Origin of the sequence: Catenulispora subtropica, from assembly GCF_039531675.1 — a bacterium.
In the GTDB taxonomy this organism is placed as follows: domain Bacteria; phylum Actinomycetota; class Actinomycetes; order Streptomycetales; family Catenulisporaceae; genus Catenulispora; species Catenulispora subtropica.
In genome coordinates this window covers 1-57,671 of sequence record NZ_BAAAQM010000031.1, presented here as the reverse complement: position 1 = coordinate 57,671, position 57,671 = coordinate 1, and the positions used below count along the sequence as shown (strand labels likewise).

Genomic DNA, 57,671 nt, shown 5'->3' with positions numbered 1-57,671 from the left:
GTGGGCACCGCCCTGCTGGGGACCGGCCGCGGCCAGGGCCTCGGCGGTGTATTCGACCGCTGATGGGCCGCAGGGCAGCGGAGGCTGCATCAGGTATCTGACGTCGTAGCCGGCGTCTTCGAGGCCGAGGTCCGAGACCCGGGCTTCGGGGCGGCGTCCCGGGTAGTCGAGGACGAGCAGGACCGGATCGCTCATCGCACGCCCTCCGGAACCGGTGCGAGCCAGCGCTGGAGCTCGGCGACCACGTCGGCGGGGCAGAGCTGCACGAAGAAGTGGCCGCCGTCCAGGAACGAGCGGTCGGCCGGCGCGGTCGTCTCGCTGGTCCAGGGCGCCGGGGCCAGGGGGTCGTCCTTGCCGTAGAGGGCCAGGACGCGGCAGTTCAGCGGGGTGCCGGGTGCCCGGAAGGTGGTCAGCAGCTCGATGTCGGCGCGCAGGACGGGCACCGCGAGGTCGACCATCTCGTCGAGGAGCCCCTCTCCGGCCTCGTCGAAGAGCGCTGACACGCCGGCCGCCGCCAGCGCCTCGGCCACGTCGCCGCGGAGGGCTTCGTCGCTGGGCGGCTCCGCGCCGAGTTCGAAGCGCCGGATGCCGGGCGGGGCGCAGGCCGCGACGACGAGGCCGTCGACGGGGAGGCGGTGGGCCACGAGGAAGGCGAGGAGGCCGCCCATGCTGTGGCCGAACAGGACCAACGGGGCGTCGGGGGCGGCGGCGCGGGCGGCGCGCAGCTCGGCGGCGACATCGTCGGCCAGCGCGGCCATGTCCGTCGCGAACGGCTCACCGTAACCGGCCTCCCGCCCGGGCAGGTTGACGACGGTGAAGCGCCAGTCCGCGGGCAGCGTCTCCCGCCAGTCACGGAACCCCGAGGCGCCGGTCCCCGCGGCGGGGAACGCGACGAAGTCGACCGCCGTGGCTCCGCTCGGGCTGCTCTGCGGGACCAGCAGCGGCGCGGCCGACGACGGGGAGCCCATACTCACCCGACCTTCTGCGGCGACTCGATCCGCTCCGCCACCGCCCGCGGCGTCTTGGCGAGGAACACGTCCTGGATCGCCAGCCTGAGCCCGGCCTTCTTCAGATCCGCCACGCACAGCGCGGCCAGGAACGACGACCCGCCCCGCCCGAAGAAGTCGTCGTCCGCCCCGAAGTCCGGCACCTGGAGCCGGCGCCCGAACACGGCCGCGATCAGGGGGACGAGGCCCCCGTCCGGCGCGTCCCCGGAATCCTTGACGTTCGGCATCGGAAACCTCCCGTTGAATAGCGAATCCGCCAGTTCCCGTGCAGCGAGCCGCTATGACAACCCCGGAGGCTCGGAGGACGCTCGCACCGCGCTCGAGCGGCGACGACCGGTGCGACCGCACCATTCGTCCCATCGGGCCCACGAGTCGGCAAAAGGGTGGGAACTTGACAATGGGTGTGGTTATCGTTGACTCACTGTTGCCGCTCGCGCCGTCGAGAAGGGGGACGGGCCATGGCCGTGTCCGGCGCCGCCCGGCCGTCCCGGCTGCCGGGGCGCACCCAGAAGCTGCGCAAGCTGCTCGCCCAGGGCCGCTCACGGGAGGTGCTCTCGCTCAGCGGGCGCCTCCTGGAACGGCCCGGCGACCCGCAGGAGCGGGCGATCGCAGCGACGCAGCGACTGGCGGCGTACTTCAACATCGGCCAGGCCGGCTCCGCGGAATGCCGCGAGACCGAGGAACAGGCCGCGGAGCTGGCACGCGAGGTCGACTCGCCGACCTCCCTGGGCCACTTCCACGCCCTCGCCGCCGGTATCGGCAACGCACGCGGCTCAGCGGACCAGGCCCTGGCCCATCTCCTGGACAGCCAGCGGTATCTGAACGCCGAGCAGGCCGGCACCCCGGCCACCGAGCTGGCCTGGTACGACCTCGCCACCACACAGGGCAACCTGGGACTGGGCGACAACGCCTTGGCGTCGTTGCAGCGGCTGAGCCAGATGACCGGCGACCAGAAGGCGTGGCTGGCGCCACGCCTGGACGCCGCGCTGGCTCTGGACCACGTCGGCGACACGCAGGGTGCCATCGCGGCGCTGGAGGAGGTGCTGGACCTGGGGCGGCTCCATGCTGCCAGCGAACCCGGCGGGCTCCAGCACTGGGACGCCGTCAGTTACGCGTACGCCGCCGCTCGGCTGACTGTGCTCGAAGACGGTCACGCGGTCGATCTCCGTCGCCTCCGCCCCACCGCCGACGACGCCATAGCCCCGGCCTACGACCTGCTCATCCAGGCGTGTCTCGCCATCGCCACCCACCACCCCCGCCAGGCGCTGGCGTACCTCGACCGCATCGGCCCGGACTGCCCCCTTCCCGCCTCCGAGCTGCTGCGCGTCCGCTCCCTGGCCCTCACCGGCGTCGGCGACTCGAGCGGCGCGGTGGAGCTGGAACGCCAGTCCTTCCGGATCCAGAGCCAACGGATGGTGCAGCTGCAGCGCCTGATACTGACACAGCCGCCGCCGATCCACGCGGGACAGTCGAACCAACCGGACCAGCCGGCGTCGCACGGCGACGGCTGGGAGCTGTCGTCCTACGTCCGCGAGGCGCTGACCGACCCGCTGACCGGCCTGCCCAACCGACGTCACCTGGAGCGACGGATGTCCGAGCTGACCGCCACGGGACGGACGGCCGCGCTGGCGGTCCTCGACCTGGACGGGTTCAAACAGGTGAACACGGTCCACGGCCACGTCGCCGGAGACCGTGTGCTGAAACGGATCGCGGGAATCCTCGCGGGCGCCCTGCGGACGGGAGACTTCGTGGCCCGCTACGGCGGCGACGAGTTCGTCATCCTGCTGCCCGGCACGGACGAACCCGAGGCCCGGGCGATCGGCGCGCGGATCAGTATGGCGATCGCGTCGGCGGATTGGCATGCGATCGCCCCGCAGACGCCGATCGGGGCCAGTATCGGGTGGACGGAGCTTGGCGATCATCATAGTGCTGAGGCCGCGATTCAGGCTGCTGATCAGGCTATGTATGCGGTCAAGCGGTAGGCCGCGCTGCGGTTCGCATCAAGATGCATTGAACACCACATCGACCCAATAATTCGTGCCCGCACTGCCCGCACCCGGGAAAGTGGTCCCGCCTCCGTAGCCATAGGTCCCGTTTCCGTCCTGACCACTCCCACTCGCCGCCGCCGTCAACGGATAGCGCTGATGCGCATAGGAGAAGTAGCCAGTCGTAAACGAGTAGTTCCCAACCGGCGCGTGATACGACGCAACATATGTCGTCCCCGCGCGCACAGCGACCGGCATCGCGAACGTCATACTCTGCCACCCGGTGGCGCTCTCGCCGCTGAACGTACCGGTCGCCAGCTGAGTACCGTCGCTGCTCCACAGCGTCCCCGTGTGCGTCCCGCCGTTCAACGCGCCCTTGTAGAACCGGATCCCGCTGACCGTGCCGTTGACCGCCGGCGTGAAGCGGACCCCGAGCTCCACAGAGTTGGGATCGTTGCTGTTGGCCACCGCCGGAGTCGCGGAGTCGGCGAACAGCGAACACGGACACGCGTACGGCGGCGGCGCGGTGTCGACAGTGAAGCTCCACGTCGCCGGATCGCTCATCGCGTGTCCCCAGGCGTCCGCCGCCTGCACCGACGCAGTGAACGTACTCCCCGGCGGCAGCTGCGTCCCCGGCGTGAACGTCACAGTCGTAGCGGCGGCGTTGAGGGCAACGCTGCCAGGCACCTGAGCTCCAGCAGCGTCAGTCACGCTGAAATGCACACTGCTCGCATCCACCGGCGCGGAGAACGTCGCACTGACAGGCGTCGTTCCGGCCACCTTGGTCGCCTCGTCGCCGGGAGTCGTGTCAACGACGGTCGGCGCGTCGGTCGGCACATCGGCATCGTCGTAGACGACATCGACCCAGTAGTTCGCGGCGTTGTAGCTGTAGTGCGGAAACGCGGTGGCGCCGCCGTAGGTGTAGACGCCGTTGCCTCCGCCGGCATCGTCCGACGGTGCGGTGATCGGCGCCGCGCCAGCTCCGCCGTTCATGAAGTAGCCGGTGTCATACGCGTAATGCCCGTTGGGGGCGTAGTACGACGCGATATACGTCGTGTCTGGCCGCACCGGCACCGGATTCGCGAACATCAGCGTCTGCCACCCGGTGGCGGTCTCGCCTGTGAAGGTCCCGGTAGCCAGAAGCGTCCCGTCGGACGCCCACAGCGAGCCGGTGTGAGTCCCGGTATTAGCGCTCGACTTGTAGAACCGGATGCCTTGAATCCTGCCAGCGGACGCCGGCACCACCTTCACCCCGAGCACCACCCCGAAGAAGTCACCCGAGTCGGGCGTCCCAGGCACGGAATCCGCGGGGAACACAGAGCACGGACATTGGCCGTCACCTCCTCCGCTCGCCGCGGCGGCCTCGCCACCGGTCGCGACCATGACGGCCGTGGCAGCGGTGACGGCAGCGACGACGGCGGCGACGCCGGCTCGGAAGCGCGCACTCCGGCGCGGTGTGGACGCAGCCATTCCAGAACCCCTTCGAACCTTCGGAACCGGGACCGAGCAGAAGCAGAAGCAGAAGCAGAAGCAGAAGCAGGCACAGAGAACTGAGCAGAGAGCCGATAGGACGCTGCCGAGTCGGCCGCGACACGGAGCGGATGGGATCGATCACGCTCCGATGAGAAGCAGAGTACTGATTCAGTACCCGGAGTCCACAGTTCGGCGCCCTCGGTTGTGCGGATTCCGGGAGGAGGGACCACCTATTCCGCTCCCGCCGCCCACGTGCTTCGCACCACTTCTACGACGAGGTGCACCGGCTTTTCGGCACAACGTATCCGGCCGGGACCACCCTCGAATTGCAGGTCGACGGCGGGGACTCGGCCTCCTCTGCACCGTCGACCTCGCTGACTTCGAGAACGTGGGACCGGCACTGTCCCAGCCGGCCGGGTCGGTGTCGGTGACGAGCCAGGGGGCCGACCCCAGCGGTGCGGCCGACTCCACCTCGGCCGAACACAGTCGCGCTGTCCGGGACCGGCACCGAGCCCGGACCGGTGGAGGGAGGGTCCGCGGGGACCCTCCCACTCTTCTAACCCGGATAGACAACCCCGACCTGCGCGCGGACCTCGTCCATCGTCCGCATCACCGCGAGGGTCTCGGACCACGGTGCGAGCGGGCTCTGCTGGAGCCCGGCCCGTATGCAGCGCTGAGCCTCGATGGCCTCGTGCACCATGCCCTGGGCCAGGAACGGCGCCTCGACCCGCTCGACCAGGTCGTCCCCACGGAACACACTGAATCCGGACGGCGAGGTGAAGTACCGGCCGAACTCGATCCGGCCCTTCGTCCCGGCCACGGTCGCACTCCACGTCCCGTCGGCCGAGATCGAGCAGGTCAGCGCCGCGATGCCGCCACCGGGGTGGACGAGCGTGACGGCGGTGGTCTCGTCGACGCCCTCGGGCGTCAGCGTCGCGGCGGCCCGGACGACGCTCGGCTCCCCGAAGACGAGCCGCGAGATCGCCAGCGGGTACACGCCGAGGTCCAGCAGCGCGCCGCCGCCCAGGGCGGGATCGCGGACCCGGTGCTCCGGCCCGCTGTCGAAGTGGACGGAGAAGTCCGCGGCGACCAGCCGCGGCTCGCCGATGGCGCCGGCACGGACCATCTCCACCATCCGCAGGATGGCCGGCACGGTCCGCGTCCACATGGCCTCCATGAAGAAGACCCCGGCCGCCTCAGCCCGCCGGATCAGGTCCTCCGCCTGCGCGGCGTCCAGGGTCAGCGGCTTCTCACACAGCACCGCCTTGCCCGCGTCGAGGCACAGCGCGGCCGCCTCGTGGTGCGCCGAATGGGGAGTGGCGACGTAGACGATGTCGACGTCCGGGTCCGCGGCCAGCTCGGCCCAGGACCCATGAGCACGCGGGATGTCGTAGCGGTCGGCGAACGCCCGCGCCGTGTCGGGCGACCGCGACGCCACCGCCGCCACCTCCGCGTCCTCCAGCGTGAGGAGGTCTTCGGTGAACGTGGCGGCGATGGCGCCGGTCGCGAGGATGCCCCAGCGTATTTTGGCAGGTGGTGTCACCGGATGAGGATAGCCGCCGTCCGGTGGACCGATCAGTCGACGTTCATCGCCGTGTCGTCCACGACGAAGGACGTCTGGAGGTGCACGTGATCAGGCCCGAGGTGCAGCAGCTGTCGCCTTGATGCCCTGCCGCGTCGTGTGCCCGGCCTGAATCCCGGCGCGCGTCTCGTTATTTTGCCGCCCGCCCATCACCCAACGTCGCGTCAACCCTGCGGCTCGCCCGCCAGCTCCGCCGTCACCGCGGCGAGCGCCTCGTCGTCGGCGATGCCCAGGCGCCGGGTGGTGGTCGCGAAGGCGCGCGCCGCCTCGGTGAGCAGGCGGCGGGTGTCGGCGGCGGTGCGGGCGTCCGGGGCGCCGGGGGAGCGGGGTGCCACCACCGTGCCGGTGCGGACGCGGCTGGCGACCAGGCCGCCGGTTTCCAGTTCCCGGTAGGCGCGGGCCACGGTGTTCACCGCCAGGCCCAGGTCGCCCGCCAGTTGGCGGATCGGGGGCAGGCGGGTGCCCGGGGGCAGGGCGCCTGAGCCGATCATGGCCGCCACCTGCGCCCGGATCTGCTCGTAGGGCGGGACCGGGCTGGTGTCGTCGAGTTCGACGATCATGCGGAGTCCGGGGTGGCGGGCGGGGAGGGCCAGTAGGCGAGGATCCGGCCGAGCAGGGGGACGCCGATGCCGAGCAGGGCGTGGACGGCTGTCGCCGTGTTGTCGGGGGGCAGGATGTCGGCGGCGGAGAGTTGGGCGCTGACGCAGAGGCCGACCAGGACCATGCCGGACGCGGCGAGGACGTGCATGGAGCGCGAGCGTATCGCGTCGTCGGCGGCCGTGCGGTCGGGGCTCGCCAGCGGTTGCGGGCGGCGCAGGATGTGGCGTTGCGCGGCCAGGGCTACGGCGCCGGTCCCGACGCCGAGCCCGGTCCACAGTCCGACCTCGCTCAGGTCTCCGGCCGGGTGGGCGCCGTGGCGTACGGCGCACAGGATGGCGCTCGCCAGGCAGCAAGCCATCGCGCCGGGGACGGCCCAGCGTCCGGCACGTGGCAGGTAGTCGGACGTCCGGCGCGGCGTCAGCGACGCGGACGCCCGTGTGCCCGGGCTCCGGTCCAGGTGTGCGACACGGAGTTCGGCCACGGCCGCGCCGGCGAACCATCCGGCCAGCGCCCAGGGGAAGGTGATGAGGAAGGACCCTGTGACGGCCGCCGGGATCAGGACGCCGAGGGCGAACCCGACGGCCCGCCACCGCCTCGTGGCCGCCCGGTACACGATGATCTGGTTTCCGTTGGCGACGGTCACCGGGAGCGTGTGCAGGCGCGCGAACTCCTCCACCCGTCGGCGGGGTACGACGCCGACCACGGCGCGTGCCGTCGTCACGAGGAGGAGGCCGACGGCCAGGACGATGATCGCGTTCAAGGACACTGACACGCTAGTCAATGTAGCGAGACATTGCTACATTGTCGACGCGGCCGGCGATCCCCGCCGGTCCGTCATCGATGTCGTCAGGGGGCGGACATGGAACAGATGGTGCGCGACGAGGTCTGGGAGCAGCTCGACCCGAGGGCCGGGGCGCTCGGCGGGAAGCAGCGCAAGCGGGCGGCCGCCGCGGTCTGGGCGGCCGCCGTCCTGCTCGGCGCGGGGGTCGCGGTCGACTACTCGGGCGTCGTCCGGGCCCACCTCGCGCGCTCGGCCGACGTCGGCACCGGCGGCGCCGCGCTGACGACCTCGAAGGTCATCGCGCAGGAGGTCGCGGTGGAGAACACCGGCTGGACCACCGTCCGCGTCGTGGGGGTCGGCCAGGACGGCCCCGGGCTGAGGCTGCTCGGTTCCGCGGACCCGGATGTGCGGACCTCGGGGGTCCACGGGGCCCAGCCCCCGTTCGACCTGCACCCGGGACAGACCAAGACCGTGGCGGTCGCCTACCGCGTCACCGACTGCGAGGCCGTCCCGGCCGGTGCGTTCCCCGTCCAGATCCGCGTCGACCGGCCGTGGGGGACGCAGACGATCGGGATCTCCCTGCCGCAGGTCTATGACGGCGCCGGCGGGACGGCGGTCAACCCGCCGATGACCGAGTGGCAGAAGGACATGGCCGACCGGGCCTGCGGGCTCGGCCCATCGCCTGCCGCACCACGTGCGAACCAGTGACCTGCTCTCATCGCGCGATCTCGCGCGTCCGGGGTTGGACGGATTACTAGGTCACAGGCGTCTGCCGCTGCGAGCCTCTTCCCATGTACTCACGGAGAAACCGGGTCGGCCGGCGCGGCATCACCGCGACGGCCACCGCAGCCCTGTCGGCGCTGATCATGTTCTTCACTACCGGAGTGGCCCACGCCGACACCATCGTGGCCAACTTCACCCTCTCGTTTCCGGACACGTACCCAGGCACGACGTGGTATTCGGGCAACTTCGAGCTGACTTTCCAATCGGACGGAAACCTCGTCCTCTACCGCTGGACGGACTGGAAGGTGATGTGGGCCACCGGAACCTGGGGCTATGACGGCGGCAAGGGCCCGGCCACCCGCATCGACTGGTCGTCCAGCGGCTGGGCGCAGATCTACAACAAGTACGGCGAGCGCATCTGCTACCTCGCCCACAACAACGCCAACGGCGGTCCCTACGCGCCGGGCGGCCGAGCCATGCTCCAGGACGACGGGAACTTCGTCTTCTACACCACCGCCGACCAGCCGAACTGGTCCACCGGCACCTACGGCGGCCGCGTCGCCACGAACAACTACTGCGGCTACAGCCACTGAACCCGCTGAAAATGAATCGTCCCACCGTAGCCGCACTGGCTACGGTGGTGACGTTCACCCGCCCGGTGCGCAGGCAGCGGTTACTTCCGCTGATAACGGAGAGGTCGCAGGTTCGAGTCCTGCCGGGGCCCGCGAGGGTTCTGTAGCTCAGTCAGGTAGAGCACTACGTACCGCCGCCGATTCGATCTCGGGCGGGTTCACCGTCGGTCAGGCCACGACACCCGGTGTCCTCCCGGCCCACGGCGCCGCCTCCTCGAGTTGCGCCGCCAGCCGGAACAGCGTCGCCTCGTCGCCGAACCGCCCGAGGAAGTGCACGCCGATCGGCAGACCGTCGGTGTTCCAGGACAGCGGCACCGACATCGCCGGGCCGCCGGTGATGTTCGCGACCACCGCCGGGTAGGCGACGGTCGTGCCGCCGTTGTGCAGGGCCCGGAGCGGATCCTCGGGAGTCGAGGTCACGAACCCGAGCGGCGGCGGTGGCGCCGACATCGTCGGGGTGAGCCAGAGGTCGTACTCGCCCAGGAAGGCCGCGACCCGGCGCGAGAACCGTTGCAGCTCCTCGACCGCGAGCAGGTAGTCCGCAGCCGAGACGCGCCGGCCGGCTTCCCAGAACGCCCGGGTCACCGGTTCGAGCTCGTCCGCTTCCGGCTCGCGCCCGCGCCGCTTGATCCAGTAGCCGACGATCCACGCGGTCGCGGCGTTGAAGACGGTCCCGATCGCGTCGCCGACCTCCGGTGTCAGGCCGGGCAGGTCGGCCTCGGACGTCTCGTGGCCGAGTCCCGTGCACAGCTCCACCGCCTCCATCAGGGCTTTGACGCAGTCGGGATGTCCCGGCGACCCGTCCGGCACCCGCGGACTGAAAGCGATCCGCAACCGGCCCGGATCCGCCCCGACTTCGGCCGCGAACGGGCGTCGCGGCGTCGGCGCGGGGTACGGATCGCCGGCCGCGGGACCGCCGGTGGCGTCCAGCAGGGCCGCGCTGTCCCGAACCGACCTGGTCAGCGCGTGCTCGACGGCCCAGCCGCCCACCACGTCGCCGTACTCCGGCCCGAACGGGTTGCGCGCCCGCGTCGGCTTCAGGCCGAACAGGCCGCACGCCGAGGCCGGGAACCGGAGCGAGCCGCCGAGGTCGTTGCCGTGCGCCATCGGCACCATCCGGCTCGCCACCGCGGCCGCCGACCCGCCGCTGGAACCGCTGGTCGACCGCTCCGGATCCCACGGGTTCCGGGTCGCGCCGTACAGCACCGGCTCGCAGGCCGGGACCATGCCGAACTCGGGGGTGTTGGTCTTGCCGAGGATCACCAGCCCGGCGCGGCGCAGGCGGACCACGAGCTCGGAGTCGTACGTCGAGACGTTGCCCGCCAGGAACCGCGAGCCCTCGCTGAACGGGGCGCCGCGAAGCTCCACGGCCAGGTCCTTGAGCAGGTAGGGCACGCCGGCGAACGGCGGGTGCGGAGCACCGTCGCCGCCGGGGTCGCCGTCGCCGTCGGCGTCGCCGTCGCCGTCGCCGTCGCCGTCGCCGTCGATCCGCCGAGCCTGCTCCAGCGCCCGCTCGAACAGCGGCACCACCACCGCGTTCAGCCGGGGGTTCGCCCGCTCCACGCGCTCGACGGCCCAGCGCGTGAGCTCGACCGCGCTGACCTCGCGCCGCGCGACCAGCCCGGCCAGCGCCGTCGCGTCCAGCGCGCCGGTCTCCAGCACGGGGTCGCCGAGAGCGGTCATGACGTCGTCGCCTCCTCCCGCAGTCGCGCGACGTGCACGTCGCCGACCTCCTCGGTCCGCGGGGCCGGCAGCCCGGCGCCGGCCAAGGCGGCCGCGAAGTCGGCGCCGCCGCTGAACGCGCGGAACTGCTCGGCCGACGGGCACGCGTCGAACACGGTGATCCCGTCACCGCGCACCACGCACACGTGCAGGTCGACATCGCCGGCGTACGCGGCCAGCAGCTTGTCGTACGCCGGGAGCAGGGCGGCCGGATCGCCGTCGAAGTGGTACGCGCCCAGGAACATCGTCCTCACCTGGCTTCCGCGTTCTCGGCCTGGGCGTTGGCCATGACCACCGCCATGGTGGCGTCCAGGTCCGCGGTGGGGCTGAACTCGACCAGCTCGGTGCCGGCGAACATCAGCGGCAGGTGTCCGGGCGGGGCGTGGTAGGCGTCCCCGGCCTCGTACACCTCGTCGTGGTCGGCGTACCGGAACACGATCCGCCCGGTGACCACCACGCCCCAGTGCGGGGACTGGCAGCGATCGTCGGGCAGCCCGCGGAACAGCGGCGCCGGGTCGGTGTCCAGCTTGTGGGTCTCGTAGCCGACGGTGTACCCGCCGAGCTCGACGTAGCGGGCCTCGATGACCGGCTCGTCGACGGCGATGGGCGCCTCGGCCTTGGCGGTGCGGGGCATGAGCGGCCTCCTCGGGTCGGGGTGGCCGGGGAGCGGCACTCGGAGCGAGGCGCCGGCCCGGACCACCGGTTCACCCAGGAGGCGTGAGATCGGGCCTCACGATGTGAGCCACGTCTGCTCCGACTCCGGCTCGTAGACGCACAGGGTGCCGGTGCGCACCGACACCGCCAGGTGCCGTCCCAGATGACGGGGGTCGCGGCCGATGCGGTCGGTGGCCGCGCGCAGCCTGGACGTGACGCTGCTGCGGGCGCGCTCGGCGGCCGAGCCGGTGCGGCGCGGGCGGCCGCCGAGGCCGTAGGCGGCGGAGAGCTGGGCGACCAGCGCGTCGTGCTCGGCGGCGACGCGGGCCGAGCGGGCGGCGTCGCCGGCGGCGTCGGCGTCCTCGGCTTCGACGGCGAGCTGCCGCAGACGGCGGCGATAGGCGTCCCGGGCCCGGGCGTCGACGAGGTCGCCGAGGTCGCCGGGGGAGTGGAGGCCGGCGGAGCGGTCGGGGACGGCGGTCGAGGCGGTGGACGCTGTGGCCAGATCCAGCGCCGGGACCGGCGTGCCGGGCCGCGTCAGCAGGACGGCCAGGTCGTGCAGACCCTTGCTGTCCCGGACCCGCACCTCGCGCCCCCGATAGCGCAGGACCCAGAACTCCCCTTCGCGGCGGATCTCGTGCGGCGCCGCAGCCGGGGGCGGCGGTTCGGGGCCGCGCTCGCCGGCGGCGCGGCGGATCCGCTCCACGAGGGCTGCCATGCCGGCCTGCTCGGCGAGGCGCTCGGCCGCCGCGAAGTACTCACGCGCCCGCGCGCCGTCACCGTCGGCCGCGGCGAGCAGACCGAGGTAGTACCGCACCGGCCCGCGCAGAACCGCGCCGATGCCCTCGACGACGAACAGGTCGGCGTACGGGGCGAGCAGCGTGGACACCGTCGCCCCGACCGGGTGCCCGCCCACCGCGGCGACCGCCTCAGCGGCCTGGGCGAGCATCGGCAGCCACTCGCTGTCCCGCGGAGCCCCGGCCAGCCGCGGCGCCACGGCCGTCAACCGCGTCCGGGCCTCGTCCAGGTCACCGCGCTGGGCCGCGGCCAGCGCGAGCGTCACTTTCGGCCACACCCCGGGCAGGGCGTCGAGCCGCGGCATGCCGTCAAGGAAGCGGACCAGGGCTTCCCGGCCGTCCGGCAGGCGGTCGGACAGCAGGAACCAGCGCTGGGTGTCGGCCAGCATCGCCGCGTTCGGACTCCCGGACCGGCGAGCCAGGTCATCGGTCTCGCCGAGCGCGGCCTCACAGTCGGCGAACCGGCCCTGCATCAGCGCCCGCATACCTCGCCACAGCGGCACATACCACGCGTAAAGCGGCTGCCGCAGCAGCCGGGCCGCCGCGTCGAACGCCACCGCCTCATCCTCGGCCCCGGCGGCATCACCGGCTTCCAGCAGCGCCACCAGCCGGAACCGCCGCCCGAGCAGCTCCAGCGGCACGTCATGAGCCTGGCGCGCGCACGTGATCATCTCCTCGGCCCACCGCTGCCGCGCATCACGGTCGTCAGGCCCCGACTTCGCGTCGCAGAGGGCGGACAAGGCATAGGCGACGGCCCCCGGATCGCCACTCGCCCGAGCCACCGCGACGGCCTCCTCGGCCAGAGCGGTGCGGCGGCCGACGTCCTCCATGAGCGAGGTCGCGACGGACAGGCGTGCGGTCACCAGCGCCAGCAGGTTGTCCTTCGGATCGGGGTCCACCGCGAGCCCGGCGCGCGCTTCCTCCAGAAGGTCGATCTGCTCCCGGTCGAACAGGTCCACTTCGAACCCGGCCGATCCCGCACCCAGCCCCAAGGCCGCCTCAGCCAGCAACGCCCGATCGCCCGCCTCGCGCGCGGCGGCAGCGGCCCGCAGGAAGTCACCCCGCGCCCCCGCCCGATCGCCCGCGCCGAGCCGCGCCGATCCCGTCGCCACCGCCAGCCGCGCCCGATCCCCGGCCGCGCGCCCGTCCCACCGCGCCGCCTCGTACCACCGCACCGCGTCGTCGAACGCCAGCAGCCCCGCGGCATGATCGCCGGCCCGCCACGCGTACTCGGCCGCCGCCTCGCCGTCCGAACCGGCGCGCGCCAGGTGGTCGGCGACCTCCGCCGGGCCCACGTCGCGACCTCGGCGCGCGAGTTCGGCCAGAGTCGCCGCGATCCGCGCGTGCAGCTCCGGGCGCTCCGCGTCCGGGATCGCGTCGTACACGGCCTCGCGCATCAGGTCGTGGCGGAAGCGGCCCAGCCCCGGGCCCTCGGGAGCGGCCAGGCCCGCCGACTCCGCCGCGGCGAGTGCTTCGCCGGCCCGGCTGAGCGGCACGTCGGCGGCCGCTGCGAGGACGTCCAGATGGAAGCGCGTGCCCAGGGCCGCGGCCACACCCAGCACGGCGCGGTCCGCTTCGGGGAGCAGCGCGGTCCGGGCCAGCACCGCGTCCCGCACCGACATCGGAACCCGGCCCGAGCCCGCATCGCCGATCACCCGCTGCCGCAACGACTCCACGACGAAGAAGGCGTCTCCACCGGTGCGCTTCAGCAACGCGCCGACCTCGCCCGGATCAGCGGGCCGGCCACCGTCGGCGGCGGCCAGCAGCGCGCCGACGTCGTCCTCCGACAGCGGCCCGAGCCGCAGCCCGCGCCCGGCCCGCAACAACGCCGCCCGCCGCTCCTGCCGACCCGGCCAGTCGGCCTCACTGTCCCGCGCCGTGGCCAGGATCACGACCGGCCCGGTCCGGACCGTCGAGGTCAGGTCTTCCAGCAGACGCAGCGATGACGCGTCGGCGTCATGCACGTCGTCGAGCACCAGCAGCACCGGCCCCGCCCGCCCCACGGCTCGCAGCAGCTCGGCGATGTCGCCGGTGAGGCGCAGCCGCGCTGCGCCGGGATCGCGCGGGGCACCCGTCGCGCTCGCTGCATCGGTCGGGCCGGCCTTGCCGGTCTGACCGGTCTGACTTGTCCGTCCAGCCCGACCGGCCGTCTCGCCCGCCGACACCCGCCCCGCCAACAGCGCCCGCAGCGGCGCCGACTCGGCCACGATCCGCCCGCACCGCTCGTCCGCACCGGCGACCTCGCGCAGCACCCGGGCCCACGGCAGATAGGCCCCACCGGGCTGGCACCAGCCCCAGAACACCCGAAAGCCCTCAGCACGCCGCGCCACCTCCTCGGCGGTGGCCGTCTTGCCCGCACCGGCAGGCCCGGTCAACAGCACCAGACCTCCGTGCCCGGCCCGGGCAGCGGCCAGCGCCGCGCCGATCTCGCCCAGAATCGCGCGCCGCCCGACGAACCGCACGGTCTCCATCGCTGGCCCTCTCTGTCACGAGCCTACGAGTGCCGGGGCTGGGGCGCGCCCGCAACGCGCGGGTGGGCGCTTCTGCGTGGCTCGGCGTTCACTGAACGTCGGCGACCGATCGTCCTACCCGCCTCAGATGTCGCAGGAGCCTGCGAACTCCTTCAACCCCTCGGCGAAGTCGACTTCAGGCTCCCACCCCAGCTCGTCGCGCAACCGCCGACTCGACGCCGTCACATGCCGCACATCGCCCAACCGGTACCGCCCCGTGAGCACAGGCTCCGGCCCTCCGGTCGCCGCAGCCAGCCCGGACGCCAGGTCCCCCACCGTCCGCGGCGTCCCGCTGCCTACGTTGAACGCCCGAAAGGTCCCCGCCGAAGCATTCGCTGTCCAGTTCAGCGCCGCCACGTTGGCCGCGGCGACGTCGCGCACGTGCACGAAGTCGCGCCGCTGGCCGCCGTCCTCGAACACCAGCGGTGCGCGGCCGGCCGCCAGGGCCGACCGGAAGATCGCGGCGACTCCCGCGTACGGCGTGTCCCGCGGCATCCGCGGGCCGTACACGTTGTGGTACCGCAGTGCCGCGACCGTGCCGCCGCACGCCCGGGCCCACGCCGACGTCAGGAACTCCTGCGCGGCCTTGGTCGCCGCGTAAACGTTCCGTGGGTCGAGCGCGGCCGATTCGTCCACCAGTCCGGGCACGAGCTCGTCGCCGCAGCTCCCGCACAGCGGCTCGAACCGGCCTGCGGCCAGATCAGCCTCCTGGCGAGGAGCGGCGGCCACCTGGCCATGCCGGGGACAGTCGTACCGGCCCTCGCCGTAAACGACCATCGACGACGCCAGCACCAGCCGCCGCACCCCGGTCCGCGCCATCCCGGCCAGCACCACGGAGGTGCCGAGGTCGTTGCAGCCCGCGTACAGAGGCGCGTCGTTCAGATCCACACCCAGCCCGACCATCGCCGCCTGATGGCAGACCACGTCGACGTCCTGGAGCGCTCCCGCGACCGCCGCGGTGTCCCGCACGTCCGCCTCGATCAGCTGCACACCCTCGGGCAGCCGTGCCCGGGCGGCCGCCGGATCCGGATGCACCGCGCTCAGCAGCACGTCGAGTGCGACGACCTCATGTCCCGCGGCCAGCGATGCGGCCACGATGTGCGACCCGATGAACCCGGCTGCGCCGGTCACCAGCACCTTCATCTCAGCTACCATCCTTCCGGTTCCCTGCGACGTCCACCGTTACGGCCGCCGTCCCGGCAGCCGTTCCGTCCGCTATTCCGTCCGCTATTCCGTCCGCTATTCCGTCCGCTGTTCCGTCCGCCGTTCCGGCCGTCGCAGCGCCACGAACCGCCGCCCGTCGGCCGACCAGCGCTCGGCCACGACGAACTCGAGCGCCACCGCTGTCCGCGCCAGGGCCTCACTCCCGATCCGGGTCCAGCCGAACGGCTCCCCGCCGCCGTCGAACGTCACGACGTAGTCCTCGTGGACGTCGTCGGCCTCGGTCTCCACCACCAGCTCCCCGTCGCCGGGCCGGATGAGCTCCCGCACCCGGGACAGCAGTGCCGCAGGATCGCCGCCGATGCCGATGTTCCCGTCCATCAGCAGTGCGTGCGGCCACCGCCCGGCCCCGGGCAGCCGCCCGAAGACGCTGCGTTGCAGCACGGCGGCGCCCGCGGCCCGCCCGAGCAGGACCGCGGCCGGGGACACGTCGACGCCCAGTGCCGGGATCCCGCGCCGGGCCAGCTCGGCGACCAGTCGTCCCGGGCCGCAGCCCAGGTCGAGGGTCGGACCCTGGCAGCGGTCGAGGACCGCGCGGTCGACCGCGTCCGGCGCGGCGGTGAACCGCGCCGCGTCCAGCGCCAGCGTCCGGCCGGTGCTGGTCCGCAGGAGCAGAGGGCGTCCGGGATCACTGAGGGCCTGTGCGTAGCGGGTGCTGGACGTCCAGGCGCCGGCGGCCGCGCTCGCCGTCGCCGTCACGATCCGACCGGCGCGCCGAGCCGCCGCCGCAGCACGTGGAACCGGGTGCCGAACCGGCTGTCCGGGACGAGGTCGGCGACGTGTGCGGCGTCCTGGGCCAGGTCGACGTCGCGCAGCGTGGGGGCCGAGCGCACCCGCAGCCCGGCCTCTTGCAGGCGCCAGAGTTGATCAGCGCCAGTATGATCTGTGGACATCGGCACGTCGTATAACAGGCCCTTGAGGTCGTGCCGACGAGGACTCCGGAACCCGAGACACCAGAACCCGCCGTCGTCCGCCATCCCGAGGGTCGCATCCTCTGAATCAGCGGGCAGACACGCGGTCAGCAGCTCCGGGCTGATCTGCGGAGTGTCCATGCCGACCAGCAGCACCGGACCCGGATCACGCAGGGCCGCGGCTTCGAACGCCGCCGCCAGCCGGCGATCGAGGGGGCCCTGAACCTGCGGCACCACCGTGAAGCTCCGCGACCACGACGCCCGAGGCTCGCCGTCCAGCACGAGCAGTCGATGTCCGGCTTCTGTCTCAGCCACGGCGTGCAGCGTGTCCTCCAGAGCGGCCGCCGCGAGCAGGGCCGCCTCCCGCGGACTGAACGGCGGCGTCAGCCGGGTCTTGACCCGGCCGGGCACGGGCGTCTTGGCGATGACGATCAGGGTGCTCACTCGGTCGCCGCCTTCCAGACCCTGCGCATGTCCCCGACGGCCTTGACCGTGCCGCCGATCGTGCCGGTGACCTTCGACTTGCCGGTGCGCGGCGCGTAGGGGACGTCGGTCTCCCCGATCCGCCAGCCCGCGTCCGCGGCCTTCAACACCATCTCCAGCGGGTAGCCGAACCGCCGGTCGGCGATCGCCAGTTCCAGCAACGCCTCCCGCCGGGCGGCCCGCATCGGCCCCAGATCCCGCAGCGCCACGCCGGTCGCGCGGCGGATCCGGTACGCGAGCAGGCGGTTGGCCAGGCGTGCGTGGGGCGGCCAGGCGCCCCGGGACGTGGGCCGGCGCTGCCCGAGGAACAAGTCGGCCCGTCCGGCCAGTACCGGACCGGCGACCTTCGGCAGGTCGGCCGGATCGAACGAGCCGTCGCAGTCCAGGAAGCAGACGACGTCGGCGGTCGCGGCGAGCAGCCCGGCGTGGCAGGCCGCGCCGAACCCGCGGTGCGGCTCGTGGACGACGCGGGCCCCGAGCCGCGCGGCGACCTCCGGGGAACCGTCGCTGGACCCGTTGTCCACGACGATCGCACGATAATGCGACGGCATCCGGCTCAGCACGAAGGGCAACGCCCCGGCCTCGTCGAGGCACGGCAGGATCACGTCGACCGGAACAGCGTCCCAGGACTCTGCGACGCCTCCGGTCTCGGCGGTCACCGGCTCCTCGCGCGCACCGGGGGTGCGCGCCGTTCGGAGCCGGCCGACCGACCACGCCGCGACGACGAGCACGCCGGCCGCGCCGTAGCTCCAGCCGACGCGTTCGCCGAGTTGTCCGGCGTACCCGGCGAGGGCGACGGCGAGCCAGGGCGTCGCCCGCCATCCGCTGAACACGACCAGCAGCACCAGCAGTTCCGCGTACCAGGCGTAGCTCGGCGCGGCGACCAGCAGCGTGATCCCGGTCATCACCACCGCCCCGCGCCACGGCCGCGTGGGATCGGCGAACCACCACACCAGCACGGCCGTCGCGGCGAGCACCACGACCGCGCCCGCCGAGGTCCATCCCTGCGGCAGGAACAGGTCGAGGACGGCGAAGCGGCGGCCGTCGTCGTAGCCCTCTTCGTTCAGATAGCCGCCGAGGAAACCGGCTGCACCGCGGCCGACCGCCACGACATGCGGGAGATACACGACAGCGACGACTCCACACAGCGAAGCCAGCAGCGGCAGCCCCTTGCGCCGCACCGAGGACGGCACCAGGAACCCCGGCGTCACCTTCGTCGCGACCGCCAGCCCCAGCACGGCTCCGCCGGCCACCGCTCTGGTGGTCGTCAGAGTGCGCCGTGCCCCGAGGATCACCAGCGCGCAGGCGGTGGGGATCATCGCGATGACGTCCACGTGCCCGTTGTTGCCCGCCTCGATCGCGACCAGCGGGCACCACGCCCACAGCACGGCCAACCGTGGATCGGCGCCCACGCGTGGCAGACCCCAGATGAGGACAGCGGTGACCAGCACCGCCGCGACTCCGGCGAACACCTGGACGCCCTTCGGACCCGACCAGTGCACCAGCCAGAAGTACGCCTGAGCGACCGGCGGATAGATCGTGTGGACGAGCGGTCTGTTGATCAGCGTGCAGGCCGCCGTGACGTCCGGGCCCGACCCCACGCAGTGCCCCGGAGGCGCACTCGACGGGAACAGCTCCGGGCTGCGCAGCGGAACGAGGCGCGAGGCCACCGGGACGTAGCGGTAGGGATCGATGCCCCGCGCCTGTACCCGGCCGTCCCACACGTAGCGATACAGGTCGTCCGAATAGCGCGGCGGCGCCGTCAGGGCCGCGATCTGCGTCGCGACCGCACCGCCGAGCGTCACCACCGCGGCTCGGCCCCGGGCCAGCGACGCGACCAGCCACGCTCCGAGGCCGTAGACCGCGAACAGGGCCGCGAGCAGGGCGAAGCCCTGGAGCCCGAGCGACCACGGCGAGCCGCCGGGCAGCCGGACCGCGACCGCGACTCCCGCGACCAGACCGGCCAGCACGACGAGCGCGGCGCCGAGCCGGACCCGATGGGTTCCCGTCTTCATGGCTCCACCCTGGCCGAGGGCGCGGCTGCGCAGGGAGATCCCACGCCGGGCCGTCACCGGTCTGTAAGACCTGGTCGCGGGCTCCGGCGGCCGTCATCACTTCGTAAGACGTCGCCGGCACCGCGAGCCCCGCCGAGACGGTTATCTGGTCCCGTGAGGAAACCACCACTGCCAAGCTTCCGAAGCCGGCTGCACGACGAGCGCACCGCGACGCTCATCGGCACCGCGCTCGGCGTCGCGTTCGCCACGGCCTTCCTCACCGGACTGGTCAGCCATGTGCTCCAGCACCCGCCGTCGTGGCTGGCGCACCACCTGCCGACCCGGCCCAGCTGGGGATACCGGCTCACGCAGGGGCTGCACGTGAGCAGCGGCATCGCGGCCATCCCGCTGCTGCTGGCCAAACTCTGGACCGTCTACCCCAAGCTGTTCGAGTGGCCGCCGCTCAAGTCGGTCGCGCACGCGCTGGAGCGGCTGAGCATCCTCGTGTTGTTCGCCGGGGCGGTCTTCGAGCTGGTCACCGGCCTGCTGAACGCGGCGCAGTGGTACGTGTGGGGCGACCAGTTCCCGTTCGTCCAGACCCACTACTGGGTCGCGTGGATCACCGTCGGGGCGCTGGTCGTGCACGTCGGGGTCAAGGCCCCGGCCATCGCGCGCGGGTTCCGCGGCCCCGGGACGGAGCTGGTCGAGGCGTACCAGGCGGATGTCGAGGCGCGGCGCCAGGGGGTGTCGCGCCGGGCGTTCATCACGACGACGGCGGCGGCGGCCGGGACGGTCACCGTGGCCACCGTCGGGCAGTCCGTCACGAGCGTGGCGCCGGTGTCGGTGCTGTCCCCGCGCGATGTCGGCTTCGGTGAGCTGGACGTGCCCGTCAACCGCACCGCCGTGCAGGCCGGGATCACGCCGGCGGTCACGGCCGCGGACTGGCGCCTGGAGGTGAGCGGCGGCGCCCGGGAGCTGAGCCTGAGCCGGGAGGAGCTGACGGCCCTGCCGCAGACCTCCGTGAAGCTGCCCATCGCCTGCGTCGAGGGGTGGTCGGTGGACGCGCAGTGGCAGGGCGTCCGGATCAGCGAGCTGATGGACATGGCGGGCGTTCCGCATCACGCCGACGTGCGAGTGGAGTCCATGGAGACCTACGGCGCCTACGCCGTCACGATCCTGGAGCGCGAGTACGTCCGCGACCCCTCCGCGCTGCTCGCCCTGCGGCTCAACGGCGAGGTGCTGACCCTGGACCACGGCTATCCGGCGCGGATCATCGTGCCGAACCGGCCCGGCGTCCTGCAGACCAAGTGGGTCCGGCGGCTGGCGGTGATCGCGTGAAGGCGCTCCGTTACACGACGATCCTGGCCGGAACCGGCGTCGCGCTCTACGGCGTCGTCGGCCTGCTCACCGCGCCGGAGGTCCGGCGCCCGGCCGACGTCACCGCCTGGCTGCTCGGCGGGGTCGTGCTGCACGACGCGGTGCTGGCCCCGGTGGTCTTCGCGCTGTGCTGGCTCGCCGCCCGCACCACCTCACCGCGGGTGCGCCGGGCACTGGCCGCGGCACTGCTGGTCGCCGGGGCGACTACGCTGGTGGCCGCGCCGATCCTGCTGCACGGAAGGGTGGCGATCCGATGACGGCTCCGATGGCCGCGACGGCCGGACCGAGCCGGCCGAGCTGGGACGTCCTGGTCGTGGAGGACGACACGACGGTGGCCGAGGTGGTCGCCGCCTACCTGACCCGCGAGGGCTACACCGTGCGCTGCGCCGCCGACGGTCCCTCCGCGGTCGCCGCCGCCCGCGAGCGCCTGCCCGACCTGGTGCTGCTGGACCTGATGCTGCCCGGGTTCGACGGCTACGAGGTGCACAAGCGCATCCGCGCCCTGGGCGAGGTGCCGGTGATCATGCTGACCGCGCGCGGTGAGGAGAGCGACCGGATCCTGGGACTGGAAGTCGGCGCCGACGACTACGTGACGAAGCCCTTCAGCCCCCGCGAGCTGGTGCTGCGGGCCGCGAGCGTGCTGCGGCGCGCCGGGGCCGGCCGGCCGGGTCCGGGGCAGGCACCGGACGTGCGGCGGGCCGGCGAGCTCGAAGTGGACGTCACCAGCCACCAGGCCCGGCTGCGGGGGGAGCCGCTGGCGCTCACGGGCCGCGAGTTCGACCTGCTGGCCTTCCTGCTCAAGCATCCCGGCCAGGCGTTCACGCGCGCGGAGCTGATGAAGCAGGTGTGGGGCTGGGAGTTCGGGGACCAGTCGACGGTGACGGTTCACGTGCGCCGGCTGCGGGAGAAGATCGAGGCCGATCCGGCCGTGCCCGCGGTGATCGCGACGGTGTGGGGGGTCGGCTACCGCCTGGACGTGCCGGGCGGCGGGACGGAGGACATAGCAGGTGAATGACGTCCGGTGTTCCGGAAGGCGGGACGACGATGCGTGACCAGCTTCTCATCATCCTGATGGGCGCCGGGTCGGCCGTCGGCGCCGCCTCGATCGGCTGGATCGTGCTGCGGCTGCTGCGGGGCCGATCGCTGCGGGCGTCGCTGTTCGCCAGCGCCGCGACCGCGGTGCTGGCCGTCGTCGCGGGCGCGCTGATCGCCTCCCGCGCGATGTTCATCTCCTCCCACGACGCGGGCGTCGTGCTCGTCGTGTCGCTGTCCGGCGCCTTCGTCACCCTGGTGCTGGCGTTCCTGCTCGGCCGCAGCCTGGCCGACGACAGCAGGACCCTGAGCTCGGCTCTCCAAGCCCTCGGCGACGGCGAACAGGCGGCCCCGCGCCAGGCCCCGGCCACCGCCGAACTCGCCGCGCTCAGCCGCGAACTGGCGGCCACCAGCGCGAAGCTCACCGAGTCGCGGGATCGCGAACGGGCCCTGGAACGGTCGCGCCGCGAACTCGTCGCGTGGGTCTCGCACGACCTGCGCACGCCCTTGGCCGGCCTGCGCGCCATGGCCGAGGCTCTGGAGGACGGCGTCGCCCCGGACCCGGCGCGGTACCACATGATGATGCGCCAGGCCGCGGACCGCCTCGCGGGCATGGTCGACGACCTCTTCGAACTGTCCCGCATCCACGCCGGAGCCCTGAAGCTCACCCTGGAGAGCGTGGCGCTGGCCGACCTCGTCGACGGAGCCCTGGCCGAGGGGCAGCCGCTGGCCAAGGCGCGCGGCATCGACCTGTCGGGCGTGGTCACCACTTCCGCGACGGTCCGCGGAGACATCCGGGAACTTTCGCGGGCGCTGTCCAACCTGGTGGTGAACGCGATCCGCCACACCCCCGCCGACGGCATGGTCCGGATCGAGGCCACGGAGGTGCGCAGCCCGGACGCGGCCACCGGCACCGAGATCGACCTCCCCTCCGACACGATCCCGGCCGAGTCCCACATCCGCATCTCCGTGACCGACGCCTGCGGCGGCATCCCGACCGAGGACTTGGACCGCGTCTTCGACGTCGCCTGGCGCGGCACCCCGGCCAGGACTCCCGAGGCCGACAGCCCGGTCGGCGCGGGCGCCGGCCTCGGGCTGGCCATCGTCCGCGGCATCGCCGAGGCTCACTCCGGCGACGTGACGGTGGACAACGTCGAGGGCGGCTGCCGGTTCCAGCTGCGACTGCCGGTTCCGGCCGCATAGCGGGAACACGACGAGGACAGCCCGGGCCGCCGTGAACGATGCACGGACCGAACGGTCTCGGCGCCTCGTTCGTGTCTGGCGTCAGCCCGCTGATGCACTAATCTCCGTAAACGTGGGGGGTCTGACACATATAGCGAACCGGTGGCCGTTGACGGCCCGGGACGGGGAACTTACCCGGTTCCAGCACGCGCTCGCCGAGGGCGGCGCGGCCCTCGTCCTCGTCTGCGGTCCGCCCGGAGTGGGCAAGACGCGCTTCGCCGAGGAGTGCGTGGAGGTCGCCGAGCGGGCCGGGTGGCGCAGCGTCCGGGTCGCCGCCACGCGGGCGGCCGCCGAGATCCCGCTCGGCGCGCTGGCGCATCTGCTGCGCTCCGACTCCGTGGCCGAGCCCGATGCGGCGCGGCTCGCTGAGCTGGCCCGGCAGGACCTGCGGGCGCTCGCCGGTGACGCGAAGCTGCTGGTGTTCGTCGACGACTTCCCGTCTTTGGATCGGTTGTCGCTAGGGTTGCTGTGCCAGCAGGCTGCCGCGGGACAGATTCTGCTGCTCGGCACGCTGCGCAGTGGGGAGCCGACGCCGGACGCGCTGGCCGCGCTGTGGTCCGGCGACCGGACGATCCGGATCGATCTGGCGGAGCTGGACCGGGACGGGATCGACGCGCTGCTGCACGAGGCGCTCGGTGCGCAGGTGGAGCTGAGCGCGTCGCGGGTGTTCTGGGAGGCGTGCCGGGGGAATCCGCTCTATCTTCGTGAGCTGCTGTTCGGGGCGGCCGCCGACGGGACGCTGAGCGCGGAGGCCGGGGTGTGGCGGCTCACCGGCACGTTGCCCAGCAGCCCCCGGCTCCTGGAGCTGGTCGGGGACCACATCCGTGCTGTCGGCCCCGACGGCCGCGCGGTGCTCGACCTGCTGGCGCTGTGTCAGCCGCTCGGGTTGGACGAGCTCGCCGCGGTGACGTCGATCGACGCGCTCGACGAGTTGGAGTCGAACGGTCTCATCCAGGTCCGGACCGACCGCCGGCGCCACGAGGTCAGCCTCGCGCATCCGGTGTACGGGCAGGTGCTGCAGAGCTCGATGACACGGATCCGGGCGCGTGCGGCACTGACCGGCCAGGCGCAACGGGTCGAGGAGCACGGTCTGCGCCGTCGCGAAGACCCGCTGCGGGTCGCGACGTGGCGGCTCGCGGCCACCGGGTCCGCCGACGCGCGCTTGCTGCTGCAAGCCGGCCGACTCGCCCGGCACACGGCCGACCACGCAGGGCTGGAGCGTCTGGCACGAGGATCGCTGGCGGCCGAGGACAGCGTCGAAGCGCGGGTGCTGCTCAGCGAGGCCCTGCACGCGCAGTGCCGTTCCGAAGAAGCCGAAGCCGTACTGGAGGCGGCGGCCGGCCTGCCCGCGCCCGACGCGCTCAAGCAGCGGCTGGCCCAGGCCCGGGCGATCGTCAAGGCCTGGGGGCTGGGGCGGCTCGACGACGGTCTCGCCATCCTCGACGCCGCGCGCGCCGAACTGCCGCCGGAGTTCCACGGCGAGCTGGCGGCGCTCGCCGCGATGCAGCTGGCGTTCGCTGATCAGCCGGTGGCGGCTTTGGCGCGGTTGGGGGAGGTGGTGGGAAGCGGGAGCGGGCGGGGTGCCGTGGCTGCGTCTGCCGCTTCGGACGCCTCGGGTAGTTCGGGTAGTTCGGGTAGTTCGGGGAGTCCGGGCAGTCCGGCCAGCTCGGGCTCCCTGTCATCACCCGAGCCACGCCGCACGAAGCCGTCCCGCTTGCGCGCCATCGCCGAGGCCTACGCGCTGACCTCGATCGGCGCCTGCGAACGGGCCATGGCCGTCCTCGCCGAAAGCCGCCGGCCGTGGGCGACGGACGAACCGGAGTCCCTGTTCGTCCACGAAGGCTCGGACGCCATGGCGGAGGCGCTGGTCGACTTCGCGGCGGGCCGCCTGCCGGCCGCGGCCGCCGGGATGACCCGCGCGCTCCACCACGCCGTCGAGGACAACCTCGCCCAGGCCCAGGCCAGCTACTCCTGGCAGCTCGGCCGCATCCTGCTGGCCTCCGGACGGCCGCGATCCGCGGCGCGCTGGGCCCGGGACGGGATCGCGGTCGCCCGGGCCCGCGGGCTGACCGGGCCCGCGTTCCTCGCCACAGCCTGCCTGACCGCGGCCTTGGCCCAGAGCGGGGATGCCGAGGAGGCTGCGGCGGCGGCTGAGATGCTCAGCGCTCTGCCATCGTCGTTGGGCATGGTCGCCCAAGGCCGCGCCTGGTCAGCGGCCGTGGCCGGAGACGCCACCCGAGGCAGCCGCATCCTCCTGGACGCGGCGCACCAGGCCGCTGAGGAGGACCTGCGGGCAACGTGCGTCGAGCTTCTTCACGACGCCGCCCGGCTCGGTGCCGCTCCCCAGGCCCGGCCGCTGCTGCGAGAGGTCGCGGTCCGCTGCGACAGCCCGGTCGCCGCTGTGCGCTCGGCCTTCGTATCAGCTCTGGCGGATCAGGAACCGGCGCACCTCGAAGCCGCCGGTGAGCGGTTCGCCGAGATGGGCATGCTCCTGGCGGCCGCCGAGTCGGCCTCCGCGGCCGCGGCCGCGTGGCAGGAACGAGGCAGCTCGCGCCAGGCCGCCTCCGCGACCGCGCGGGCGATGGAGTGGGCAGCTCTCTGCGAAGGGGCACGGACGCCACTGCTGGCGACGCCGGCGCGCGCCGGCGGAACGCTGACTCAGCGCGAGGCCGAGATCTGCCGACTGGCCTCCGAAGGGCTGGCCAGCCGCGCCATCGCCGAGCAGCTGTTCCTCTCGGTGCGGACCGTCAACAACCATCTTCAGAACGCCTACACCAAGCTAGGCGTCGCCAGTCGAAGCGAGCTGGTCAGCGTCCTGGAGAGGTGAAGCGACCACGGCGTCCCGGAACCCCTCGACCCGCTCGATCGCCAGCTCCAACTCCTCACCGCCGACCCCGAGATCACGCAGCACTCCGACCAGGTGCCCGCTCATCGCGTCGAACTCGGCGTCGCCGATCACCATCCCCTGATGAGCCTCGGCCAACTCCCGGCCGCCGTAAAGGTCGGGGCCGCCCAGCGCCATCGCGAGGAACGAGCGCTGATGCGCGGACAGCCGCTCCACGTCCACGCCCTCGAAGAAGCCCTGGAGCGCGGGATCGGCGAGGACCCGGCGATAGAAGAGGTCAACCGCCGTGCGCAGCATCCGTGCTCCGCCGATCGAGTCGTAGACGCCCATCTCGCGCTCCTCACCAGTGCTCCGTCAACGGTTCCGTGGACAATTCAACTCCCCGGGCAGGGTAACCACCTGAGTAAGCATTGCTCAGACGGCGATCCGGCTGGAACCTCCCGCGAAATGAGCATCGCTTGCTCAGGTGCGGCCGCCCTGGCTCGGCGACAGTGGAGACGTCCAAAGCACCACCGCGAATCACCTGGGGGGAACACAGAAATGCAACTCCGTCGCACCACCGCCGCCGTCACGCTCGTCGTCACGGCCTTCGGCACCGCGCTGCTCGCGACCGGGCCGGCGCAGGCCGGGACCAAGGTGCCGCAGGTGCCGCAGGGCGGCATCGCTCAGGCGTCCGCCGCGTTCCCGCCCGGGCCGACGGTCGTCAGCGCGGGCGTCATCATTCCGCAGATGCGGCGCGACACCATTGTCCTCGAGGACGCGACCAGCTACCCGCCCGGCCCGACCGTTGTCGGCGCGGGTGTCATCATCGACGACGGGAGCGCCTTCCCGCCCGGTCCGACCGTCGTCGGCGCGGGCGTCATCATCCACGACGGGAGCGCCTTCCCGCCCGGTCCGTCGCGGGCCGATGCGGTCCTGACCGCCTGAGTCATCCTGGGGGGAAGCGGGGGCGCCGCCGACCGGTGGCGCCCTTCGCGCGGCTACAGACATCTCAAATAGAACGCGTTACAGTCCCGCCATGAGTCTCCCGGCCTCCGTCACCCCTGACCTGCTCGCGAAGCTCACCGGCATGGTGGTCTCCACCAGTGGCCGCTCCCATGCGGTGACCGAGGTGTACACCGGCGAGAAGGTCTGCGACTTGCCACAGTCCGATCCGGGTGACGTGAAGGCGGCCTACAGCGCGGCGCGCGCGGCGCAGGCGGTGTGGGCGTCCTGGCCGCTCAAGCGGCGCGTCGGGGTGATGAAGCGGTTCCACGAGCTGCTGCTCGGCCAGGGGCTGGTCGTCGCCGATCTGATGCAGGTCGAGACCGGGAAGGCCCGGCGGATGGCCTTCGAAGAGACCTGCGACGTCCTCATGGTGACCAGCCACTACATCAAGGCTGCGCCCCGGATCCTCAGGGAGCGCAAGCACGGCGGCGTCGTGCCGATCGTCTCCACGTCGACCGAGGTCCGGATCCCCAAGGGCGTCGTCGGCCTGATCTCGCCGTGGAACTTCCCGTTCGCGACCAGTCTCTCCGACGCCATGCCCGCGCTGATCGCCGGGAACGGCGTCGTGCTGAAGCCGGACAACAAGTCCACGCTGAACGTCGCCTACGGCGTCCGCCTGCTCTACGAAGCCGGGCTCCCGGCCGGACTGATCCAGATCGTCTGCGGCGAGGGCCCCGACATCGGGGCGGCCATCGTGGAGAACGCGGACTACGTCATGTTCACCGGTTCGACCGCGACCGGCCGGGTGATCGGGGCGCAGGCCGGCCAGAACCTCGTCGGCTGCACGTTGGAACTCGGCGGGAAGAACCCACTGATCGTCCTCGACGACGCGAACCTGGACGAGGCGGTCGCCGGCACCGTCGCGGCCACCTTCCTCAACACCGGCCAGGCCTGCATGCACATCGAGCGGATCTACGTCTCCGAGCGGCGCCGGGAGGAGTTCACCAAGCGCTTCGTCGAGGCCGCACAGGCCATCCGTCTCGGCGCCACCTACGACTTCGCCCCGGACATGGGCTCGCTGGTCTCCGTCGCCCAGCGGGAGCGCGTGCAGGCGCACGTCGACGACGCGGTCGGCAAGGGGGCGACGGTGCTGACCGGCGGCAAGCCGCGCCCGGACCTGGGGCCGGCGTTCTTCGAGCCGACGGTCCTCACCGACGTGACACCGGACATGGTCTTGGCCAGGGCCGAGACCTTCGGTCCGGTGACCGCCATCTACAGCTACGCCACCGTGGACGAGGCCGTCGCGCTGGCCAACGACACCGAGTACGGCCTGAACGCCAGCGTCTGGGGGAGCGACCGCCGCGCAGCCGAGGCGGTCGGCCGCCGGATCCAGGCCGGCAACATCAACGTCAACGACGGTCTGGCCGCCTCCTACGCCTCGAAGAAGAGCACCTCGGGCGGCCTCAAGGCCTCCGGTGTCGGCAGCCGGCACGGTGACGCCGGGATGCTCAAGTACACCGATGTCCAGAACGTCGCGGTACTCAAGAAGCAGGTGCTGACCAACCCGCCCGACACCGACTGGACCAAGCAGGTCGCCAAGACCGTCAAGGGCCTGCGGTTAATGCGCAAGCTGGGCATCCGCTGAACGCCGACTCGCTTGATTCCCGGTAGAACAGGAGTAGGGCGCCAGTAGCCCCCTTGTCGATAGTCGTCGCCAGGCCATTCCGCGGCGGCTAGGAACGGGGGAACGCTGTATGACCATACGAGTCGGCTCGGCGACAGAAGGCTTCCAAACCCTCAACCGGACCTCCACGGTCCGGCTGCACAACCGGGCCGGTACGGCACACGGCGAGCACTACGGCTTCCCCGGCCGGACGACCGGCCCGGGCGGCCAGACCGACGACCCGCTGTCCGGCGCACCCGCGTTCTCGGTCGGGATTCACGCAGTGGGTGAAGGGGACTCCGCCCGCACCGGCGGCCTCGACGAGCGGCACGTGCAGACCCTGGCCGAGATCGATGGACCCTTTCCACCGATCGTCCTCCACGCCGCCACCATGCGGGTCGTCGACGGCGCGCACCGCCTCGCCGCCGCCGAGCGCCGGGGCGATACGCACATCGCAGCCGTGTACTTCCACGGGACGCGCGAAGAAGCGTTCCGCGTCGGGGTCTCGGCGAACACCGCTCACGGCCTTCCGCTGAGCCGCGCGGAACGGCGATCCGCGGCGTTGCGCATCATCGGCTCCCACCCGCACCTGTCCGATCGGGCGATCGCGGAGTCGGCCGGCCTTTCGCACACCACGGTGGCGAAGATCCGGAAGGCGGCTCTCGCCGACGGCGCGCACACCGGAGGCGACACCCCGCGAGTCGGCGCCGACGGCCGAGTGCGTCCGCTCAGTGTGGCCGACGGCCGCCTCGCCGCCGGGATGATCATCGCGCAGCGGCCCGAGGCGTCGCTGCGCACCGTGGCCCGGGAAGCGGGGATATCCGTCGGCACAGCGCGCGACGTCCGTCTGCGGGTCCTGGAGGGACGCAGCCCTCTGCCCCCGAGGGAGGCCCGGAAGCAGGCGACGTTCGCCAAGGAGCGCGGGGCCGTGGCGGATCCGCCGCCCCAGGTCGTGGATGCCGGAGTGATGTTCGCCAGCCTCCGGCGGGACCCGATGCTGCGCTATACCGACTCCGGGCGGTTGCTCCTGAGGTGGCTGGATCAGAGCATGGCCACCATGACCCGGTGGAACGAGGTCGAGGGCCAGATCCCCGGGCACTGTGTCGACAAAATCGTGAAGATCGCGCGCGAATGTTCCCGGTTCTGGGCGACCATCGCGGACCAGGCTGCCCACGTCGACGCCGAGACCGGCGCCATGGGGCGGGACGCAACCAGCCTGTCGGCCTGACGGCCCGACTGGACCACCGGCGTCGGGCGACCGGCCACTTCGACCAGTCGGACGACGGGAACGCGAAGCGGGACGGATCCTTGCGGACCCGTCCCGTGCTCGGCCAGCAGCCCATTCCCACACTGATTCCCCGGCGTGTGTGCCAGAGTGCGGCGTCCGGAGTTGACCGGAAAACTTCCGACCGCTCGACCAGGGCGAACAGACTCGGTAGCGAAGATCGACGGCGTCACCGCCGTCGCAAGGCACCGAGTTCCATGGGGATCGCATGCATACGCTCCACGAAACCCGTCACTCCGATCACGATCCGAAGGCCGTCGACATCCGGGTGCTCGGCCCCGTGGAGGTGATGGTGCGAGCCCGGGCCGTCACCCTCGGCGGTCCGCGGGCGAGCCGCGTGCTCGCGCTGCTCGCGATGAACTGCAACACCGTCGTCCCCCACGACTGGATCGTCGACGCCTTGTGGGACGACCCGCCGCCGACGGTCCGCCAGCAGGTGCACAACGTCGTCCACGGTCTGCGCCGGGCGCTCGACGGCGCCGACGGATCGGTGAACGTGGTGCGCACCGGCGTGGGATACCAGTTGGAGGCGGAGGGATCGGTCGTGGACGCACTGCGGTTCCAGGACCACGCCCGGAAGGCGCGGCGTGACGTCGCCCGAGGCCGGCCCGGCGCGGCCGTCTCGCACCTGCGCGACGCTCTGGCCCAGTGGCGGGGACCCGCGCTGGCCGGTCTGGCCGACGGCCGCCTGGGCCGGATCGCCGCGTTGCTCGACGACCAGCGGCTGGCAGTCGGCGAACAACTGGCCGAACTGGCCCTCGCCGGCGGCGAGGAATTCCGGGTCGTCGGCGAGTTGGCTCGGCTGGTCGTCGAACACCCCTACCATGAGGCATTGCGCGCGGCACTCATCAAGGCTCTGCGTCGCGAGGGGCGCCAGGCCGAGGCGCTCGCCGTCTACGAGCAGGGGTGCCGACTGCTGATAGACGAACTGGGGCTGGAGCCGAGTCCGGTCCTGCGCACCGCGCGGCACCAGGTTCTTCAGCCGCGCCTCGACGAGCCCGGCCCGAACTTCCTGCCGAGGGATCTGACGGAGTTCACCGGACGCGTCAGCGAGACGGGGAGACTCACCGCCCTGGCCGCCCGCTCCGAGACGTCCGCTCCCGGCATCGTGACCATCACGGGCATGGGAGGCGTCGGGAAGACGGCGCTCGCCGTCCACGCGGCCCACCGACTCGCCGCGGACTACCCCGCCGGGCAGTTCTACGTCGACCTCAAGGGCTTCACCGCGTCCGCCGAGCCGCTGGATCCCGGGCAGGCCCTGGAACTTCTTCTCCGCGACGTCGGCGTCCCCGCCGCTGACCTTCCGTCCGGCTTGCACGGTCGCAGCGCCCTGTGGCGCTCGCTCCTGGCCGGCAAGCGAGCGCTGGTCCTCCTCGACAACGCCGTAGGCCCCGCGCAGGTTCGGCCCCTGATTCCCGGCTCGCCCCGAGCGCTGGTGATGGTCACCAGCAGGGCAGGACTGACCTCGCTGGAAGGCTCGGTTCCGCTGGCTTTGGACATGATGCGGGACGCCGAGGGCGTGCAGCTGTTCAGCACCATCGCGGGCCCGGCCGACGGTCTCGCCGACAAGGCCGCCGTCGCGGCCGTCGTCGAACTCTGCGAAGGCCTGCCGCTGGCGATCGGCATCGCCGCCGCACGGCTGCGCGATCGCCCCCACTGGAGCGTGTCCGATCTTCTGGACCAGTTGCGGGCCACGGGATGTCCGTACCCGCTGGTGGGCGGCGACAACGACGTCCTCGCCACCATCGCCCTGTCCTTCGCCGCGCTCACTCCCGCCCAGCGGTATCTGCTGGGGGCGCTCAGCCGTTCCCCGCGCCGCAGCGTCGACGTCCGTGCCGTTGCCGTACTGTGCGACATGAGCCCGGAGGAGGCAGCCGGCCACTTGGAAGATCTCTTCGACGCCGCACTCCTTCAAGCCTGCACGCGGGGCCACTACCGACTGCACCGCCTGGTGCGCGAAGCCGCCCGCGTCCTCGCGCCTGACGAGTCAGAACTCGAACACCCGTTGCGAGCCCCGGCAGCCTGAGCCGGTGCCGGCGTGGATCAAAACCCCACGTCGGCCGCACGGTCCCTTGTCCGACCCTTGACGCGGCGCAAGGGTCGCGATTCCCTTGACAGCCCTATGGTCTAGTCCAATTATGTGCTCTGCGGCTCCGGAACCGTCCTCTTTCCGATGTCACTGGGAGCACACCATGAGCCTGTTCTCCATCAGGCAGCGAACACGCGAGCACCCCCCGAGCCGCCGGTCGAGCGCCCGGACGCGCGCCATCCTGGGCGCCGTGATCCTCACCGCCGCGTCCCTCGGCGGGGCGGGGGTCGTGGCGGCACAGCAGGCCCACGCCGCCGGGACCTCCTCGCTGCCGACCTGTCCGTTCTGGACCGACGTCACCCCGCCGCCGCGCTCGGACACCCCGTGGGTGCCGCCGCTGCAGACCGCGCCGGCGGTGGACTTCTCCACGCGGCTCGCCCCGCCCGGCGACGTCGTCGGCACCCTGGCCGGCAGCCAGGTGAACATCAGCTTCGACCGGGTGGCCGGGGCGCAGGCCTATCGGGTGTGGCGCAACGGTCAGGCCATCGCCTGGGTCTCCGACTGGGGGCAGACGACGCTCACCGCGGTGGACAACGCGCCCTGTCAGAACGCCTTCTACTCTTTCGAGGCGATGAGCGCGCAGAGCGGCGCCGACTCGACGCTCGGCGACATGTCGGCGCCCTACCAGCTGAACTCCGCCGGGTCCGTGGTGCCGTGGCGGACACCGGTCGGCAGCACGCTGACGATGATGGTGACCTCGTACAACGACGGTGGGGCGACGGCCTCCGGCTACAACGCCCAGCTCGGCGTGTGCGCGGTCGACCCGCGTGTGATCCCGTGGGGCACCTACTTCACCGTGCCCGGGTACGGGACCTGCTACGCCGCGGACATCGGCACATGGATCCAGAACGACACGGTCGACGTCTGGCTGCCCGGAACGCAGGCCGACGGCTGGGGCGTGCAGCACCGCACGGTCACCATCATCGCCGATCCCTACGGGGTGCCGACGCCGCCGTCCAGCTCGCCGTCCACACCGCCGACCAGCGGTTCGCCGACCACCCCGCCCGGCTGCACCGCTCCGGCGTGGAACTCCGCGACGGCGTACAACGGCGGCGCGATCGTCAGCTACGGCGGCCACTCGTGGTCGGCGAAGTGGTGGACCCAGGGCGACGTGCCCGGTGACAACTCGCAGAACGTCTGGACCGACAACGGCCCGTGCTGACGGCCGAAGGAAGAAGTCTGATGCCCACGCTGACCCGCCGCAGATCCCTGCCGGCCGCCGCTCTGGCCGCCGGCGTCCTGGCCACCGCCGGCCTGGCTCTGGCCCCGCCGACGGCCACGGCCGCCACCAGCTCGCTGCCCACCGCCGTCTACACCAAGACCTCCGACTGGGGTAGCGGATTCGAGGCGCAGTACGTCGTCACCAACCCGCTGTCCGTGCCGCTGACCCCCTGGAACCTGCAGTTCACGCTGCCGTCGACTGTGCGGATCACCAGCATGTGGGGCGGTACCGACACGCCCAGCGGCACGACCCACAACGTCGTCCCGCAGTCCTACGACACGTCGATCGCGCCCGGCGCCTCGATCACCATCGGTTTCGACGCCAGCTACTCGGGCGCGTACACCGACCCGTCCGGCTGCAAGCTGAACTCCAACCCCTGCGACGGCACCGGTGACACCCAGGCGCCCACCGCGCCGACCGGCCTGACCGTGCTCAGTACGACCGCGCACGCGGTGTCGCTGTCCTGGACCGGCTCCACCGACAACGTCTCGGTCGCCGGCTACAACGTGTATTCGGGCTCGACGATCGTCGCCACCTCGCCGGGCACCGCGGCGACCGTGACCGGCCTGGCGCCGTCGACGGCGTACTCGTTCACCGTCCGCGCCTACGACACGTCCGGGAACCTTTCGGCGGCCGGCGCCGCGGTCAGCGCGACGACGCTGGCCGACACCGGCGGCGGGCACCTGCCCGGCGTCGCGGCTCCCTTCGTCGACATCGGCGCCTGGCCCACGCCCGATCTGACGCAGATCGCCGAGACGACCGGACTGCGCCAGTTCTCCCTGGGCTTCATCGTCAACGGCACCGCCACCTGCACACCCAGCTGGTTCAACGCCTTCGCGATGGACGCGGGCTTCGAACAGTCCGACATCGCGAGCCTGCGCGGCATCGGAGGCGACGTGAAGCCGTCGTTCGGCGGTGAGGCGGGCACCGAGCTGGCCCAGTCCTGCACCGACGTGACGTCGCTGACCGCCGCCTACCAGTCGGCGATCACGGCCTACGGCCTCACCCAGATCGACTTCGACATCGAGGGCTCCGCCGTCGCCGATCACACCTCCATCGACCGCCGCTCGCAGGCCATAGCGGCCCTGCAACGCACAGCGGCCGCCGCCGGCAAGCAGCTGGCGGTCACCCTCACCCTGCCGATCCTCCCCTCCGGCCTCACAGCGGACGGACTCTACGTGGTGCAGTCGGCCGTGAAGTACGGCGCCAAGGTCACCATGGTCAACGGCATGGCGATGGACTTCGGCGACATCGAGGCCCCCAACCCCAGCGGCAAGATGGGCACCTACGCCATCGACACGGCGCAGTCGCTCTACAACCAGCTGACGCCGCTGTACCCGTCCCTCACCTCGGCACAGGTGTGGAACATGATCGGCGTCACGCCGATGATCGGCCAGAACGACAATTCCTCGGAGGTGTTCTACCAGGCGGACATGAGTCAGCTGCTCACCTTCGCCCAGCAGCAGCACCTGGGGGAGCTGGCGTTCTGGGACGTGACCCGGGACGGCAACGCGTGCACCGGCTCGTTGTCGAAGTGCACTGATATCCCGCAGGCGCCTTACGAGTTCTCGAAGATGATCGCCCCCTATCAGGGCTGAGCCTCTCCCATCCAGGCGGCCGTCTGAAACAACCACGTTGTTTCAGACGGCCCCCCCCCCCTCTCTCTTCTCTCGCATCGTAAATGAAGCCGAGATCAGCGAACTTCGGGCATTGACGTGCCTAGCCGCCAGTGCTTCACTCCCACATCGGAACCCAGTGTTACAGCGCTTGTTTCTGTAACAACGGCCCCTCGTTCCCGCTCGTGCCCCCACCCGAGACAGGAGAACTCCATGGGCACCCCCCGCACGTCCCGCCTACCACAGTCTCGCCGACTACGCGCCGCGTTGACCGCGACCTTCACCGCGGTCACCGCAGCGCTCGGCACCAGCCTGGCCGCCACCCCGGCGCATGCCGCCGGCACGTTCCCGGCGCACTACGCCGCCCCGTATCTCCAGCTCAGCGACAGCACCGCGGGCGACATGGCCGCCGACCAAAGCGCCACCGGTCTGAAGTACTACACCCTGGCCTTCCTCATCCCGCAGTCCGGCTGCACCCCGATCTGGGAGGACGGTGGCTACCCCGTCGGCTCCTTCACCTCGCAGATCAACAGCCTGCGGTCCTCCGGCGGCGACGTCATCATCTCCTTCGGCGGCGCCGAGGGCGGCGAACTGGCCCAGACGTGCACCTCGGTCTCGTCCCTGACCGCCGCCTACAAGAACATCGTCACCACCTACGGTGTCACCCGCCTCGACTTCGACATCGAAGGCGGCGTCCTCGGCGACACGGCCGCCACCACCCGCCGCGACCAGGCCCTGGCCGCCCTCCAGTCCCAGGTCCCCGGCCTCCAGGTGGACTTCACCCTCGGCGTCGACCCCACCGGCCTCCCGGCCGACCAGCTCAACCTCCTCCGCGACGCGCAGACCCAGGGCGTATCAGTTTCCGTGGTCAACATCATGACCATGGACTACTACGACGGCCAACCGGTCATCGACGACGCCCTGTCCTCGGCCCGCGGCACAGCGAGCCAGCTGGCCAGCCTCTACGGCATCTCCACTTCAGCCGCGTACGCCAAGATGGGCCTGACCCCCATAGCCGGCACCAACGACGACGGCGCACCGTTCTCTCAAGGCGACGCGCAAACTCTCGAGACTTTCGCAGCCGACAACGGCGTGGCGGAGCTCGCGTTCTGGGAAGTGGACAGCTACGACAAGAACGTCGGCTACGCCTACTCCGGCATCTTCAACGCGATCACCGGCACCTCCGGGGGCGGTGGCGGCGGCCACACCGGTCCCATCACGGGCTACCAGGGCCTCTGTCTCGACGACCGCTCGGCCTCGACCGCGAACTTCAACCCGGTCCAGGTCTACACCTGCAACGGCACCAGCGCTCAGACCTGGACCGTCGACACGTCGGGCCACACGCTGCGCGTCCTCGGCAAGTGCCTGGACGTCAACGCCGGAGGGACCGCCGACGGCACGACCGTCGACCTCTACGACTGCAACGGCACCGGTGCGCAGGTGTGGATGCCGCAGTCGAACGGTACGCTGCTGAACCCGCAGTCGGGCAAGTGTCTGGACGACACGGGGTGGTCCACCACCCCCGGGACCCAGGCGCAGATCTGGTCGTGCAGCGGGAACGCGAACCAGAAGTGGACGCTGCCGTGATGGGTTAGCGGCAAGAGTGTGAGTGCTCGGCGCGAAGAGCGGCGGTCCCGGCCGGCGATGTGATGCCATCGCCGGCCGGGACCGCCGCATCGTCCTCAGCCGTTCGTTTCACCCCGGCGTAGGTCCGCTGTGATGACGGCTTCCGCCGCAGCCCGATCGGCCCACCTTCCCGGATGCGCATGCCGTCCCGGCTCCGTGTCCTTGTACACGTCGAAGAAGTGCCCGATCTCCTGCAACCGCTCCTCGGCGACGTCACCCAGATCCTGGATCTCCTCATACCGGTGATCCCCGGCCGGCACGCAGAGGATCTTGTCGTCGACCCCCTCCTCGTCGCGGGACCGATAGACCCCGACCGGCCGCACGGACACCTGCACCCCGGGGAACACCGGGTCGTCCAGCAGCACCATCGCGTCCAGCGGGTCGCCGTCGAGCGCGAGCGTGTCCGGAATGTAGCCGTAGTCGGCCGGATAGCTCGTGGACGTGAACAACTGCCGCTCCAGTCGGATCCGACCCAACTGATGGTCCATCACGTACTTGTTACGGGATCCGGCCGGGATCTCGATCACGACGTCGAACTGCATCATGGTCCCTCCGTCAGGGTGGTCCTCACCAGCAACGCCCTACCCTGGATCGGCCTGGTCAACCACGCAAAGTGGGGTTGCGCAACACGTGCGCAACCCCACTGGGCTATCTGGCGACGTCAGCCGCCGCTAGTCCCACTGCTGGTAGTTGCCTCCGTTCTGGGCATTGAAGTACGGGGTGCCGTCGGTCTGCATGTCCAGGACCTTGCCGGACGCCACGTGCTTGAGGATCCAGCCGGAACCGCCCCAGGTCGGCAGCCACTGCTGGTAACCGTTCCCGGCTGTGCAGGGGTGGGTGTAGACGCTGGTGCCGTCCCCGTCCAGGCACAGGCCCGTGGCGACGTCCTGGAAGGTCAGCGACCCGTTGCTGTTGGTCGTGATCAGCCAGCGCTGGTAGCCGTTGGAGAGGCTGGCGCACGGGTTGCTGTACAGCTGGCCCTGGGTGTTGCTGTCCAGGCAGCGTCCGACAGCTACGTTCTGGAGGTTCCACACGTCGCCGCCCATCCCGAACAGCGCTCCGCTGCCCGAGTAGATGACGACGTTGCCGTCCTTCTGCACCACCATGTGCACGGTGCCCTTGCCGGCGGTGCCGCTGCTCCACAGGACGGCTCCGGCCAGGGTGCCGCTGTCGGTGTTCAACGGCATCGTGTTGTACACGACCATGTCGCCGTTGTTCTGGAAGGCCAGGACTGCTCCGGTGTAGCCGGCGCTGTTGGAGCTCCAGATGGGCTGGCCGTTCTTCTTGTACAGCACCAGGTTGCCGTCGGTCTGCCACTTCAGGGTGGTCAGGGGTCCGGACCAGGACTGCGGGTTGCTGGCGGTGTAGACGGTGTTGTCGAACAACACGTCGGCTTCGCCGGTCGCCGGCACCGGGGTCTGGGTGCCGGACAGGATCTGCAGGTAGCAGGGTGTGTGGTTCTTCGAGATCGATCCGTTTCCGTCGTCGGCGCGGGCGTTCCACCGATAGGTGTGGCCGTTGGCCAGGGACGGTGTGGCGGTCGGCACTGAGGTGCTGGCCACGGTGCCGGCCGCGCCGCTGCTGGTGTAGAGCAGCGGTGGGGTGGACCCCGGCGCGGTGACGTCCTGGATCTCGAAGTCGGCGTGCACATTCGTGCCGCTGACATTGGCCTTCAGCGACGGAGTGAGGCTGGTCGACACCGCCGGGTGCGCGGGGTCGGTCGAGCACGCCGGGTTGGTGACCCCGTCACCGCTGACCAGGGTGGTCGGTGTGCCCAGGGTGTAGACCAGACTGCTGTTTCGGGCGAACCCGGTGTTCTGGTACAGCCAGGACGCCAGGTCGGCTCCGAAGGGCTGCTGGTAGGCGCGGACGTCGGCGATGCCGCCGCTGGTGTAGTTGTTGCCGGTGCTGTTGTAGAAGCCGCAGCCGATGACGAACGGCCCGTTCGAGGCGATCGGGGTGTTGTCGATGGCGGTGGCGACCTGTTGCCCGTTCACATACAGGCTCATCAACCCGGTGGAGGCGTCCCAGCTGGCGATCAGGTGGGTCCACACTCCGACCTGTACTCCGCCCGTGGAGTTGGCCCGGACGAAGGCCGGGCCGGGGTTGTCGCTGGTGGCCCGCGCGAACGCCCAGATGTTGCCGTTGGAGCCGTTGTTCTCGAACTCCAGGTGGAACCCGCCGACCTTGCTGCCCTGCTGAGTCAGGACAGTCTGGTAGCCGTTGGTGTTGGTCAGCTTCACCCAGGCCGCGACGGTGAACGACTTGGTGGTGTCGATCGCCGGCGCACTGGTGGCGGCGTAGCCGGTGGACCCGTCGAACAATCCGTAGCCGCCCGGCACCAGGCTCGCGCCCCCGGACGTGGTCGCCGGGAACGCCGCCGAGCTTCCGGTGTCGGCCGCGGTCGTCCCGGAGCCGTCGTTCAGCTTCCACATGCTCGACGGACCGGCGGTCACCGTCATCGCCTCGGCGGTCGTCGCAGGCGTCGGCGAACCGTCGTTGGCGGTCACCGTAGCCGTGTACGTCCCCGCGGCGCTGTACGTGTGCGTGGCCGTCGCGCTCGTCTGCGGCCCGACGACCGTCCCGTCACCGAAGTCGAACGTGTATCCGGTGATGGTCGCCGCCCCCGGTGTGGTGCCGCTGGCGTCCAGCGTCACCGGCAGCCCCACCAGACCGCTCGCGGAACCCGCGAGCGACACGTTCGGCAACAGCGATGTGGTCGGCTGCAGCGTGATGGTGTCGAGGCCGAGCACGTACCGGTTCCCGACGCTGGCCGGGTTGGTCCCGGTCGCCGTGAACGTGAACGTGTGTTCGCCCGCGCTCAGCGTCGCCTTGCCGAACACGAACGGTGCCAAGGACACGCCGTTCGCCTGGTACCCGTCGAAGGTCGCGGGCAGCGGTGCGCCGCCGTCGATCGACAGCGTGTACTGTCCGCGGTCGTTCGTCTTGGTCAGAGCGGGCGCGACCGTGTACGTCCCGTCCTGCGGCACGTACCACCTGTAGGTGATGTAGGAGTTGGCCGTGCTTGCCGGGAAGTAGGACTGGAGACCGTTGGAGAGGCTGATGCCGCAGCAGTTGCCCTGCGGTGTCGGTGAGGCGCCGCTTTGGCTGGCCCACAGCGACTCCGCTTCGACCTGCTGCTGGGTGTTCGGTCCGGACGGCAGCGTGAAGCGTTGTGCCACGCTGTCGATGCACGGCCAGAGCTGGAAGGGGTTCTGGTTGTTGATCGACCCGCCGCTGTCGTCCAGGCACATCCCGCCCGCCGGGTTGTAGATCCAGTAAGCACCCGGGCTCGCGGGGGAGGGGATCGTGCGCCAGATCTGGTTGCGGTTGCCGGGCTGGCAGTCGAACAGGGTGACGTGCTGTCCTTGGACGAAGCTGCCGCCGCCGTCCAGGCACTTCGGTGCGCCCTGAGCGGAGCCCAGGTAGCGGATGCTGCCGTCGGCCGCGAAGGACCACTGCTGCGGGGTGGTGCCGTTGCAGTCGTAGAGGTCGATGACGGTGGTGCTGTTGGCGAGGCTGCCGTTGAGGTCGTCCAGGCACTTCTGACCGCTGGGGCCGGCGACGATCGCGGGCAGGACGATCTGTCCGGCCAGGCCGGCGCCGATGGTGCTGCTCTGGAAGGTGGTGGCGCCGTTGTTCCAGTTCGGTGTGGTGGCGGTGGACTGGCCCTGGGTGGGCTTGGTGCCGCCGCCGTGCATCGGGTCGGTGTTCTGGTCGGTGATGTTGGTGCCGATCGGTCCGAACAGGACGTCCATGCGGCCGCCGTTGATCACCCACAGGTCGGCTTTGCCGTCGCCGTCGAGGTCGCCGACGGTGTTGACCCAGTCGTAATTGTGGAACTGCCCGGTGGTGCCGAGCTGGGTCCTGGCAGTGAAGTCGCCCAGGCCCGCGCCGGCGACGGAGACGTCGGAGCGGTTGGTGAACTGCCACAGGGTGCCGGCGGCGTCGACGGCCCACAGGTCGGGCAGGCCGCCGGCGGCTGGTGCGCCAGCGGGGGCGGGGTGGTTGGCGGCGTTGCCGGGGGCCATCAGGAACTTGACGGTCGACCAGTCCCAGGCGCTGTTCGACGTGGACAGCAGCACCGGGTTGCGCAGCTGGCCGACGCCGGCGGGGGAGAACATCCACATGCGGGACGGGCCGCGGCCGTCACCCTCGATGGTGATCAGGTTGGTCTTGCAGGCGATGGTCGGGTGCTTGATGTCGCAGCCGCCCAGCACCGGCCCGACGGCGAGCACCTGCAGGACGTCGTTCCAGGAGGTGGGGTTGTAGCCGACGCAGTAGCCGTTGAGGGCCGAGGGTGTGCAGGTGGGCCGGGTGACGAGGGCTTTCTGCTGCTGCGTGTACTGGTTCAGCACCGGCGGTGGTATGTAGCCGGGTTGTGTGCTGGCTGAGGCGATTTGTGAGTTGAAGTAGTAGTACATGCGGCCGGTGCCGTTGAGTTTGTCCCAGGCGAACATGTCGTCGGTGGGTTGGACTCGTTCGGCGCCGCGGTGGGTGTATTTGGCGGTGGCCCAGGAGGTGCCGTTGGGTGCGGCTGCGGCGGGGGCGACCTGGACGGCGTTGGCGGCGGCCGGGTCCATGTCCCGGTTGGCCGGGTAGATGTCGAGGTTGCCGGCGGTGTCGGCCTTCATCAGGTTGGGGGTGCCGTCGCCGGTGACGTTGCCGAAGGAGACGGGCTGGAAGGCCTGGCCGAGGAAGAAGTCGAAGCGGCCGGCGGCCGAGACGTTGCCGGCGGCGTCGACGGCGGTGACGTAGATGTAGTTGTTGCCCCAGTGTTCGCCGGTGCCCAGGGTGTGGGTGCCGGGTCCGCCGCCGATGGTGATGGTGGCGTTGGTGTCCTTGGAGGCGGCGACCGGGACGCTGCCGCAGGAGGCGTTCACGACGCCGTTGCAGTTGTTGGCGCCGGCGCTGGTGGAGGAGGTGTTCAGGGCCCAGTCGAACCGGACGATCGGGGTGCTTTGAGCCTTGGAGTGGACCACGAGGTTGCCGCCGTCACCCACGACCGGGTAGTCGGTGGTGATGTGCGACCCGCCCTTGGGGAAGGTGGTGCCGGGGACATCAGGGAAGTCCGGCTGGTCCGGGGCGGACAGGGCGGCGTGGAACCAGCATTCGGTGTGGGGGTATTCCAGGTTGTTGCCCTCGACGTTGCGGGCGGCGCTGAAGGCGTTGTCCACGACCGTATTGGTGTCCCAGGCCTGGATCCACATGTCGTACAGGTCGCCGTCATAGATCGCGTTGACGTTCGATGTGCCGACTGAGGTGTTGCGTTGGGAGATGGAGGGGAACGAGCCTCCGATCGGTGTGGTGGCTCCTCCGGTGTTCGGGTGGCCTGGCAGTTGCGATGTCGAATAGGGCGTCGTGGTGACGGTGCCGTTTCCGCCCTGTCCGGTGCCGCCGGAGCTGCTGTAGTCGTTGAGAGCGACCCAGTAGTCGAGGGTGGCTGCGTCCCAGTCGGCGACGTTGGCGGTGAAGCCGACGCGGCCGGCGGTCATCGGCAGGTAGCCGGCGCTGTTGCTGTCGGTGCCGCAGATCTTGGTGTTGGTGCCGTGGTTGCCGACGGGGGCGACGACACCATCGATGCTGGATCCTTCGAACCAGGGTTCGGCGACGAACTTGACGGTGATGTTGGCGTCATAGGGGATGCCGCCGTTGCCCTGGACCTGGATGGCGCCGTAGCCGCCGCTGGAGCTTTCGGTGTGTGCGCGCAGCCCGACGCTGTAGGTGTGGCCGGTGCCGTTTTTGGCGAAGACCTTCTGGACTTGGTCCAGGTCGGGGATCGGGAACGGGTTCCAGGGGGTGGCTGAGCAGTTGTTGGTGCCGATGACGTGGGCGCCGGCGGCCGAGGACCAGATGGCGCGGGGGTTGTCCTGGTTGCCCCAGGTGACGCTGGAGTCGAAGCTGTTGGTGGCCCACACGTCGGTGGTGACGCAGCTGCCTTGGAAGGTCAGGTAGAGCCAGGCGTCGGAGACGATGAGGAAGTTGGTGTAGTTGTTGGGGGTGAGGATGTCGGCGTTGAACTCCAGCAGCGAGCGGAAGGTGGAGCCGCCGCTGGTGCCGACGCGCACGACCCGGTTGTCGTAGCCGGCCCACGGGTAGGGGGCCTGGCCGTCCCAGACCGGATTGTTGCCGGAGGACAGTTCCAGCCAGTTCTGGGCGTTCTCAACCCAGGCGGGGTCGATGAAGACCGGGTAGACGGTCTGTGCCCCGCGCAGCACGTTCTGGTCGGGCTTGAGGGTGATGGTGCCGCCGGCCACCTGGGCGGGCATGGCGGCGATGTGCGGGGCTTTGGCCCCGGCCGGCTTGGTCACGCCGTCGCCGCCGGCGTCGGTGGGCGCGGTCTTCGCGGTCTTGGGGGCCGGTGTCGTGGTGGCGTCGGCGGAGTCCCACATGTGGGGTTCCTGGCCGGCGAGGATCTTCTTGCCGTCGGCGGCCTGCGCCTGGACGCCGCCGTCGGGGGTGGCCGAGATGGCCAGTCCGGTGCCGGTTTCGCCGACGGTGATGGTGGCCAGTTCGGGGTTGGCGGCCGCGGCGGCGTCGTGGACGACCAGCAGGTGGCTGATGCCGGTGGCGGAGGCGGTGACCTGCAGGTCCACTCCGGGCAGCACGGCGGGGTAGGTGGCGGTGGAGCCGCTGATGGCCGGTTTCGGGAGCGGCTTGGGCCAGGTGAGGGTCAGCACATGCCCGGCGCCGTCGTCGGTCACCGCCAGTGGCGTGGTGCCGCCGCCGGACAGGGTGATCGCGGTGACGGTGGCCTTGGTGTGCAGTTTGCCGTCCGCGCCGGTGGCGAGGGTGGTGTCGATGGGCGCCCATGCGCCGTTGACCTTGGCGCGTTGCGGGGCGATGTGGCTGTTGGCGCTGACGGTGCCGTCGGGGTTGGCGACCATCGTGGCGTAGGCCGTGGTCGCCTCCGGGATCGGCACTTCCTTGTGCGTTTTGCGCGCGGTGGCGATGGCCTTGGAGACGGCCAGTTTGGCCGGGTCAGGCGTCGTCGACGAGGTGGTCTGGCCGCTGCTCGCCGTCGCCGTGGACGTCGGCGAACCGGGGGAGCTCAACGGGTTTGAGGTTCCCGGAGTTTTCGCGTTCGCCCCGCCCGACGGACTCGGCGAACTGGTCGGACTCGCCGGCGTGGCCGGTGTGGTTGGACTTGCCGGGGTCGGCGGTGACGCCGCCGCTGTCGCTGTGAAGGCCCCTGACATCATGGCCAAGCAGATTCCTGTCGCGGCGCTGATCGTTGCCAGTTTTCGCGCGCGTCTGAACGGCATACCCCCCACGGGGCCCCTCCCGCTGATGTTTTGCAATTTTCTTGCCTTGCTCGTGCACGGCCTGGCGAATTTAGCGGTCCGGTGGCCCGAGGGCAATGGGTCGTCATCCTCCTGACTCAGGGTTCGAAATCACCTCTTGCGGAAGATCGCTTCGGTGGTGCATGCTTGCGCGGCGGTTGCCCGGACGGAGGTCTGGACCACCGGGGTCGGGGGTTACAGGGCTTTGTCTCTTCCTGCCGTGACCTGGCTTTTTGCTGTCCTGTGCTGTGCTGCGCCGACGCGGTGTCGGCGTGTTCTGGTGACGTCGCGGGTCGAGGTGGGCATGGTTTCTCAGGGTTCGTTGCTTCGTTCGCGGAACGGGCGCCGTCGCGCGCGCTGGGCCGGGGTGACGGTGTCGCTGGCGCTGGCCGCCGGTGTGGTGACGCCGGTGCAGACGGCGCTTGGGGCGTCGTCGGCGTCAGCGTCTGCTGAGAAGCACGGCGGTCGGCCGCATCCGCAGAAGGTGTGGCAGCCGCGGGATGTGAAGGGTCTGGATTCCACGCCGGCTGGGGCGACCGCTGCGCAGGCTGCGGCGAAGGCGCAGGCGCAGCCGTCGCAGACGGCGCAGCCACCGGCCTGGCCCGGTGCGGAGCAGTTCGACGCAGACCTGACCGCGACCAGCACCGCCGGTCCGGCCGGGCCGAAGAGCCGGTCCCTGACCTCCGGGTCGATGCAGGCCGCCTCGGCGGTGACGGTCGGTGCGGCCGGTTCGCTGGTCGGCGCGGCCTCGCCGGCCGAGCGTCGGCTGGGTGACGTCAAGGCTTCGAAGCCTTCGTCGCAGAGCCCGTCCACGGCGCAGGTGACGGTGGCGCCGCACGCGGCGGCTGTCGCGGCCGGGGTGTCCGGGGTGATCGTGACGGTGTCGCAGCCGGCGACCTCTACCGCGTCGGGTCCGGCTGATATTGCGGTTTCCTACAGTGCGTGGTCTGAGGCGTTCGGTGGGAACTTCTCCGACCGTTTGGCGTTGGTGCAGTTGCCGGCGTGTGCGTTGACGACGCCGTCGGTGGCGTCGTGCCGGGTGCAGACGCCGGTGAAGTTCGTGAACGACCACGGGCATCAGCAGCTGGCGGCCACGGTGACGCTGCCGAAGGCCAGGAAGAACGCCGATCCGCAGCCCTCGGCCGCGACCGCGTCGGCTACGGCGGCGAGCTCTGGTGCGATGGTGTTGGCGGCGACGTCGACGGCGTCGGGGACGGACGGTACGTATGCCGCGTCCTCGTTGAAAGCCAGTGACTCGTGGTCGATGTCAGGGAACTCCGGCTCATTCGAGTGGTCGTATCCGATCGCCACGCCGCCGTCGCTGGGCGGGGGGAGCCCGGACGTGTCGTTGTCCTACGACTCGGGTTCGGTGGACGGCCGCACGACGGTGTCGAACGGGCAGACCTCGGTCATGGGTGAGGGTTTCGACCTGGGTGGGGCGGCGTCGTATATCGAGACCAGCTACAAGCCGTGTGCGAAGGTGGATTCCACCAATTGGGGCTCGTCCGGTGACATGTGTCAGGGTACGCCGAACGCGGCGATCTCCGGTGGTTCGCATGCTGGGGCGCTGGTGCGCGATGACGCGGACAACACCAAGTGGCGTTTGTCGACCGATGACGGCACCCGGGTGCAGTTTCTGACCGGTGCGAACGGTGGGAACAACACGGTCAACGGTTCATACTGGAAGCTGACCGGTACCGACGGCACGGTCTACCTGTACGGGGCCAACCGGCTGCCTGTGGCCAACGGCGGCGACCCCAGCGGCAAAGCGGACAACCCGACCTACTCGACGTGGTCGGTACCGGTGTTCGGCACCGGGGTCAACACTCCCTGCAACGATCCGACGTCGGCGGACCCTGATACGTGTCGGCAGGGTTGGCGGTGGAACCTGGACTTCGTCATCGACCCGCACGGCAACGTGTCCCGGTACTCCTACGCCCGGGAAGAGGACTACTACCTGCACAAGACCGCGACCCCGGTGACGGAGTACACCGGCGGCGGGTTCCTGCGTGAGATCGACTACGGGTGGCGCACCGGGGATGTGGCCACGGCCAACGGTCTGTTGGCCGATCACAACACGACCGGGGCTTTGCCGGCGGCGACGGTGCTGTTCAACTATGTGCCGCGTTGTGTGTATTCGCCGTCGAACACGGCGTGTCCGGTGAGCCCGGTGTCGGTGAACGCCTACGGTGTTGCGACCACCGGCATCAGCGACACCACGGCGGGTGCGTTCACTGATGTGCCGTGGGACCAGCATTGCAACAGCGGGTCCACGACCTGTTCGGTGCGTTCGCCGGCGTACTTCTCCACGGTGCGGCTGACGGAGATCCAGACCGCGGTGAACAACGGTGCCGCCACGGCGTCGCAGCCGACGTGGGTGCCGACGAACTACCGTGCTGTGGACTGGTACCAGTTCGGTCAGTCGTTCCCGGCGCCGCCGGACGGGTCCAGTGGGAACCGGGCGCAGTTGTGGCTGGACACGATCGATCACTGGGGTTACGTGGTCAATGCCGATGGTGGTGTGTCCTCGCTGAACGTGCCGCGGGTGAACCTCGGTCATGACAGTGGCCTGCCGAACCGGGATACGGCGTTGACGCCGTGGACGACCGCCGGGTTCGCCCGGTACCGGCTGAACCAGATCACCGACGAAACCGGCGCGGTCACCACGGTTGCCTACGGCCTGCCGGGGACGCTCAGTTGTGGGTCTACGGCGCCGCCGGCGACGATCGACAACCACACGCTGTGCTATCCGGAGTACTACAAGGATTCCAACGGTACGAAGCAGAACGACTGGTTCTTCAAGTATGTGGTGACTTCGGTGTCGGTGAAGGACGGCACCTCGGTCAACACTACCTACAGCTACTCGAAGACCCACACCTCGGCATACACGTATCTGGGCAATCCGGCGTGGCACACCAACGACTCCGAGCAGGTCGATTCGGACTACCGCACTGTTGATCAGTACCGCGGGTTCGGGCAGGTGCAGACGGTCAGCTCTGGTGAGCCCAACGGGTCGAACGCCAAGAGCGTCACGACGTACTTCCAGGGCATGGATCAGGATCCGAGTCTGGCCAAGTGTGTGAACGACTCGCATGCTCAGGCCCCGGCGAATGCGAACTGCCCGACCGGTTTCGGGTATCGGGACGACAACGCGCTGGCCGGGCAGGCGCTGGAGACGCAGGTCTTCGCCTCCGAGTCCTCCAACACTGTGGTGTCGGACACGATCAGCGTGCCGGAGGACCCGACCGATGACGGGATGGTGACGGCTACTCACGTCCGGACGCGTCCGTTGCCGGATCAGCGGGCTCACTTCTCGCACATCGTGAAGAAGATCGGGTATGCGCCGCTGTCCACTGGTGGTGAGCGTCGTACCGAAACCGACTACGCGTATGACAACTCGCTGCCGAACTTCACCGGCGGAGGGAACTACGGCGGTAACGGTCACCTGTTGACCACCGATGACAAGGGTGACACCGACGCGGCCGGGAACCCGCTGGGTAACGTGCAGGAGTTGTGCACGTTCACCGGGTACGCCGACAACCCGAACCTGCCTGACGGGGTGCAGTGGACTTCCTACCCGAATGAGAGCATCACGTATCGGGTCATGTCCGGTGGGCATTGCACCACCAACTCTGAGACCGCGGACACGGTGACGGCGCAGTCGCGCACGCTGTATGACGAAAAGGACTTCCCACAAGTTGTGGCCGGGTCGGTGACGTCCACCCAGGCGTTGCCGAGTTTCAACGGCACCCCGGTGACCACGGCGGTCATGGGTTACGACGGCTACGGTCGTCTGACCTCGACCAAGGACGCGAACCAGCACATCACCAGCACCGGGTTCAACCCGATCGATAGGATGCTGCCGACGTCGGTCACCACCACCAACGCCAACCTCTGGACTTCCACGGTAGTGGTGGACCGGGGACGTCAGCTGACCGAGACGGCGATCGACGTCAACGGCCGGCAGACCGATGTGCAGTACGACGGGTTGGGCCGCACCCGCAACGTGTGGAACCCCGACCACCCGAAGGCGTCGAACCCGACGACTCCCAACATCGCCTACGACTATGGGCTGTATGGGATCGGACTGTCGTCGGGGACTGCGGCTCCGAACTCCTGGGTGCAGACGCGTACCCTTCGTGAGGACGGCACCTACGCCGAATCCGATGCGATCCTGGACTCTTTCGGCGAGGAGATCGAGACCCAGGCCACCCCGGCCGACGCCTCTCCGGGGCTGGTTTCCACGCAGGTCGAGTACAACAGCCTGGGCAAGCCGTGGCGTACTGCCGCGGCGCACTGGGACAAGGACCACAACCCCTCCGGCACGTTCCTGCCCTACGGGGACGCCCTGCCGTCGCAGCAGGTCACGACGTACGACGGGCTGTCGCGGCCATTGACGGTGACGCAGTACACCAACGGCGCACAGATCACCGGCGCGGTGACCACGACTGCCTACCCGGGCGTTGACCGCACTGATGTCACCAACCCCTCCGGCAACGGCACCACCTCGACGGGGGCCACCTCGACGTTCACCGATGCGCGCGGGCGGACCAGCCAGTTGTGGACGTACCACAACAACCCGCCGACCCCGACCGGCAACCTGGGTGATGCCGATGTCACCAAGTACGACTTCGCCTATCAGGCCAACGGTTCGGTCACCACGGTCACCGACGCCACCGGCGCCAACAAGTGGATCACGACCTCCAACGATCTGCTCGGCCGCAGCGTCACCAAGCAGGACCCGGATACCGGTACCAGCACCAGCCTCACCGACGATGCCGGGCTGTTGATCCAAACCCAGGATGGGCGCGGGCAGATCCTGTCCTTCTATTACGACGCGCTGAACCGCAAAACCGCCGAATACAACGCGCCGCACACCGCCGTCGGTCTGCCGGCGGATTCGGCGAAGCTGGCGACCTGGGCCTACGACTCCGTTCCGGCCAATTCGGACGACCACAAGGGATTCAAGGGTCTGCCGGCGTCCTCCACGCGGTACACCGGCAACGGCGCCAACGCCTACACCAGCTCCGTCACCGGCTACGACCCGGCAGGCCGGGTGCTGGGCGCGTCGATGAGCATCCCGAATGCCGACGGCAACGGTGCGCTGGCCACCACCTATCAGACCACCAACTACTACACCCCGACCGTCGGGTTGCTGGACCACACCGATCTGCCCGCGGTGCCGAAGTCCGGGATGCCGCTGGAGACGGTGTACAACTCCTACAATGCGAATGGTCTGCTGCTGGCCACTGGCGGCAACGCCGACTATGTCGTGGCCACGACCTACGACCAGCTCGGCCGGATCGCCTCGCGGACGTTGGGCGACTATCCGTTCCAGGTGGTGCAGCAGAACCTGTACGACCCGGGCACCGGGCGGCTGACCAACACCTTCATCGACGCCGCCGCAGGGCAAAACGGCACCAGCAATGCGCTGAACACGTACAGCGTCGACTACTCCACCTTCACCTACAACCCGGCCGGGCAGATCACCTCGGTCGCCGACCTGCAGAACTACAACGCGCTGGGCAGCTACCAGCCCATCTTCATGCGCGACGTGCAGTGCTACACCTACGACTACGCCGGCCGCCTCACCAACGCCTGGACCGACACCGGCGACCAAACCCCGTCCGCCGCGACCGGCGTGGACGCCAACAACCCGGCCATTCCCAACAACGGCCCGCGCCCGGGTTCGGTCGGCTCCTGCGCCAGCTCCACCACCAACAACCCCCCGACACCGGCCAGTGCCGCGGCCGGGCAGATCAGCGGCAGCACCGCACCGGGTGCCAAGACCAGCCCGGCGCCGTACTGGCAGACGTATACATACGACAACACCAACACCGCCGGATTGGGCAACGGCGCCCTGACCGGCAACCGCTCCACCATCGTCGACCACGACGTCACCGGCACCACCGCCAACGACGTCACCGCCACCTCCACCTATCCTGCTGCCGGTACCACCAACACCGCCGGCGCGGACCCGGCAAACGGCCCTGGAACCACCGGCGCCGGCCCTCACCTGTCCAGTCAGATAACCCGCAGCGGCGCCGTGAACGACGTCAAGACCTACCGCTATGACGGGGCCGGCAACACCACCAGACGTCCAGGAGGCGACCACGGGCAGACCCTGACCTGGAACCCCGAAGGCCGCCTGGACACGGTCAGCTACACGACCGGCACCACCACAACGACCGCCAGCTACGTTTACGACGCCGACGGCAACCAACTCATCCGCCGCGACACGCAGGGCACCAGCACCACCACCACCCTGTTCCTCGGCACCACCGAGATCCACCTGACCACGACCAGCAGCAACGACCCCGGCACCGTCACCGCCCAGCGGTACTACGCCTACGACGGCGCGCCGACTATCGTGTGCGACCAGACCGGCACCCTCACCTACGAGGTCGCCAACCCGCAGGGCACCAGCAACACCACCATCAACGCCGCCAACGGCCAGATCAAGGCCCGCCGCTACACCAAGCCCTTCGGCGACACCCGCGGCACACCGGTACCGCCCTCGACGTGGCCCGACGATCACACGTTCCTCGGCAAGACCACTGATGCGTCGACCGGTTTGGTGGACGTCGGGGCACGGAAGTACGACGCGAACCTTGGCCGATTCACGTCTGCCGACCCGGTGTTGCAGACTGGCAATCCGCAGCAGATCGGCGGCTACGCCTACGCCGGAAACGACCCGATCAACGCCAGCGACCCCACCGGCCTCGACCCCCACACCTGCGCAGCGGGCTCCCACCACGACAGCAGCACCGGCGAAATGCGCTGCGTTCCTGATCCGGATCCGCTCGATCAGCCCGTCAACCCGTCGAAGCCGAAGACGCTCAAGTGGGCCTTGCCGAACATGCGAAGCCACGGATACAGCGGGTCGGCTCAGTACACCTGGCGTGACGCCTTCGAATGGATCATGACATCGGAGGACGACCCGGACAAGAAAGATGGAGGATGGGGTCGTTACTACGCCATGCAGTCCCTCTGCGACATGATGTACGTCGGTGAAGGGGGTAAGGCGGCCAGCTGCATGGGGGAAGGCGGTGGTGGTCCTGGCTTGTGGGACATGGTCAAGATGGTCTCCGGCTATGACGACGTCGTCGGGTGTCTCGGCCATGGGCGGGTGTCGGGATGTCTCTGGCTACCAGTGGATGTCGCGATGTATGCCAGCATCGGCGGTACCGCTCTCAAGGCCGGCAGGGCGGGCGTCGATGCCGCGCGGCTGGTCGGCAGCGACTGGGAGGTCGCCAAGGCGGCCGCCCACGACCAGGAAGTGATCGCCGCGTATACCAAGGATGGAAGCCGGCCGCTGCCGATGGTTTCTCCAGATGGCACACAGTCCTTTGGGAAATGGGCGAACAGTATTTGGGGAAGCGGCTTGACGTCTGAGGTGAACAGGGGTGGACGCCTCGGTGCCATGGACTTCTATGAGACGGGAAACCGGTTGACCGCGGAGCGGTACCGGGCCATGGGGGTTACCTACCAGATGGCCAGCGACTGGCGTGATGCCTACATGGCTGTCGCTCGGGACTCCCTGAACAAGAACGAAACGGCTTTGTGGCGGCAGTTCATCATGGAGGATGCCATGAAGAAGCTCGGCGGGTAGGTCTCATGCTGACGGGTATGATGACGTGATGCTTGAGGACGACGGCTATTGGGACCCGACCCCCCTGGTTCCCGATTCGACGGGTGCAGAGTATCTTCAAGGCTACCGGCTTCCGTCGCCCGATAAATATCTGCGAGGTAGATGGGAAGACAGGAACTGGCTCAATGTTCCGGGACCGTTCTACGGGGCGAATACTGATACATGTGCTACGGGTCCCACGGTGGCGCCGCATAACATCCTCTTGGATGATGACTATCAGGAATTCGTCTTTCGGCAGCCTCGCAATGAGCGAGAGACGCTCCTGGTATTGGGTGCGGCTTACAGTGATCCGCTGTCCGGATACGCCTCGGATGGAGACCAGCATTGGACGGTGGACACTGTCCGGGCGTGGTGGCGCGAGCGGGCCCGCGTCAGCGAATGGATCGTGCGTTCCGGCGATACCGACGGAACGTATTCCGAGTATTCACGGTTTCTCGATGAGGGGCTGGAGGGTTATCTGCGTGGCTACCTCTTCTGGCTCGAGGAGCGGAGAGCGCCGGATCCTCGGGACAACCTCCCCGATCTATAGAGGTTGCTGAGTAGTAGCCCTAGGAAGCGTGCTTGGTGGGGCCGTTGCACGGCCGGCGGCAACCCGATCAGCAACGTCGAGATGAACGGCCACGACTGGCTCAGCTGGGTGGCCGGGGCCGCCGGCGTGCTGGCCGTGGTCGGCGGGTGCGCGCTGGCCGGCGTCGCGACCGCGGGCATCGCGGCGGCCGCGTGCGCGGTCGGCGCCGGGCTGGCCGGCGGACTGGCCGCGCAGGGCGTCAACTGCGGCGAGCAGGGCGGCGGACCTGCCTCAGGGCGACGAGCTCACCACCGACGACGGGACGGTCGTCACGGTCGTGGGCGGCGTGACCCCGGCGGTGTCCGACGGCGACATGTGGGACCTCAGCGTCCCCGGGGACCACGACTTCTACGTGGTCGCGGGGAACGCCTCGGTCCTGGTGCACAACTGCCCGCCGGTCGCCCTGCGGTCCAGCCGGCTGACGGAGAAGGAGCTGCAGCGGGTCTCGTTCCGGTACCAGCGGTACGCCACCGGGACCGACACCGAGGTCACGTGGAACTACAACGGCGAGGTGACGGAGGTCGACGGCGACACCGGCACGTGGATCCAAGAGGCGAAGTGGACCGGCGGCGACGATGACGAGTGGCCGACGTCCAACTTCAACCCCGCACACCGCCAGCCGGAGCCGACCACATCAGGCAGCTGCTGACGTGGTACTTCGAGGAGAACATCGAGAACGGCACCCTGCAGGTCTGGCACGTCCCGGCCGACGGCATGTGGCGCTAGCCGGGCGGAGGACACCGAGATGATCGAGACGATGGACGCGGTCCTGCGTTCGGTGACGGCCGCAGACCGGTCCCGAGTGGACTGGACAGCGGACCAGCACCTGCGGGACCTGGGTTGGTCCACCGTCCGCGCGAACGCGGCCGGCGGGTGGACCGAATGGTCGAAGCAGGGCCGCACCGCGTTCACGAGTGTCTGGCCCGAGGGAGAGGCCATCGAGCTGGAGGACGTGATCCACTGGCCGGATGACGGCGAGGACCGGGCCGGGGTCTACGAGGGCTTCGAAGCGGCTTACCGTCAGCTGGTCGCGGAGGTCGGTCGGGCGTATGGGCCGGCGGCGTTCGAGGCGGAGTACGGTGCGTCCGAGGTGCCTGTGCCTGTTCCTGGACAGTTCGAGCGGGCGGCCGTGTGGCCGTTGGAGCCTTGGGGCTTGATGGTGACGATTCAGCAGGAGGACAAGGAGGCGCCGTTGCGGCTCTCCGTGTGGTGTTACCGCGCGCGGAGGTAGTAGCGGGGTCGGTTTGCCTGCGAGGCTGACAGCGAGAGTGAGGGTGCTGGTGTGCGCGGAGACCTCCGCGCACACCAGCACCCTCTTTGCCGAGTCCGGGGCTGTCAGTCGTCGAACGCCAGCAGCTCCCACGGCAACACGGTCATCAGCTCCGGACCGTCGTCGTTCCAGGCCCGGTACGCCTCCATGACGCGGTCCAGGCCGCCGAAGCCGCGGATGCTGACGCGGGCGTGATAGTGGCGGGTGGGGCCGCCGGCGCGGAACTCGACGTCGTAGTCGACCTCGGGTTCGAAGTCCGTGGCGGGGTCGGGGTCGTCGAGGTAGTCGAGGTGGATCTGGAAGAAGTGCTGGCCGGAGGGTTCGCGGTCGAGGCGCTCGACGATGGCGAAAGGCCAGCGGAGGTTGAGGTCGGCGAACAGGTCGTGGACCTGGTCGGGGCTCGGGTCGTCGAGCGTCTTACCGCTGGCGTCGGTGGCTCGTAGCCTCGGTGTGGTCACCTAGGCGACTCTATTCGGGGTGTCTAGAACTCCTTCGCCAGGATCGACGCCTTCTCGTGGTCGGCGCCCTCGACGTAGTCGACGTCGAACCAGACCTGGTTGGTGCCCTTCATGTACACCTTCACCGTGCCGGTTATGGGGGTGATCTCGGTCGAGCTGAACGAGTACGTCAGGGTGCTGCCGGCGTTGCCGGACGTGTAGCCCAGGCTGATGAACCGCGAGCCGCCGTAGCTGGGCAGGGTCGCGGAGACCGAGATGGTGGTGGCGAGGGTGCCGGTGTCGATGTTGCCGTAGAAGCTCAGGTCGTCGAGCTGTTGCGACATGTTCAGCTGCTCGCCGGCGGAGGTGGCGGCGTGCCGGGCCGCGTGCGCCGGGGTGGGCGCGGCGGTGGCGATCAGCGCGACGGCGCAGGCGGCTGAACCGAGGGCGCGGTGGGCGCTGCGGGCGCTGCGGATACGGCGGATCGATGACATCGGTGGGTCCCTCCCTGGCGATGGTGCCGGTAAGTCCTGGCGCGAACGCTACCGACGCACTGCTCGAAGCCCGCTCAAAGCGGGAGGGAGGGACCGCGGACCGCCGTCGGCCCTCACACCGGCACGTGCGCCCCCATGATCACGCTCCGGTCCGCCGGCAGCCGGAAGTAGTCCACCGGGCTCGCCGCGTTGTGCGCGATCGCCAGGAACAGCCGCTTGCGCCACGGCTGCATGCCCTTGGCGCCGGTGCGCACGATCGAGATCCGGGACAGGAAGTACGACACCGCATCCACGTCGACTCCCGCGATCTCGCCGGCGTCCGGGTGCGCCGTGGCCTGCCGCATGATGCGCGGCACGTCCGGCTCGTCCTGGAAGCCGAGGCGGGCGGTGAGGTGGATGATGCCGTCGTCGTGGTGGCCCAGGTCGTCGAACACCAGCCGGTCGGCCTCGGGTACGTGCGGGACCTTCTCCACCACCAGCGACAGGATGACCACGGTCTTGTGCAGCGTGTGGTTGTGCTCGACGTTGGCGCGCAGGGCGAGCGGGGTGGTCTCGATGTTCGCGTTCAGGAACACCGCCACGCCGTCGACTCGGTGCACCGGCGGCTGCATCGCGTCCACCTGGTCCACGAACGCGCGCAGCGGCCCCTCCAGCGCGGTCCGGTTCGGCGTCACGATCGCCCGGCCCCGGCGCCAGGTGCTCAACACGGTGAACACCAGGGTGGCGACCGCCAGCGGCAGCCAGCCGCCGTGGACGACCTTCGTCAGGTTCGCCGCGAAGAACGCGGTCTCCATCGTCAGGAACACCAGCGCGCCCAGGGCGATCTTCCACAGTGCGGCGCCCTTCAGGACCCGTGCCACCGCCAGGAACAGGACGGTGTTGAGCATGAACGTGGCCGTCACGGCGACGCCGTAGGCGGAGGCCAGCGAGGCGGACGACTCGAACCCGATCACCAGGACCGTGACCGCGCAGCACAGGAACCAGTTCACGACCGGCACGTAGACCTGCCCGATCTCGTGCTCCGAGGTGTGGCGGATCGTCATGTGGGGCAGGAAGCCGAGCTGCATCGCCTGCCGCGTGACGCTGAACGCCCCGGATATCACCGCCTGCGACGCGATGACGGTCGCGACGGTGGCCAGGATCACCATCGGCAGCTGCGCCCAGCCCGGCATCAGCAGGAAGAACGGGTTCGAGACCGTCGACGGCCGTCTCAGGATCAACGAACCCTGTCCCAGGTAGTTCAGGGTCAGCGCCGGGAACACCAGGAAGAACCACGCGCGGTGGATCGGCTTGCGCCCGAAGTGGCCCATGTCCGCGTACAGCGCCTCCGCGCCGGTCACCGCCAGCACCACCGACGCCAACGCGACGAAGGCCACGACTCCGTGGTCCACCAGGAACCTGGCCCCGTAGACCGGCGACAGGGCCTTGACGATGCCGGGGTGGGCCGCGACCTCGGCGCCGCCGGTCACCGCGATGATCAGGAACCAGACCGTCATCACCGGTCCGAACAGCCCGCCGACCAGCGCCGTGCCGAACTTCTGGATGGCGAACAGGCCGATCACGATCGCCACCGTCAGCGGCACGACGTAGTCGCCCAGACCCGGCGCTGAGACTTTGAGACCCTCGACCGCCGACAGCACCGAGATGGCCGGTGTGATCATGCCGTCGCCGTAGAACAGCGACGCCCCGAGGATGCCGAGCGCGACCAGCACGAGCTTGGTCCGCACCGAGCGGAAGTCCAGTTTCTGGATCAGCGCTGTCAGGGCCATGATGCCGCCCTCGCCGTCGTTGTCGGCGCGCAGGATGAAGCTCACGTACTTGACCGACACGATCAGGGTGATCGCCCAGAACACCAGCGACACCACGCCGTACACCGCGTCCTGCGCCGTGCCGACCTGTCCGCCGTCGCTGGTGAAGATGGTCTGCATCGCGTAGAGCGGGCTGGTGCCGATGTCGCCGAACACGACGCCCAGCGCGCCGAGCATCAGCGCGGCCGCGCCGGCCTTGCGGGCCGGATGGCCGGAACCGCCCTCGGCGGCCGGTTCGGTCGGTGCGGGCGCCCCCGTGGAGTCGATGATCACAAATCAGCGATCCTGACACGTGGGCGGGGTGCGAGCAAGGGGCTGTCGAACATGTGGAATGCGCGTGAGAAACACGTGAGCAGCTGAAACCCCGTCAAGCGGTCGCGCCGGAGGCTGCTTCCGGCGCCCTCCAGCGATACCCGCATCCTCGCGACGAGCGCGTGCAGACCGTGCTCGTAGATCTCGTCGGGATCCAGTCCTCGGCGGCCGGGAAGAGCGAGGAGGGGCCGACTCACGTCGGCCCCTCCCACGCATGCTGAACTACTCGGCTACCGCCGCACCGCGATCGACCTCACAACGTCACCGCGAACCCGGCCGCGTCCTGCGCCAAGCGCTGAGCGATCGCCGCCTGCACGGCGTTCGCGTCACCACCGGTGCTCGCGGCCGCCGTGGCAGCGTCCGAGGCCCCGTCGCCGACGGTTCCGTTGAGGATGTCGGTGTTGAGCGCCAGCCGCGCCTGCTCCCGCGGGTCGGAGGCGGCCCAGCCCTGGGACGGGACCGTTTCGACCACCACGTTGATCTGGTAGTCGCCGTTCGGGCCCTTGTACATCTTCAGGCCGGTCTTGATGTCGGTCGCCAGGGATCGCAGGTTGGCCTCGACCGTGGACGCCGTGTCGCCGTGCGCGAGGTCGCCCGCGCCGAGGGCGAGCACGACCGTGCGCAGGTTGGGCTCGTCCAGGGCCCCGGCGTTGAGCAGGTTGCCGGCCTGCAGGTCCGAGCCCCCGCCGTTGGCCAGCACCGCCACGTCGGCGGCCGGCAGCGACTGCTGGAACGCCTGCACGTCGGCGATCGCGCCGGGCCAGTAGTCGGTGCGGTAGGTGTTCCACGTCGACCGGCCCACGGCCAGCGACCCGGACGCCTTGAACCCGGTGGTGTTCGAGGCCGAGCCGACGAGCGTGCCGTTGACGTACAGCTTCACCGCATGGTTGATGCTGTCGTAGGTCGCGGTCAGGTGGGTCCAGACGTTGACCTGCGCGCTGTTCGGGTTGGCCTTGATCACCGTGCCGCCGGGGTTGTTCGTGTCCGAGGACGGCATGAACACCCACCAGGACTGGGTCGAGCCCTGATACCCCAGCATAAGGGACGAGTTGTTCGTCCCCTCCGCGGCCACCACCTCGCGGTTGTCCGCCGGCAGGCTGCTGAGCTTCGCCCAGGCCGACACCGTGAAGCTCTGCGACGTGTCGAGCACCGGACCGGAGGTCAGCCCCACCGAGCTCGTCCCGTTGAACTGCACCGAGCCGGTGGTCGTCGACGGGTGGTCGGTGCTCGCCGCGGCGCCGCCGGACAGCGTCAGCGGGTGGCCGCCGACCAGGTCCGCGCCGGCGGTGCCGTCGGACAAGCGCCACCAGCCGGCCAGCCGCTGGCCCAGGGAGTTGGCCACGCCCGCGGCCGTGGTCCCGGAGGCGGACAGGTTCACGACGCCGCCCGGCGAGGCGACCCCCACGGCCGCCAGCGCGCCCGGCAGGGCGTCGGCCCAGGGGGTGACGCCGGGCGCCGCCGCGGAGCCCTGGTCGCCGAGCACCGCGACGGTGCCCTGCGTGGTGTCCGTGCTGGTCACGTCCACGCCGCTGAGGAGGTAGTAGCCCTTGGACGCCAGCGCCGTCCACGTTGAGCCGGCGCCCGCCGTGTCGGCCGTCTGGTTCCCGGCGGCCGTGAAGCCGACCGCCGCGGCCTGCGGCGCCTGGGCCGCGACGCTCGCGCCGGAGGCCAGGTACAGGCTCACCGCCAGGTCGCCGGAACCGCCGAGCGCCGACACCGGGAACGGGTCGCTGAACACTTCAGCGCCGGGCTGGATCGTCACCGACGCGACGCCCGCGCCGCCGAAGGTCAGCGCCACCGGCACCCCGGCCGCCGCGGCCACCGCCGCGCCGGCCCGGGCCGCCGCCGC

At 70.4% G+C, this 57,671-nt stretch carries 43 protein-coding genes (1 of these 43 running past the window's edge); 20 read left to right on the top strand and 23 right to left on the bottom strand.

What is annotated here, in order from left to right:
• The 3 genes in view from ABD466_RS25350 to ABD466_RS25340 are tightly spaced (at most 2 nt apart) and all read right to left on the bottom strand, a layout consistent with a single transcriptional unit that may run on beyond the window.
• Window positions 1-195 carry the 5' end (the start) of a hypothetical protein gene (locus ABD466_RS25350; protein ID WP_344659663.1) on the bottom strand. 576 nt of this gene lie to the left of the window's left edge, so 195 of the gene's 771 nt are visible here — the first part of the coding sequence; it begins with the start codon at window positions 193-195; the stop codon falls past the left edge of the window.
• The gene (locus ABD466_RS25345) at window positions 192-968 is read right to left on the bottom strand and encodes a thioesterase II family protein (protein WP_344659705.1); all 777 of its coding nucleotides are present in this window, start codon (window positions 966-968) and stop codon (window positions 192-194) included. The genes ABD466_RS25350 and ABD466_RS25345 overlap by 4 nt, the downstream gene beginning before the upstream one ends.
• 2 nt (window positions 969-970) lie before the next feature.
• Window positions 971-1,234: a phosphopantetheine-binding protein gene (locus tag ABD466_RS25340; RefSeq protein ID WP_344659662.1), complete on the bottom strand. Its 264-nt coding sequence runs from the start codon at window positions 1,232-1,234 to the stop codon at window positions 971-973.
• A 231-nt stretch (window positions 1,235-1,465) separates the two neighbouring features.
• Here ABD466_RS25340 and ABD466_RS25335 point away from each other — a divergent pair, with 231 nt between their 5' ends.
• Window positions 1,466-2,989, top strand: a complete 1,524-nt coding sequence (locus ABD466_RS25335; RefSeq protein ID WP_344659661.1) for a diguanylate cyclase domain-containing protein — start codon at window positions 1,466-1,468, stop codon at window positions 2,987-2,989.
• An 18-nt stretch (window positions 2,990-3,007) separates the two neighbouring features.
• On the opposite strand, the gene ABD466_RS25330 is transcribed toward ABD466_RS25335, so the two are convergent.
• Window positions 3,008-4,375 carry a DUF4082 domain-containing protein gene (locus ABD466_RS25330; RefSeq protein ID WP_344659660.1) on the bottom strand — a complete coding sequence of 456 codons (1,368 nt, stop codon included), beginning with the start codon at window positions 4,373-4,375 and terminating at the stop codon, window positions 3,008-3,010.
• Between the two features lie 368 nt (window positions 4,376-4,743).
• On the opposite strand from ABD466_RS25330, the gene ABD466_RS44455 reads away from it, so the two are divergent.
• Window positions 4,744-4,896 (top strand): hypothetical protein, encoded by a 153-nt coding sequence (locus ABD466_RS44455; RefSeq protein ID WP_425558730.1) that lies wholly within the window; start codon window positions 4,744-4,746, stop codon window positions 4,894-4,896.
• Between the two features lie 125 nt (window positions 4,897-5,021).
• Here ABD466_RS44455 and ABD466_RS25325 read toward each other — a convergent pair whose 3' ends face one another.
• The 3 genes from ABD466_RS25325 to ABD466_RS25315 all read right to left on the bottom strand — a co-directional run bounded on the left by ABD466_RS25325 (window position 5,022) and on the right by ABD466_RS25315 (window position 7,419).
• Window positions 5,022-6,008 (bottom strand): Gfo/Idh/MocA family protein, encoded by a 987-nt coding sequence (locus tag ABD466_RS25325; protein WP_344659659.1) that lies wholly within the window; start codon window positions 6,006-6,008, stop codon window positions 5,022-5,024.
• A 203-nt stretch (window positions 6,009-6,211) separates the two neighbouring features.
• Window positions 6,212-6,607 (bottom strand): GntR family transcriptional regulator, encoded by a 396-nt coding sequence (locus ABD466_RS25320; RefSeq protein WP_344659658.1) that lies wholly within the window; start codon window positions 6,605-6,607, stop codon window positions 6,212-6,214.
• Entirely contained in the window at window positions 6,604-7,419 is an 816-nt protein-coding gene (locus tag ABD466_RS25315) for a hypothetical protein (RefSeq protein WP_344659657.1), read from the bottom strand. The genes ABD466_RS25320 and ABD466_RS25315 overlap by 4 nt, the downstream gene beginning before the upstream one ends.
• 87 nt (window positions 7,420-7,506) lie before the next feature.
• Between ABD466_RS25315 and ABD466_RS25310 the strand changes: the two genes are divergently transcribed.
• Window positions 7,507-8,136 (top strand): hypothetical protein, encoded by a 630-nt coding sequence (locus tag ABD466_RS25310; protein WP_344659656.1) that lies wholly within the window; start codon window positions 7,507-7,509, stop codon window positions 8,134-8,136.
• 83 nt (window positions 8,137-8,219) lie between these two features.
• Window positions 8,220-8,744 (top strand): hypothetical protein, encoded by a 525-nt coding sequence (locus ABD466_RS25305; protein ID WP_344659655.1) that lies wholly within the window; start codon window positions 8,220-8,222, stop codon window positions 8,742-8,744.
• Between the two features lie 207 nt (window positions 8,745-8,951).
• Here ABD466_RS25305 and ABD466_RS25300 read toward each other — a convergent pair whose 3' ends face one another.
• The 8 genes from ABD466_RS25300 to ABD466_RS25265 all read right to left on the bottom strand — a co-directional run bounded on the left by ABD466_RS25300 (window position 8,952) and on the right by ABD466_RS25265 (window position 17,740).
• A complete protein-coding gene (locus ABD466_RS25300) occupies window positions 8,952-10,466 on the bottom strand; it encodes an amidase (RefSeq protein ID WP_344659654.1) in 1,515 nt (504 codons plus the stop codon).
• The gene (locus tag ABD466_RS25295) at window positions 10,463-10,759 is read right to left on the bottom strand and encodes a hypothetical protein (protein ID WP_344659653.1); all 297 of its coding nucleotides are present in this window, start codon (window positions 10,757-10,759) and stop codon (window positions 10,463-10,465) included. Before ABD466_RS25295 ends, ABD466_RS25300 begins: the two co-directional genes overlap by 4 nt.
• Window positions 10,756-11,139 (bottom strand): cupin domain-containing protein, encoded by a 384-nt coding sequence (locus ABD466_RS25290; protein WP_344659652.1) that lies wholly within the window; start codon window positions 11,137-11,139, stop codon window positions 10,756-10,758. Before ABD466_RS25290 ends, ABD466_RS25295 begins: the two co-directional genes overlap by 4 nt.
• Before the next feature lie 96 nt (window positions 11,140-11,235).
• Window positions 11,236-14,427: an ATP-binding protein gene (locus tag ABD466_RS25285; RefSeq protein ID WP_344659651.1), complete on the bottom strand. Its 3,192-nt coding sequence runs from the start codon at window positions 14,425-14,427 to the stop codon at window positions 11,236-11,238.
• Window positions 14,428-14,550: 123 nt separating this feature from the next.
• Entirely contained in the window at window positions 14,551-15,609 is a 1,059-nt protein-coding gene (locus ABD466_RS25280; protein ID WP_344659704.1) for an NAD-dependent epimerase/dehydratase family protein, read from the bottom strand.
• 96 nt (window positions 15,610-15,705) lie between these two features.
• Window positions 15,706-16,386 carry a class I SAM-dependent methyltransferase gene (locus tag ABD466_RS25275; RefSeq protein ID WP_344659650.1) on the bottom strand — a complete coding sequence of 227 codons (681 nt, stop codon included), beginning with the start codon at window positions 16,384-16,386 and terminating at the stop codon, window positions 15,706-15,708.
• Complete coding sequence (locus ABD466_RS25270) at window positions 16,383-17,042, bottom strand: TIGR04282 family arsenosugar biosynthesis glycosyltransferase (RefSeq protein WP_344659649.1); 660 nt, start codon at window positions 17,040-17,042, stop codon at window positions 16,383-16,385. Before ABD466_RS25270 ends, ABD466_RS25275 begins: the two co-directional genes overlap by 4 nt.
• The gene (locus tag ABD466_RS25265) at window positions 17,039-17,740 is read right to left on the bottom strand and encodes a glycosyltransferase family 2 protein (RefSeq protein ID WP_344659703.1); all 702 of its coding nucleotides are present in this window, start codon (window positions 17,738-17,740) and stop codon (window positions 17,039-17,041) included. The genes ABD466_RS25270 and ABD466_RS25265 overlap by 4 nt, the downstream gene beginning before the upstream one ends.
• A gap of 1,509 nt (window positions 17,741-19,249) precedes the next feature.
• Here ABD466_RS25265 and ABD466_RS25260 point away from each other — a divergent pair.
• From ABD466_RS25260 to ABD466_RS25240, 5 genes are all read left to right on the top strand, one after another.
• Window positions 19,250-20,413 (top strand): molybdopterin-dependent oxidoreductase, encoded by a 1,164-nt coding sequence (locus ABD466_RS25260; protein ID WP_344659648.1) that lies wholly within the window; start codon window positions 19,250-19,252, stop codon window positions 20,411-20,413.
• Entirely contained in the window at window positions 20,410-20,709 is a 300-nt protein-coding gene (locus ABD466_RS25255; RefSeq protein WP_344659647.1) for a hypothetical protein, read from the top strand. Before ABD466_RS25260 ends, ABD466_RS25255 begins: the two co-directional genes overlap by 4 nt.
• On the top strand, window positions 20,706-21,467 hold the full coding sequence (locus ABD466_RS25250; protein WP_344659646.1) for a response regulator: 762 nt from the start codon (window positions 20,706-20,708) through the stop codon (window positions 21,465-21,467). The genes ABD466_RS25255 and ABD466_RS25250 overlap by 4 nt, the downstream gene beginning before the upstream one ends.
• A 29-nt stretch (window positions 21,468-21,496) precedes the next feature.
• On the top strand, window positions 21,497-22,687 hold the full coding sequence (locus ABD466_RS25245; protein ID WP_344659645.1) for a sensor histidine kinase: 1,191 nt from the start codon (window positions 21,497-21,499) through the stop codon (window positions 22,685-22,687).
• A 112-nt stretch (window positions 22,688-22,799) separates the two neighbouring features.
• Complete coding sequence (locus ABD466_RS25240; RefSeq protein WP_344659644.1) at window positions 22,800-25,553, top strand: LuxR C-terminal-related transcriptional regulator; 2,754 nt, start codon at window positions 22,800-22,802, stop codon at window positions 25,551-25,553.
• Here ABD466_RS25240 and ABD466_RS25235 read toward each other — a convergent pair.
• Window positions 25,506-25,901, bottom strand: coding sequence for a group I truncated hemoglobin (locus ABD466_RS25235; protein ID WP_344659643.1), 396 nt, complete (start codon window positions 25,899-25,901; stop codon window positions 25,506-25,508). The two genes, ABD466_RS25240 and ABD466_RS25235, sit on opposite strands and share 48 nt — an antisense overlap.
• Before the next feature lie 210 nt (window positions 25,902-26,111).
• Here ABD466_RS25235 and ABD466_RS25230 point away from each other — a divergent pair, with 210 nt between their 5' ends.
• The 7 genes from ABD466_RS25230 (at window position 26,112) to ABD466_RS25200 (ending at window position 35,960) form a co-directional block, all read left to right on the top strand.
• On the top strand, window positions 26,112-26,498 hold the full coding sequence (locus ABD466_RS25230) for a hypothetical protein (protein WP_344659642.1): 387 nt from the start codon (window positions 26,112-26,114) through the stop codon (window positions 26,496-26,498).
• 91 nt (window positions 26,499-26,589) lie between these two features.
• On the top strand, window positions 26,590-28,143 hold the full coding sequence (locus ABD466_RS25225; protein WP_344659641.1) for a succinic semialdehyde dehydrogenase: 1,554 nt from the start codon (window positions 26,590-26,592) through the stop codon (window positions 28,141-28,143).
• A gap of 109 nt (window positions 28,144-28,252) precedes the next feature.
• Window positions 28,253-29,389, top strand: coding sequence for a ParB/RepB/Spo0J family partition protein (locus ABD466_RS25220; protein ID WP_344659640.1), 1,137 nt, complete (start codon window positions 28,253-28,255; stop codon window positions 29,387-29,389).
• 265 nt (window positions 29,390-29,654) lie between these two features.
• Entirely contained in the window at window positions 29,655-31,472 is a 1,818-nt protein-coding gene (locus ABD466_RS25215; protein WP_344659639.1) for an AfsR/SARP family transcriptional regulator, read from the top strand.
• Between the two features lie 166 nt (window positions 31,473-31,638).
• Window positions 31,639-32,697, top strand: a complete 1,059-nt coding sequence (locus tag ABD466_RS25210) for a carbohydrate-binding protein (RefSeq protein ID WP_344659638.1) — start codon at window positions 31,639-31,641, stop codon at window positions 32,695-32,697.
• A 20-nt stretch (window positions 32,698-32,717) separates the two neighbouring features.
• The gene (locus tag ABD466_RS25205) at window positions 32,718-34,355 is read left to right on the top strand and encodes a cellulose binding domain-containing protein (protein WP_344659637.1); all 1,638 of its coding nucleotides are present in this window, start codon (window positions 32,718-32,720) and stop codon (window positions 34,353-34,355) included.
• 231 nt (window positions 34,356-34,586) lie between these two features.
• Window positions 34,587-35,960: a ricin-type beta-trefoil lectin domain protein gene (locus ABD466_RS25200; RefSeq protein ID WP_344659636.1), complete on the top strand. Its 1,374-nt coding sequence runs from the start codon at window positions 34,587-34,589 to the stop codon at window positions 35,958-35,960.
• Between the two features lie 95 nt (window positions 35,961-36,055).
• On the opposite strand, the gene ABD466_RS25195 is transcribed toward ABD466_RS25200, so the two are convergent.
• The 3 genes from ABD466_RS25195 to ABD466_RS25185 form a co-directional block, all read right to left on the bottom strand.
• Complete coding sequence (locus tag ABD466_RS25195) at window positions 36,056-36,541, bottom strand: inorganic diphosphatase (RefSeq protein WP_344659702.1); 486 nt, start codon at window positions 36,539-36,541, stop codon at window positions 36,056-36,058.
• 129 nt (window positions 36,542-36,670) lie between these two features.
• Window positions 36,671-43,054 carry a ricin-type beta-trefoil lectin domain protein gene (locus tag ABD466_RS25190; protein WP_344659635.1) on the bottom strand — a complete coding sequence of 2,128 codons (6,384 nt, stop codon included), beginning with the start codon at window positions 43,052-43,054 and terminating at the stop codon, window positions 36,671-36,673.
• Window positions 42,981-43,322, bottom strand: coding sequence for a hypothetical protein (locus tag ABD466_RS25185; protein WP_344659634.1), 342 nt, complete (start codon window positions 43,320-43,322; stop codon window positions 42,981-42,983). Before ABD466_RS25185 ends, ABD466_RS25190 begins: the two co-directional genes overlap by 74 nt.
• Window positions 43,323-43,586: 264 nt before the next feature.
• Here ABD466_RS25185 and ABD466_RS25180 point away from each other — a divergent pair, with 264 nt between their 5' ends.
• From ABD466_RS25180 to ABD466_RS25165, 4 genes are all read left to right on the top strand, one after another.
• Window positions 43,587-50,894, top strand: a complete 7,308-nt coding sequence (locus tag ABD466_RS25180) for an RHS repeat-associated core domain-containing protein (protein ID WP_344659633.1) — start codon at window positions 43,587-43,589, stop codon at window positions 50,892-50,894.
• A gap of 28 nt (window positions 50,895-50,922) precedes the next feature.
• Window positions 50,923-51,462 (top strand): ferredoxin, encoded by a 540-nt coding sequence (locus ABD466_RS25175; RefSeq protein ID WP_344659632.1) that lies wholly within the window; start codon window positions 50,923-50,925, stop codon window positions 51,460-51,462.
• Window positions 51,463-51,778: 316 nt separating this feature from the next.
• A complete protein-coding gene (locus ABD466_RS25170) occupies window positions 51,779-52,150 on the top strand; it encodes a hypothetical protein (protein WP_344659631.1) in 372 nt (123 codons plus the stop codon).
• 96 nt (window positions 52,151-52,246) lie between these two features.
• Complete coding sequence (locus ABD466_RS25165; RefSeq protein ID WP_344659630.1) at window positions 52,247-52,732, top strand: hypothetical protein; 486 nt, start codon at window positions 52,247-52,249, stop codon at window positions 52,730-52,732.
• A 104-nt stretch (window positions 52,733-52,836) separates the two neighbouring features.
• On the opposite strand, the gene ABD466_RS25160 is transcribed toward ABD466_RS25165, so the two are convergent.
• The 4 genes from ABD466_RS25160 to ABD466_RS25145 form a co-directional block, all read right to left on the bottom strand.
• Window positions 52,837-53,229: a hypothetical protein gene (locus ABD466_RS25160; protein ID WP_344659629.1), complete on the bottom strand. Its 393-nt coding sequence runs from the start codon at window positions 53,227-53,229 to the stop codon at window positions 52,837-52,839.
• Between the two features lie 23 nt (window positions 53,230-53,252).
• The gene (locus tag ABD466_RS25155; protein ID WP_344659628.1) at window positions 53,253-53,702 is read right to left on the bottom strand and encodes a hypothetical protein; all 450 of its coding nucleotides are present in this window, start codon (window positions 53,700-53,702) and stop codon (window positions 53,253-53,255) included.
• 113 nt (window positions 53,703-53,815) lie between these two features.
• Window positions 53,816-55,783, bottom strand: coding sequence for a potassium transporter Kup (locus tag ABD466_RS25150; RefSeq protein ID WP_344659627.1), 1,968 nt, complete (start codon window positions 55,781-55,783; stop codon window positions 53,816-53,818).
• Window positions 55,784-56,075: 292 nt separating this feature from the next.
• Window positions 56,076-57,671 (bottom strand): LamG domain-containing protein (locus ABD466_RS25145; RefSeq protein WP_344659626.1); only part of this gene is annotated, 1,596 nt, incomplete at its 5' end.

Coding starts and splice junctions, on each gene's coding strand:
- ABD466_RS25345 (WP_344659705.1), bottom strand. CDS start 968: ATGGGCTCCCCGTCGTCGGCCGCGCCGCTGCTGGTCCCGCAGAGCAGC.
- ABD466_RS25340 (WP_344659662.1), bottom strand. CDS start 1,234: ATGCCGAACGTCAAGGATTCCGGGGACGCGCCGGACGGGGGCCTCGTC.
- ABD466_RS25335 (WP_344659661.1), top strand. CDS start 1,466: ATGGCCGTGTCCGGCGCCGCCCGGCCGTCCCGGCTGCCGGGGCGCACC.
- ABD466_RS25330 (WP_344659660.1), bottom strand. CDS start 4,375: ATGGTCGCGACCGGTGGCGAGGCCGCCGCGGCGAGCGGAGGAGGTGAC.
- ABD466_RS25320 (WP_344659658.1), bottom strand. CDS start 6,607: ATGATCGTCGAACTCGACGACACCAGCCCGGTCCCGCCCTACGAGCAG.
- ABD466_RS25310 (WP_344659656.1), top strand. CDS start 7,507: ATGGAACAGATGGTGCGCGACGAGGTCTGGGAGCAGCTCGACCCGAGG.
- ABD466_RS25305 (WP_344659655.1), top strand. CDS start 8,220: ATGTACTCACGGAGAAACCGGGTCGGCCGGCGCGGCATCACCGCGACG.
- ABD466_RS25300 (WP_344659654.1), bottom strand. CDS start 10,466: ATGACCGCTCTCGGCGACCCCGTGCTGGAGACCGGCGCGCTGGACGCG.
- ABD466_RS25290 (WP_344659652.1), bottom strand. CDS start 11,139: ATGCCCCGCACCGCCAAGGCCGAGGCGCCCATCGCCGTCGACGAGCCG.
- ABD466_RS25285 (WP_344659651.1), bottom strand. CDS start 14,427: ATGGAGACCGTGCGGTTCGTCGGGCGGCGCGCGATTCTGGGCGAGATC.
- ABD466_RS25280 (WP_344659704.1), bottom strand. CDS start 15,609: ATGAAGGTGCTGGTGACCGGCGCAGCCGGGTTCATCGGGTCGCACATC.
- ABD466_RS25250 (WP_344659646.1), top strand. CDS start 20,706: ATGACGGCTCCGATGGCCGCGACGGCCGGACCGAGCCGGCCGAGCTGG.
- ABD466_RS25245 (WP_344659645.1), top strand. CDS start 21,497: ATGCGTGACCAGCTTCTCATCATCCTGATGGGCGCCGGGTCGGCCGTC.
- ABD466_RS25235 (WP_344659643.1), bottom strand. CDS start 25,901: ATGGGCGTCTACGACTCGATCGGCGGAGCACGGATGCTGCGCACGGCG.
- ABD466_RS25230 (WP_344659642.1), top strand. CDS start 26,112: ATGCAACTCCGTCGCACCACCGCCGCCGTCACGCTCGTCGTCACGGCC.
- ABD466_RS25225 (WP_344659641.1), top strand. CDS start 26,590: ATGAGTCTCCCGGCCTCCGTCACCCCTGACCTGCTCGCGAAGCTCACC.
- ABD466_RS25220 (WP_344659640.1), top strand. CDS start 28,253: ATGACCATACGAGTCGGCTCGGCGACAGAAGGCTTCCAAACCCTCAAC.
- ABD466_RS25215 (WP_344659639.1), top strand. CDS start 29,655: ATGCATACGCTCCACGAAACCCGTCACTCCGATCACGATCCGAAGGCC.
- ABD466_RS25210 (WP_344659638.1), top strand. CDS start 31,639: ATGAGCCTGTTCTCCATCAGGCAGCGAACACGCGAGCACCCCCCGAGC.
- ABD466_RS25205 (WP_344659637.1), top strand. CDS start 32,718: ATGCCCACGCTGACCCGCCGCAGATCCCTGCCGGCCGCCGCTCTGGCC.
- ABD466_RS25200 (WP_344659636.1), top strand. CDS start 34,587: ATGGGCACCCCCCGCACGTCCCGCCTACCACAGTCTCGCCGACTACGC.
- ABD466_RS25195 (WP_344659702.1), bottom strand. CDS start 36,541: ATGCAGTTCGACGTCGTGATCGAGATCCCGGCCGGATCCCGTAACAAG.
- ABD466_RS25180 (WP_344659633.1), top strand. CDS start 43,587: ATGGTTTCTCAGGGTTCGTTGCTTCGTTCGCGGAACGGGCGCCGTCGC.
- ABD466_RS25175 (WP_344659632.1), top strand. CDS start 50,923: ATGCTTGAGGACGACGGCTATTGGGACCCGACCCCCCTGGTTCCCGAT.
- ABD466_RS25165 (WP_344659630.1), top strand. CDS start 52,247: ATGATCGAGACGATGGACGCGGTCCTGCGTTCGGTGACGGCCGCAGAC.
- ABD466_RS25155 (WP_344659628.1), bottom strand. CDS start 53,702: ATGTCATCGATCCGCCGTATCCGCAGCGCCCGCAGCGCCCACCGCGCC.